The 41,041-nt window shown below is 70.5% G+C and carries 32 protein-coding genes (1 of these 32 cut by a window edge); 11 read left to right on the top strand and 21 right to left on the bottom strand.

Features of this window, described 5'->3' with window-relative positions:
• Positions 1-152 precede the first annotated feature (152 nt).
• Both ACEN9J_RS40030 and ACEN9J_RS40025 read left to right on the top strand, forming a co-directional pair.
• Positions 153-407, top strand: a complete 255-nt coding sequence (locus ACEN9J_RS40030) for a hypothetical protein (protein WP_296740463.1) — start codon at positions 153-155, stop codon at positions 405-407.
• A gap of 97 nt (positions 408-504) precedes the next feature.
• On the top strand, positions 505-4,866 hold the full coding sequence (locus ACEN9J_RS40025) for a DEAD/DEAH box helicase (protein WP_261217314.1): 4,362 nt from the start codon (positions 505-507) through the stop codon (positions 4,864-4,866).
• A gap of 15 nt (positions 4,867-4,881) precedes the next feature.
• Here ACEN9J_RS40025 and ACEN9J_RS40020 read toward each other — a convergent pair whose 3' ends face one another.
• The 6 genes from ACEN9J_RS40020 to ACEN9J_RS39995 all read right to left on the bottom strand — a co-directional run bounded on the left by ACEN9J_RS40020 (position 4,882) and on the right by ACEN9J_RS39995 (position 13,380).
• Positions 4,882-5,604: an MgtC/SapB family protein gene (locus ACEN9J_RS40020; RefSeq protein ID WP_409976599.1), complete on the bottom strand. Its 723-nt coding sequence runs from the start codon at positions 5,602-5,604 to the stop codon at positions 4,882-4,884.
• Between the two features lie 14 nt (positions 5,605-5,618).
• Positions 5,619-7,337 (bottom strand): thiamine pyrophosphate-dependent enzyme, encoded by a 1,719-nt coding sequence (locus ACEN9J_RS40015; RefSeq protein ID WP_261217318.1) that lies wholly within the window; start codon positions 7,335-7,337, stop codon positions 5,619-5,621.
• Between the two features lie 99 nt (positions 7,338-7,436).
• On the bottom strand, positions 7,437-8,177 hold the full coding sequence (locus ACEN9J_RS40010) for an NAD(P)H-dependent oxidoreductase (RefSeq protein ID WP_261217320.1): 741 nt from the start codon (positions 8,175-8,177) through the stop codon (positions 7,437-7,439).
• Positions 8,178-8,185: 8 nt separating this feature from the next.
• Complete coding sequence (locus ACEN9J_RS40005; protein WP_413765207.1) at positions 8,186-8,911, bottom strand: enoyl-CoA hydratase-related protein; 726 nt, start codon at positions 8,909-8,911, stop codon at positions 8,186-8,188.
• Positions 8,912-8,952: 41 nt separating this feature from the next.
• Entirely contained in the window at positions 8,953-12,495 is a 3,543-nt protein-coding gene (locus ACEN9J_RS40000; RefSeq protein WP_261217324.1) for an indolepyruvate ferredoxin oxidoreductase family protein, read from the bottom strand.
• A 159-nt stretch (positions 12,496-12,654) separates the two neighbouring features.
• Positions 12,655-13,380 (bottom strand): TetR/AcrR family transcriptional regulator, encoded by a 726-nt coding sequence (locus ACEN9J_RS39995; protein WP_261217325.1) that lies wholly within the window; start codon positions 13,378-13,380, stop codon positions 12,655-12,657.
• 168 nt (positions 13,381-13,548) lie between these two features.
• Here ACEN9J_RS39995 and ACEN9J_RS39990 point away from each other — a divergent pair, with 168 nt between their 5' ends.
• Positions 13,549-14,157 carry a DUF4337 domain-containing protein gene (locus ACEN9J_RS39990; protein ID WP_261217326.1) on the top strand — a complete coding sequence of 203 codons (609 nt, stop codon included), beginning with the start codon at positions 13,549-13,551 and terminating at the stop codon, positions 14,155-14,157.
• On the opposite strand, the gene ACEN9J_RS39985 is transcribed toward ACEN9J_RS39990, so the two are convergent.
• Positions 14,154-14,939 carry a helix-turn-helix transcriptional regulator gene (locus ACEN9J_RS39985; protein WP_261217328.1) on the bottom strand — a complete coding sequence of 262 codons (786 nt, stop codon included), beginning with the start codon at positions 14,937-14,939 and terminating at the stop codon, positions 14,154-14,156. The genes ACEN9J_RS39990 and ACEN9J_RS39985 overlap by 4 nt on opposite strands.
• 146 nt (positions 14,940-15,085) lie before the next feature.
• On the opposite strand from ACEN9J_RS39985, the gene ACEN9J_RS39980 reads away from it, so the two are divergent.
• Genes ACEN9J_RS39980 through ACEN9J_RS39965 form a run of 4 tightly spaced genes read left to right on the top strand, consistent with a single transcriptional unit; the run spans position 15,086 to position 20,508 of the window.
• Positions 15,086-16,066, top strand: a complete 981-nt coding sequence (locus tag ACEN9J_RS39980; RefSeq protein ID WP_261217331.1) for a Bug family tripartite tricarboxylate transporter substrate binding protein — start codon at positions 15,086-15,088, stop codon at positions 16,064-16,066.
• A 38-nt stretch (positions 16,067-16,104) separates the two neighbouring features.
• Positions 16,105-17,943 carry an AMP-binding protein gene (locus ACEN9J_RS39975; protein ID WP_261217333.1) on the top strand — a complete coding sequence of 613 codons (1,839 nt, stop codon included), beginning with the start codon at positions 16,105-16,107 and terminating at the stop codon, positions 17,941-17,943.
• Entirely contained in the window at positions 17,940-18,749 is an 810-nt protein-coding gene (locus ACEN9J_RS39970; protein WP_261217335.1) for an enoyl-CoA hydratase/isomerase family protein, read from the top strand. The genes ACEN9J_RS39975 and ACEN9J_RS39970 overlap by 4 nt, the downstream gene beginning before the upstream one ends.
• Before the next feature lie 40 nt (positions 18,750-18,789).
• Complete coding sequence (locus tag ACEN9J_RS39965; protein WP_261217336.1) at positions 18,790-20,508, top strand: tannase/feruloyl esterase family alpha/beta hydrolase; 1,719 nt, start codon at positions 18,790-18,792, stop codon at positions 20,506-20,508.
• A 15-nt stretch (positions 20,509-20,523) separates the two neighbouring features.
• Here the strand turns inward: ACEN9J_RS39965 and ACEN9J_RS39960 are convergent, their stop codons facing one another.
• On the bottom strand, positions 20,524-22,248 hold the full coding sequence (locus ACEN9J_RS39960) for an N-acyl-D-amino-acid deacylase family protein (protein ID WP_261217340.1): 1,725 nt from the start codon (positions 22,246-22,248) through the stop codon (positions 20,524-20,526).
• A gap of 17 nt (positions 22,249-22,265) precedes the next feature.
• Complete coding sequence (locus tag ACEN9J_RS39955; protein WP_057596975.1) at positions 22,266-23,270, bottom strand: Bug family tripartite tricarboxylate transporter substrate binding protein; 1,005 nt, start codon at positions 23,268-23,270, stop codon at positions 22,266-22,268.
• Between the two features lie 162 nt (positions 23,271-23,432).
• Here ACEN9J_RS39955 and ACEN9J_RS39950 point away from each other — a divergent pair, with 162 nt between their 5' ends.
• Positions 23,433-24,482: a LacI family DNA-binding transcriptional regulator gene (locus tag ACEN9J_RS39950; protein ID WP_261217341.1), complete on the top strand. Its 1,050-nt coding sequence runs from the start codon at positions 23,433-23,435 to the stop codon at positions 24,480-24,482.
• An 18-nt stretch (positions 24,483-24,500) separates the two neighbouring features.
• On the opposite strand, the gene ACEN9J_RS39945 is transcribed toward ACEN9J_RS39950, so the two are convergent.
• The 3 genes from ACEN9J_RS39945 to ACEN9J_RS39935 all read right to left on the bottom strand — a co-directional run bounded on the left by ACEN9J_RS39945 (position 24,501) and on the right by ACEN9J_RS39935 (position 26,427).
• Entirely contained in the window at positions 24,501-24,875 is a 375-nt protein-coding gene (locus tag ACEN9J_RS39945; protein ID WP_172705735.1) for a hypothetical protein, read from the bottom strand.
• Positions 24,876-25,082: 207 nt separating this feature from the next.
• Positions 25,083-25,427 (bottom strand): hypothetical protein, encoded by a 345-nt coding sequence (locus ACEN9J_RS39940; RefSeq protein ID WP_261217343.1) that lies wholly within the window; start codon positions 25,425-25,427, stop codon positions 25,083-25,085.
• A 106-nt stretch (positions 25,428-25,533) separates the two neighbouring features.
• A complete protein-coding gene (locus ACEN9J_RS39935) occupies positions 25,534-26,427 on the bottom strand; it encodes a LysR family transcriptional regulator (RefSeq protein ID WP_261217344.1) in 894 nt (297 codons plus the stop codon).
• A gap of 222 nt (positions 26,428-26,649) precedes the next feature.
• On the opposite strand from ACEN9J_RS39935, the gene ACEN9J_RS39930 reads away from it, so the two are divergent.
• From ACEN9J_RS39930 to ACEN9J_RS39920, 3 genes are all read left to right on the top strand, one after another.
• A complete protein-coding gene (locus ACEN9J_RS39930) occupies positions 26,650-26,904 on the top strand; it encodes an Atu4866 domain-containing protein (protein WP_261217349.1) in 255 nt (84 codons plus the stop codon).
• A gap of 37 nt (positions 26,905-26,941) precedes the next feature.
• On the top strand, positions 26,942-27,676 hold the full coding sequence (locus ACEN9J_RS39925) for an SDR family oxidoreductase (protein ID WP_413765206.1): 735 nt from the start codon (positions 26,942-26,944) through the stop codon (positions 27,674-27,676).
• A gap of 142 nt (positions 27,677-27,818) precedes the next feature.
• Positions 27,819-29,966: a LamG-like jellyroll fold domain-containing protein gene (locus tag ACEN9J_RS39920; RefSeq protein WP_261217362.1), complete on the top strand. Its 2,148-nt coding sequence runs from the start codon at positions 27,819-27,821 to the stop codon at positions 29,964-29,966.
• Between the two features lie 15 nt (positions 29,967-29,981).
• Here the strand turns inward: ACEN9J_RS39920 and ACEN9J_RS39915 are convergent, their stop codons facing one another.
• From ACEN9J_RS39915 to ACEN9J_RS39875, 9 genes are all read right to left on the bottom strand, one after another.
• A complete protein-coding gene (locus tag ACEN9J_RS39915; RefSeq protein WP_261217364.1) occupies positions 29,982-31,430 on the bottom strand; it encodes an amidase in 1,449 nt (482 codons plus the stop codon).
• A gap of 34 nt (positions 31,431-31,464) precedes the next feature.
• Positions 31,465-32,457, bottom strand: a complete 993-nt coding sequence (locus ACEN9J_RS39910; protein WP_208510001.1) for an ABC transporter ATP-binding protein — start codon at positions 32,455-32,457, stop codon at positions 31,465-31,467.
• The gene (locus ACEN9J_RS39905; protein ID WP_261217365.1) at positions 32,454-33,536 is read right to left on the bottom strand and encodes an ABC transporter ATP-binding protein; all 1,083 of its coding nucleotides are present in this window, start codon (positions 33,534-33,536) and stop codon (positions 32,454-32,456) included. The genes ACEN9J_RS39910 and ACEN9J_RS39905 overlap by 4 nt, the downstream gene beginning before the upstream one ends.
• A gap of 10 nt (positions 33,537-33,546) precedes the next feature.
• Entirely contained in the window at positions 33,547-34,422 is an 876-nt protein-coding gene (locus tag ACEN9J_RS39900) for an ABC transporter permease (protein WP_057597733.1), read from the bottom strand.
• 9 nt (positions 34,423-34,431) lie between these two features.
• Positions 34,432-35,367 (bottom strand): ABC transporter permease, encoded by a 936-nt coding sequence (locus ACEN9J_RS39895; protein WP_261217367.1) that lies wholly within the window; start codon positions 35,365-35,367, stop codon positions 34,432-34,434.
• A gap of 12 nt (positions 35,368-35,379) precedes the next feature.
• Entirely contained in the window at positions 35,380-36,978 is a 1,599-nt protein-coding gene (locus ACEN9J_RS39890; protein ID WP_261217369.1) for an ABC transporter substrate-binding protein, read from the bottom strand.
• A 198-nt stretch (positions 36,979-37,176) separates the two neighbouring features.
• The gene (locus tag ACEN9J_RS39885; protein ID WP_261217371.1) at positions 37,177-39,447 is read right to left on the bottom strand and encodes a penicillin acylase family protein; all 2,271 of its coding nucleotides are present in this window, start codon (positions 39,445-39,447) and stop codon (positions 37,177-37,179) included.
• 52 nt (positions 39,448-39,499) lie between these two features.
• Entirely contained in the window at positions 39,500-40,957 is a 1,458-nt protein-coding gene (locus ACEN9J_RS39880; RefSeq protein ID WP_413765205.1) for an amidase, read from the bottom strand.
• Positions 40,954-41,041 carry the end of a transketolase family protein gene (locus ACEN9J_RS39875; protein WP_261217376.1) on the bottom strand. Its footprint extends 959 nt past the window's final position, so 88 of the gene's 1,047 nt are visible here — the last part of the coding sequence; the start codon falls outside the window, past its right edge; it ends in the stop codon at positions 40,954-40,956. Before ACEN9J_RS39875 ends, ACEN9J_RS39880 begins: the two co-directional genes overlap by 4 nt.

Here is a 41,041-nt window from a genome sequence, read left to right as displayed (position 1 = left end):
CTTTGGGGGCTTCGGTCAACGAAGTGAGAAAAAATTTTTCTGACCCCGCCGATCGTCCGCCGGAGGCCCCTCGGAACCGGAGCCGCCCGCATCCAGCCCGCCGCCCGCACCGCGCAAAGTCGGCTACTCTCGCTCCTGAAGAAGGGGGCCGAGTGCGAATCGATACTTATGAGAGTGTTCAGCGGCCAGGGCTGTTTCTGAGCACCTGTTCGGGCGTGCATCCCGACACGCTGACACTTCCGACCAGTCCATCCCATGTCTTGCCATTGCGTGAATTCAAGATGAGCTGGGACCCGCTGGAGCCCCTGCCACGGGTCGCCATGCATGCATCCCACATCCTCGAGGAGATTCGCCGCCAGGGCTTCGCGATCCACCTGGCGGATGTTTCATCGCGCAGCGCCTTGTAGGCCCCTGGATATAGACAAAGCGCCCGGCGCCCCCAGCTGTGGGGTCAACGGCTCGCGCGTTGCACCGCCGCGATCGCTGCCGTAGCCTGCGCTTTCCGTGGACCTGCATTCCTTTCACCCTTCCGTCGCCCGCTGGTTCCAGCGAACCTTCCCCGGCCCCACCCCGGCCCAGGCCCAGGCTTGGCCGGCGATCGGTGCCGGGCGCGACACGCTGGTCGCCGCGCCCACGGGTTCGGGCAAGACGCTCACGGCCTTCCTGGCCGCGCTCGACGACCTGGTCCGCCGCGGCCTCGATCCCGCCGGGCTGCCCGACGAGACCGCCGTCGTCTATGTCTCGCCGCTCAAGGCTTTGTCCAACGACATCCGCCTGAACCTCGATGCGCCGCTCGCGGGCATCCGCGCCGAGCTGGCGGCGCTGGGGCTGCCCGATGTCGAGATCCGCACCGCCGTGCGCACCGGCGACACGCCGCAGCGCGAACGCCAGCAGAGCCTGCGCCGGCCGCCGCATGTGCTGGTGACCACGCCCGAATCGCTCTACGTGCTGCTGGGCTCCGCCTCGGGCCGCAGGATGCTTTCGACGGTGCGCAGCGTGATCGTCGATGAGATCCATGCCATCGCCGCGAGCAAGCGCGGCAGCCACCTGGCGCTGTCGCTCGAGCGCCTGCAGGCGCTGTGCGCGACGCGGCCGGTGCGCATCGGTCTCTCGGCCACGCAGAAGCCCATCGACGAGGTGGCGCGCTTCCTGGTCGGCGCGGGCGCCTTGCGCGCCGACGGCACGGCCGATTGCGAGATCGTCGACATCGGCTATGCCAGGCAGCGCGACCTCGCGCTCGAGCTGCCGCCCACGCCGCTCGAGGCCGTGATGTCGGGCGACCAGTGGACGCAGGTGTATGCGCGCGTGGCCGAGCTCGTCTGGCTGCACAAGACCACGCTGGTGTTCGTCAACACGCGCCGCATGGCCGAGCGCGCGGCGCGGCACCTGGGCGACATCCTCGGCAAGGAGGCGGTGGCCGCGCACCACGGCAGCCTGTCGAAGGAGACGCGGCTGGCCGCCGAGCAGCGCTTGAAGCGCGGCGAGCTCAAGGTGCTCGTCGCCACGGCCTCGCTCGAGCTGGGCCTGGACATCGGCGATGTCGACCTCGTGTGCCAGCTCGGCTCGCCGCGCGCCATCGCCACCTTCCTGCAGCGCGCCGGGCGCTCGGGCCATGCGGTGGGCGGCGTGCCGAAGGCGCGGCTCTTCGCGCAGTCGCGCGACGAGCTGGTCGAATGCGCCGCCCTGCTCGACTGCATCCGCCGCGGCGAGCTCGACGCGCTGCGCGTGCTGCCGGCGCCGCTGGACGTGCTGGCGCAGCAGATCGTGGCCGAGACCGCCTGCCGCGAATGGAACGAGGACCAGCTGTTCGCCCTGGTGCGCCGCGCCTGGCCCTATGCCCAGCTGCCGCATGCGCGCTTCATGGAGGTGGTGCGCATGGTGTCGGAAGGCTTCGTCACGCGGCAGGGCCAGCGCGCGGGCTACGTGCACCGCGACGCCGTGCACCACCTGCTGCGCGAACGCAAGGGCGCGCGCATGACCGCGCTGACCTCCGGCGGCACCATCCCCGAGACGGGCGACTACACGGTCGTGCTGGAGCCGCAGGCCGACAAGATCGGCACCGTCAACGAGGACTTCGCCATCGAGAGCCTCGCGGGCGACGTGTTCCAGCTCGGCAATACCAGCTACCGCATCCTCAAGATCGAGCCGGGCCGCGTGCGGGTGGAAGATGCCCAGGGCGCGGCGCCCAACATTCCGTTCTGGCTCGGCGAGGCGCCGGGTCGCAGCGACGAGCTGTCGTTCGGCGTGTCGCGGCTGCGCGAAGAAGTCGCGCAGGCGCTTGCAACGGGCGGCCTCGACGCGGCGATGGCGCTGCTGACGCAAACCATCGGCCTCGACGAGGAAGCCGCGCGCCAGATCGCCGCGCACCTCGCCCAGGCGCGTGCCGTGCTCGGCGACCTGCCGACCCAACACACGCTCGTGATGGAGCGCTTCTTCGATGCCTCGGGCGGCATGCAGCTGGTGATCCATTCGCCCTTCGGCAGCCGGCTCAACCGCGCCTGGGGCCTGGCGCTGCGCAAGCGCTTCTGCCGCACCTTCAACTTCGAGCTGCAGGCCGCGGCGACCGAGGACGCGATCGTGCTGTCGCTCTCCACCAGCCACAGCTTCCCGCTCGACGAGGTGGCGCGCTACCTGCATTCGGCCTCGGCGCTGCACGTGCTGGTGCAGGCGCTGCTCGACGCGCCCCTGTTCGGCGTGCGCTGGCGCTGGAACGCCACCACCGCGCTCGCGCTACCGCGCTTCACCGGCGGGCGCAAGGTGGCGCCGCAGCTGCAGCGCATGCGTTCCGAGGACCTGCTCGCGGCCGTCTTTCCCGACCAGGTCGCATGCGCGGAGAACATCGTCGGCGAGCGCGAGATCCCCGAGCATCCGCTGGTCGCGCAGACGCTCGACGACTGCCTGCACGACGCGATGGATGCCGACGGCTGGCTCGCGCTGCTGCGGCGCATGGAGGCCGGCGCGGTGCGCGTGCTGGCGCGCGATCTGAGCGCGCCCTCGCCGCTCGCGCTCGAGGCCCTGAACGCGCGGCCCTATGCCTTCCTCGACGATGCGCCCCTGGAGGAACGCCGCACGCAGGCCGTGCAGAACCGGCGCTACACCGATCCGCAGAGCGCCGACGACGTCGGCCAGCTCGACGCGCAGGCCATCGCCAGCGTGCGCGAGGAAGCCTGGCCGCAGCCGCGCAGCGTCGACGAGATGCACGAGGCGCTCGGCATGCTCGGCGCCCTGAACGACGACGAGGTGGCCCGGCAGGCGGACTGGAAGAAATGGCTGACGGCCCTCGCCAAGGCCGGCCGCGCGACGCGCCTGCTGCTCGAAGGCAAGGGCCGCACCGCGCGCGGCCTGTGGGTGACGGCCGAGCGGCTGGGCCTGCTGCGTACCGTGGCGCCCGATGCGCCGATGCAGCCCGCCATCGCCGCGCCGGACGACGCCGAGCAACCCGCCGATCGCGACACCGCGCTGCGCGAACTGCTGCGCTCGCGCCTGGGCGGGCTCGGCCCGGTGACCGTCGCGCAGCTCGCCACGCCACTCTTCCTGTCGACCGCCGACGTCGAAGGCGCCCTGCTCGCGCTGCAGACCGAAGGCAGCGTGCTGCAGGGCCGCTTCACGCCCGGCGGCACCGAGCCCGAATGGTGCGAGCGCCATCTGCTGGCACGCATCCACCGCTACACGCTCGGACGCCTGCGCCGCGAGATCGAACCGATCGAGCCGCGCGACTTCGTGCGCTTCCTCTTCGAATGGCAGCACATCGGCGCGGGCTCGCGCGTGAGCGGCCCGGAAGCGCTGTCGGGCATCCTCTCGCAGCTCGAAGGCTATGAAGCGCCCGCGCCGCTGTGGGAGGCCGAGCTGCTGCCCGCGCGCGTGAGCGACTACGCGGGCGCCTGGCTCGACGACCTGTGCACCGCCGGGCGCGTGCTGTGGACGCGGCTGCGGCCGACGGCCACCGAGGGGCGCAAGGGCGCGGGCAGCCTGTCGCTGCGCGCCACGCCGGTGGTGCTGCTGCCGCGCCGCAGTTCGGCGCTGTGGACCACGCTCGCGCCCACGCCTGCCGACGACGACAACCTGGGCTCGCGCGCTTCACGCGTCGCCGCGCACCTGGCCCAGCACGGCGCCTGCTTCTTCGACGAGATCGCGCACGGCACCCGGCTGCTGCCGGTCGAGATCGAGGAGGCGCTGACCGAACTGGTCGCCAAGGGCCGCGCGCGCTGCGACAGCTACGCGGGCCTGCGCGCCCTGCTGGTGCCGGCCGCCAAGCGCGCCTCGGCCGACCTGCGGCGCCGGCGGCGCGCGCCGCTCTTCAGCATCGAGGACGCCGGGCGCTGGACCCTGGTGCGGCCACCCGCCGCCGCCGAAGCGATGGCCGCCAGCTCCGCCGAGGCGATCGAACAGGTGGTGCACGTGCTGCTGCGCCGCTATGGCGTGGTCTGCTGGCGGCTGCTCGAGCGCGAAGCCGCGTGGCTGCCGCCCTGGCGCGAGCTGGTGCGCGTGTGCCGCCGGCTCGAGGCGCGCGGCGAGATCCGTGGCGGCCGCTTCATCGCCGGCGTGTCGGGCGAGCAGTTCGCCTTGCCCGAGGCGGTGGCATCGATGCGGCGCGTGCGCCGCGAGCCGGGCGACGGCGCGCTGATCGCGCTCGCGGCCAGCGACCCGGCCAACCTGCTGGGCACCGTCGTGAACGGTCCCAAGGTGCCGCGGGTCGCGGGCTCGCGCGTGCTGTATTGCGATGGCGTGCCGATCGCCACCAGCGTGGCGGGAGAAGTCAGCCTGCTGGTCGAACTCGATGCCGCGCGGGCGCAGTCGGCGCGGCGTGCGCTCTCGCTCGAGCCCTCGCTGCGCAGCCACGAACTCGCCGCGCAACCTCAGGCTTGAGTCCGCGCTACGACGTCAGCTGGCCTCGGCCCCGTGCCCGCCGCCGCGCGTCACCACCTCGACCGACTGCACGCCTTCCAGCGCCTCGAGCCGCTGCACGAAATTGCCGATGTCGGCCGACGACACGCGCACCAGCTGCACCGTGATGTCGTCGAGCTCGCCGCCCGGCCGCACCGCGACCAGGAAGCGCCGCAGCCGCGCGGGCTGCAGGTCGAGGCCCTGCTCGAGCGACTCCGGGCTCACCGCGCCGTGCTTTGCGACCACGCGCAGCCGGCAGCTCTGGCTGCGCGCGCGGTAGGCCTCTTCCAGCGGCTTGATGCCGGCGAGGATCACCAGGATGATCACGGTCGAAGCGGCCGCCGGAAAGTACAGCCCGCCGCCGACCGCGAGCCCGATCGCGGCCACGGTCCAGATGCTCGCGGCGGTCGTGAGACCGCGCACGATCTCCCCGCGCGCGAGGATCGCGCCGGCGCCGAGGAAGCCGATGCCCGACACCACCTGCGCGGCCGCGCGCGAAGGATCGAGCACCACGTGCTCGCCCCGCAGGCTGTCCGCGAAGCCGTAGGCCGACACCAGCATGAAGAGGCAGGCACCCACGCTCACCAGCATGTGCGTGCGGATGCCCGCGGCCCACAGCAATCGCTCGCGCTCCAGGCCGACCAGGCTGCCGAGCGCGGCAGCGACGAACAGGCGCAGCAGCGTCTCGCCATGGGAAAGAAGGACGTTGCCGTGCAGCATGGACAGGCTCGGCGTCATTCGGTGAAGTTGTCCTTGATCAGGTCCACCACATCCGACGAACGCCCGCCGAGCACCGCCTTGGCGGAATACAGCATCGTGCCCGCGACCTGGCTGAATTCCACCTTCGGCGGCATCACCAGCTCCGTGCGGTTGACCTTCACGTCGAGCAGCGCCGGCCCGGGATGCGCGAGGCAGGCGCGCACGGCATCGGGCAGCTGCTCGGCGCGCTCCACCTTCTGCCCGTAGAAGCCGATCACCTCCGCCAGCCGCGCGAAGTCGGGGTTCAGCAGGTCGGTGTAGTTGTCGAGCAGCCCCTCGACCTTCTGCTCGAGCTCCACGAAGTTCAGGCTCGCGTTGTTGTAGACCACGACCTTGATCGGCAGCTTCTCCTGCACGGCCGTCATCAGGTCGCCCAGCAGCATCGCGATGCCGCCGTCGCCCGACAGCGAGATCACCTGCCGGCCGGGAAAGGCCTTCTGCGCGCCCAGCGCCTGCGGCATGGCGTTGGCCATGGTCCCGTGCAGCAGGCTCACGAGCGTGCGGCGGCGGCCGTTCATCGTGAGGTGGCGCAGCGACCACACCATCGGGCTGCCGCCATCGGCGGTGAAGATGGCGTCGTCGGCCGCCAGCTCGTCGATCACCCGCGTGAGGTGCTGCGGATGGATCAGCCCCGCCTTGCCGGGCCGTTCGTCGCTGCGCAGCGTCTCCAGCGAAGCCTTGCGGTGGCGCAGGCACTCGTCGAGAAAACTCCGGTCGGCACGCTCCTCGAGCAGAGGGATCAGCGCCTCGATCGTGTGCGCGATGTCGCCCACCAGCCCCAGTGCCACCGGATGGCGGCGTCCAAGGTGGCTGCCGTCGACGTCGATCTGCAGGATGGTCGCCCTGGCCGGATAGAACTGGCTCCAGGCGAAGTCGGCGCCCAGCAGCAGCAGCGTGTCGCACTCCTGCAGCGCGCGGTAGCCCGACTCCACGCCGAAGATGCCGGTCATGCCCATGTTGAAGGGGTTGTCGTACTCCACGAAATCCTTGGCGCGCGAGGTGTGGGCGATCGGCGCCTTCAGGCACTGGCCGAGCGCCAGCAGCATCTCGTGCGCGCCCTCGCAACCATGGCCCGCATAGATCGCGATCTTCCTTCCCTTGCCCAGCAAGGCCGCCAGCTGCGCGAGCTCGGCATCGTTGGGCCGGATCACGGGCGCGGCGCGGTGCACCGAGAAGCCGAGTCCTTCCTTCACCTCCGCCTGCGCGATGTCGCTCGGCAGGATGACGACGGCCACGCCGCGGCGCGACAACGCCGCCTGGGCCGCGAGCGCCACCACGCGCTGCGCCTGCTCGGCCGATTGCACCTGCTCGCAGAAGACGCTGCAACCGGCATAGAGCGACTTGAAGTCGACCTCCTGCGGAAACTCCATGCCGAGTTCGGCCGTCACGATCTGGCTCGCGATCAGCACCACCGGCGCGCGGTTGCGGTTCGCCTCGAAGACGCCGTTGATGAAGTGCAGGCCGCCCGGCCCGCACGAGCCCGCGCACACCGTGAGCTCGCCCGTCAGGTACGACTCCGCGCCGGCGGCGAAGGCGGCCGCTTCCTCGTGGCGCACATGCACCCATTCGATCTCGCTGCGGCGGATCGCGTCCGTGACGTGGTTCAAGGTGTCGCCGACGATGCCATAGCAACGCCTGGCTCCCGCCTTCTGCAGGGTTTCGATGACGAGTTCGGCGACTTTCCTGTGGGCCATGCGGGCGCTTCCTTTGCGACAAAGAAGGCACGCTACGCGCGCGCCGCGCGCGGGCCGTGGGCGCGCATCGGTAGTCCCGGTAGGATTTTTCCCCGCGCCCTACCCCATCCCTGCCGCGCTTCTCTCGAGGGGGCGAAGCAGCTCGTCATAGCCGTCGAGCGAGGGAAAGGCCAAGATCTCGCGCCGCGACAGCGCATCGATCTCCCGGCCGAGTTGCTCGAGCATCGCGCCGCGCTCGGCCTGCGTCACATAGGGCACGTGGTAGGCCACGAAAGGCTTGAACACCTCGTAGCCCACATAGCCGAGCGAGCCCTGCAGCAAGGGCCGAAGCATCAGTTCAATCGATCCGTGGATGCCGGTGTCGCCGAACATGTGGCTGCGTCCGCCCAGCGAGGTGACGACCAGCGCGCGCCTGCCCGCCATGGGCGCGCGGTCGTAGATGCGCTTGCCGCCGTAGAAGAGCCCCGACAGGAACACGCGGTCGATCCAGCCCTTCAAGATGGCCGGCACCGAGAACCAGAACACGGGGAACACCAGCACCAGCAGCTCGGCCTGCCTGACGGCCTCGACCTCCGCGAGGATGTCGGGGGCCAGGGCCCGGCGCTGCCATCCATGGCGCTGCTCGAGCGAATAGACCAGGTAGTCGGGCTTCTCGCGCTCGACGAAGTCGGCCGCGCTCGCCACCGGGTTGAAGCCCATGGCGTGGAGATCCGAGAGCCCGACCTGCCAGCCGCCGGCGGTCAGCCGCTCGGACACCCGGTCGCGCATCGCCGCGACGAAGGACTTCGGTTCGGGATGGGCATACACGATGTGCGCCTTGCGCGGTGTCGGTGCTGTCATGGCTGGATTCATCCGGTCGGCTGCAAGGCGCGGCGCTCGGCCACGCTCGTGTTGATCAGTTCGATCTCCTCGTCGATGCGTGCATGCACCTCGTCGGCCGGGACCAGCAGCGACTTGATGCGGCGGCAGGTCTTCGGGTCCTTGGCCGCCAAGGCGCGGGCCCGGTGCTGCAGGCAGGTCGCGAGTTCATGCGCGGGTGCCAATTCGGAGACCAGCCCCCATTCGCAGGCCTGCTGCCCGGTGAAGGCTTCGCCGCCCAGCAGCAAGCGCCTCGCCCTGTGCGCGCCGATGGCGCGCGCCAACAGAAGGGAGCTCCCGGCCTCGGGCGCGATGCCCAGGTCGACGAACGGCAGCTTCATGACCGCGTCGGGTGTCGCGACCACCCAGTCCGCGTGCAGCAGCATCGTCACGCCAATGCCGGCGGCCGAGCCGTGCACGCCGATGAGCAGCGGCTTGCGCACGTCGGCCAATGCATGAAGGAAGCGCGGCACCGGGTCTCCCGCGCCCTGCGGCCAGCTGTCGAAGGCGCTCAGGTCGTGGCCCGCGCAGAAATTGGGCCCGAGGCCGGACAGGGTGATCGCCCGTACGGCGTCGTTGGACTGCGCCAGCCCCAGGCTCTCGGCCAGGGCGCTGAACATGGTCATCGTGAGCGCATTGCGCTTGGACGCGCGATGGATCTGGATGCGCCACGCGCCGTCGTCCAGCGTCGAGAGGATGCCTTCCGCCGCGCGCACGGCGCTGCGGCTGTGTCGGTCCGTCGTTTGCGAAGCGTTTGTCACCAGCCGTACTCCAGGTACTTGCCGTAGCCGTCCGCCATCGTCCCCGGCGGCAGCGGCTTGCCGGTGATGGACTCGAAGAGTTCGGCCTGGCGCGCCCGCGCCGCCGCGACCGCGCGCTTCTTCACATGGCCGTAGCCGCGAATCTGCTGCGGCAACCGCGCGAGTTCCAGGCACTCCGATGCATGGCTGCCCAGGTGCGCGACCACGGCGCCGATCGCGGCGCGGTACTCCTCGACGAGCGCGCGCTCGGTGCGGCGCTCGTGTGTGTAGCCGAAGATGTCGAAGGGCGTGCCGCGCAGCACCTTGCCGTGCCGCAGCACGCGAAAGGCCCGGCCCATCCAGGCGCCGTAGGCCGTCTTCTGAAGCTCGCCCTTGTCGTTCTTTTTGGCGAGCAGGGGCGGTGCGAGGTGGTATTGCAGCTGGATCTCTCCGTCGAACTGACGGCGGATCGAATCCATGAATTCCGGATCGGAATGAAGGCGCGCGACCTCGTACTCATCCTTGTAGGCCATGAGCTTGAAAAGGTTCTGCGCCACTGCAACCACAAAACTTTGACGGTGCGTCTCGTCGGCGCACTGGCTGTCGACGAGTTGGACGAAGGCGGCGAACCGGCGCGCATACGCCAGCCCCTGATAGGCCACCAGCCGCTCGGACAGGCGCGCGACGGTGTCCTCGGGCGTGCGGTTGACGCGCGGCAGCCACTGGACCGTGCTCGCGGGCTTCATCGCGGCGAGCACGCGCGGCGCGTCGTGCGCCCACCAGCGGCCGAGCCGGAACGCCTGCTTGTTCTTCTCGACCTGCTGCCCGTTGAGTTCGATCGCGCGTTCGAGCGCCTGCGACGACAGCGGAATCCATCCCTTCTGCCAGGCGAAGCCGAGCATGACGAGGTTGGCGTAGATGGCGTCGCCGAGCGCCCAGGTGGCCGCCTCCTGCGCCTTGAGCCACTGCACGTCCGCGCCGCAGGCTTTTTCCAGCGCCGCCTTCAGCGCCTGCGTCGGCAGCTTCCAGTCCGCGTTCTTCACGAACTCCGAGGTCGGCGCCACGTCGAGGTTCACCACCGCGCGGGTGCGGCCCTCGCGCAGGCGGGCGAGGCTGTCGGGATGCGCGCTCACGACGAGGTCGCAGCCGATCAGCACGTCCGCCTGCGCCGACGCGATCCGCGACGACAGGATCGCCGACTGCGTGGGCGCGAGCTGCACGTGGCTCCACACCGCCCCACCCTTCTGCGCGAGCCCCGCCATGTCGAGCACGCTGCAGCCGCGGTGGCTCAGGTGGGCCGCCATGCCGATTAGGCTGCCGATGGTCACCACGCCGGTTCCGCCGACGCCGTTGACGAGGATGCCGCAGGTGCCGTCGAGTTCGGGCACCACCGGCTCCGGCGGCGGCTCCCAGGCGAGCACGTCGCTCCTGGACGGGCTCGAGCGAAGCTTGCCGCCTTTCACCGCCACGAAGCTCGGGCAGAAGCCCTGGGCGCAGGAGAAGTCCTTGTTGCAGGACGACTGATTGATCCTGCGCTTGCGCCCCAGCTCCGTCTCCAGCGGCTCCACCGACAGGCAGTTGCTCTTGACCGAACAGTCGCCGCAGCCCTCGCACACCTCGGGATTGATGACGTAGCGGATGGCCGGGTCGGGATAGCTGCCGCGCTTGCGGCGCCTGCGCTTCTCGCTCGCGCAGGTCTGGTCGTAGATCAGCACCGACACGCCCTCGAAGGCGGCGAGTTGGCGCTGCACGCGGTCGAGTTCGCCGCGCTCGTGCACCGTCGTGCCGGCGGCGAAGCGCGTGCCCGCGTCGCGGTACTTCCCGATGTCGTCGCTGACGACCGCGATGCGGCGCACGCCCTCGGCGGCGACCTGCTCGGAAATGCGCGAGACGGTGAGCTGGCCTTCCACCGGCTGTCCGCCCGTCATGGCCACCGCGTCGTTGAACAGCACCTTGTAGGTCACGCAGGCATCGGCCGCCACCGCCTGCCGGATCGCCAGCGAGCCCGAGTGGAAGTACGTGCCGTCGCCGAGGTTCACGAAGATGTGCCTGCGCGTCGAGAACAGGCGCTGCGCGATCCACGGCACGCCCTCGGCGCCCATGTGGGTGTAGGCCTTGGTGTCGCGGTCCATCCAGTTCGCCATGTAGTGGCAGCCGATGCCGGCCATGGCGCGCGATCCTTCGGGCACCACGGTGGAGGTGTTGTGCGGGCAGCCCGAGCAGAAGTAGGGCTTGCGCACCGCGGCCGGCGCCGACGGTGCGCCATGCGCCGCGGCGCGCGGGTCGGCCTCGAAGGCATTGACCGGAAGGCCCAGGCGTTCGGCGATCGCGGCGGCGATCTCCGGCGGCGTGAGCTCGTAGTCGCTGCGCAGCAGGCGTTCGTCGGCGCCCACGCTCCATTCCCCGCCGATGCCACCGCGGCTCTTGCCCGAGATGCGGATGGCCTTGCGGCCCTCGACGGCGTCCGCATAGAGCTCGTCCTTGAGCTGCTGCTCGATCAGCGGGCGCTTCTCCTCGACCACGAGCAGCTCATCGAGACCGTTCGCGAACTCGCGCACGATCTCCGGCTCCAGCGGCCAGACCATGCCGAGCTTGAGCACCGCCACGCCGCGCTCGGCGGCCTGCGCGTCGGTCCACCCCAGCAGGCGCAGGGCTTCGCGCACGTCGTTGTAGCTCTTGCCCGCGCACACGATGCCGAGTCTCGACGAGGCCGTCTTGAGCGCGATCGTGTTGAGCCCGTTGGCGCGGCAGTAGGCGAGCGCGGCGGGCAGCTTGTGCCGCACGATGCGCGGCTCCTGCTCGGCCCAGACGTCGGGCCAGCGGATGTGCAGGTCCTGCGATGGCGCTTCGCCCGCGTCCGGCAGCTTCACCATCACCCGTTGCGGGTCCACGTCGGCGACGGCCGTGGTCTCCACCACGTCCGACACGCATTTCATGCCCACCCACAGGCCGCTGTGGCGGCTCATCGCCCAGCCATGCACGCCGAGGTCGAGGTACTCCTGCACGCTGCTGGGATACAGCACCGGGATGAACGCCGCCACCAGCGCCTGCTCGCTCTGGTGGCCGAAGGTCGAGGACTTGGCCGTGTGGTCGTCGGCCGCCAGCACCAGCACGCCGCCGAGCCGCGAGGTGCCGGCGCCGTTGCCGTGCTTGAGCGCGTCGCCGCTGCGGTCGACGCCGGGCCCCTTGCCGTACCACAGGGCGAAGACGCCATCGACCCTGGCCTCCTCGGGAAACAGCGCGAGCTGTTGCGAACCCCAGCAGGCCGTGGCGGCCAGGTCCTCGTTGATCGCCGGCTGGAACCGGATGTCGCGCGCCTCGAGCCGGGCCTGCGCGCCCCACAGCGCCTGGTCGAGCCCCGACAGCGGCGAGCCGCGGTAGCCGCTGACGAAGCCGCCCGTACGCAACCCCGCGCGGCGATCCCGCTCCCCCTGGTTCAGCAGCAGGCGGACCAGCGCCTGAGTGCCGCTCAGGTAGGCCACGCCGCTGCCGCCGTCGTACTTGTCGTCGAGGGAAACCGAGCGCAATGCGCGCTGGATCTCCGGGTCACCGTGTCCCATCGTGGTCTCCGCACCTTAAATTTGAGTGTCACTCAACTATACATGTGTAATTCCAAGGTTGGCAACAGGCACGCCAATGTCAGCCGCGCACGCACGGCTTGAGCCTGACTCATTTTTTGGAGGACGACGGATGTACGGCCGGCCGGCCCGGCCAACGCGCTAGGAGGCGTCTTCTGCCGGACCCGCGTCGCGCTCGAGCCGGCGCACCGCCGCGAGCACATCGGACTGGAAGCGGCGGGCGGCGCGCGCCGGCGCTGGCTCGAGCGAGAACGCCGCCATCAGCATCGCGCTCAGCTGCGAGGCGGTCGATGCGATGGAGGGCTTGGTGCCGGTGGTCACGTAGTCCCACAGCACGTGTTCCATCGAGCCGTACACCATGTCGCGCATCAGGCGCAGCGGCACGTCGCCGCGCACCTCGCCGAGTTCGCGCGCCTCGCTCAACGCCGCCATGAAGGGCGAGGTGTAGCGCCGCTTGAGTTCGGCGATGAGCCCGGAGAACTCGGCATCGACCATCCGCCCCTCGCCGAGGACCAGCGCGCACAGCCCGATGCCGTCGCCCATCAGATGGGTCAGGTGCCGCTGGATCACGAAGCGCAGCCTGGCCTCGAATCCGGCGATCGCCGGCACCTGCTCCTCGAGCTCGATGCTGATCTCGTCGTACCAGCGGCCCACCACGTCGATGCACAGGCGCCGCTTGCTTTCGAAGTAGGTGAAGAGCGTCGCCTCCGACACCCCCGCGCGCTGGGCGATCTCCGAGGTCGTCGAGCGCTCGAAACCGCGCTCGGCGAAGACCTCGCGCGCCGCCGCCAGCAGGCTCGCCTGGGTGCGCTCGGATTTTTCGCCCCGGGGGGCGCGACGCGGCGTGGCGGCTTTGGTGACGGACATGTCTGCGGGGGTTTCGAGAGAGCTGGACTGGCCGCCATTATGGAAGTGAACCCGCGGCCGCCCCTGGCAGGCAGCCTCAGCCGACAGGACTTTCCCCAAGGCCGCAACCGCGCCACGCCCATGCATACTCCCGCGCCGCTCCATATCTTTCTGAAAACAAAGGACCCCATGTCAGGACACGGATTCCACGTGCACGGCCCGCACGACCACGAACTCGAACACGCCGCGTCCGGCGGCCATGGCCACGGCGATGCGGCCGAGGGCGCCGGCATGAGCGTCACGGGAAAGATCGCCGTCTGCACCGCGGCCATCGCCACCATCGGCGCGATCTTCGCGTACATGGGCGGCGCCACGCAGGCCAATGCCGGGCTCTACAAGAACAACGCGGCCATCAAGAAGACCGAGGCCTCGAACCAGTGGAATTACTTCCAGTCGAAGAGCACCAAGCAGGCGCTGGCCGAGTTCGCGCGCGACACCGCCACCGATGACGCCCGGCGCCAGGGCTGGCAGGTGAAGGTGACGCGCTACGAGCAGGAGAAGGGCGAGATCCAGGCCGCGGCCAAGAAGCTCGAGGAAGAGTCCGTCCGCTGGGACACGGCCTCCGAGGAACAGATGCACCAGCACCACCGCTGGGCGCAGGCCACCACGGTGCTGCAGGTGTCGATCGCTCTCGCGGCCATCGCGCTGCTGACGCGCAGGAAGTGGCTGGAGCGCGCCATGTACGGCGTAGCGCTCGCCGGCATCTCGATCGGCGCGCTCGCGGCGCTGCACGTCTAGGGCGTGTTCACCAGCACCAATGCGAACAGCTCGTTGCGGTGGTGGATGCCCAGGCGATCGAAGGCACGGTCCCTGAAGGTCTTGACCGTGCCGGCGGAAATGCCGAGATCGCTGGCGATGCCTTCGTAGGTCCAGCCCTTGAGCATGCGCTCGCAGACCTCGCGCTCCCTGCGCGTGAGCCCCGACAGCCGGGCATCGAAGGATTGCTCGCGTGCACCGGCGAGGTCGAGGTGGCGCTGCACGCAGGAGGTCAGGATCGGCGCGCCCATGCCGACCCACTCGATCTCCTCGTCCGTGAAGAGCGGCAGGCTCTCGTGCCGGTAGAGGTTGATCGCCAGCAGGCCATCGTCCTGGTCCTTGCAGACCACCGAGAGCCGCTCGCGCAGGCCGTGCCGCGTGTAGATGCGCTCGCGATGCGGGGCCGGAATCTCCTTCGCGTGCCAGTGCACGAGCGTGCAGCGGGCCTGGCCGATCTGCTCGCGCGCCGCGAGAAAGGTCTGGTCCTGCCGATACAGCGAAGAGCGGTACACGGCCCACGATTCCGCGGTGCCGTCGGGCGCGCGGTAGCTGCCCGACGCGGGCATGCGCGGCGGCGCATGGTCCGACAGCCGGAACACCGACAGCCATGAGACCGGCAGCCAGCGGTTGAGCTGCGCCAGCGCGTCGTTGGCGAAGCCGTGGCCGCCGATGCAGGCGATCAGTCCCGCCATGGCATCCACGGCGCGTCCGTCCGCGCTGGTGGCGAGCGCGGGCGTGGCGGACGAAAGAGGGATAAGCTGCATGGACACAACCGATGGGATGCCCGGAGCCTATCGGCGCGGCGCCTTCGGGCCGCACCGGGTTTTCCCCCTCAGGGCGCGCCCTGTCTACATCGCGGGGGACAGACGAAAAGTCCCCCATCGCGACACTGGCGGCCAAAGGAATCCCCATGACGCTCTCACGCCGCGCCCTGCTCGCCGCCTCCCTGGTGCCCACCCTCGCGCAGTGGCCCCTCGCCGCCCGCGCACAGGCCTATCCCGACCGCCCGATCCGCCTGGCCGTGGGCTATGCGCCCGGCACGGCGCCCGACGTGCTGGCGCGGCTGTTCGCGATCCGGCTGTCGGAGCTGCTCAAGCAGCAGGTGGTGGTCGACAACAAGCCCGGCGCCGGCGGGCAGATCGCGGCACTGACGGTCGCCAAGGCCGTGCCCGACGGCTACACGCTGCTGCTCGGCGAGGTCGGCTCGATCTCGATCGCACCGGCCGCCTTCGGCAAGCTCGGCTACGCGCCGAGCCGCGAGCTCACCGGCATCAGCGAGGTCGCGCGCGTCGACTTCCTGCTGGCCGTGCCCGCGAACTCGCCGCACAGGACGGTGGCGGACTTGGTCAAGGCGGCGCGCGCGCAGACCGGCCGGCTCAACTTCGGCACCTTCGGCGCCGGCACCTCGGGCCACTTCGGCGCCGAGCTGTTCGGCGAGGCGGCCGGCTTCCAGGTCGAGCCGGTCCACTACCGGACCACCGGCGACGCGGTCACGGCCATCCTTTCGGGCGACGTCGCGGCCGCCTTCGTCTCCACGGCGCTCGGCAACGCGCAGATCAAGGGCGGCAAGATGCGCGCGCTCGCCACCACCGCGCCGCGGCGCTCGCCGCTGCTGCCCGAGGTGCCGACCATGGCGGAGTCGGGCTATCCGAAGATCGACATCTCCTCCTGGTTCGCGCTCATGGCGCCCCAGGGCACGCCGCCGGCCATCCTCGACCTGCTCGGTGCAGAGTCCGTGAAGGCCGTCCAGCCCGAGGACGCGCGCGCCAAGCTGGTGGAAGCCGGCTTCAGCATCGTCGGCGCGGGCCGCACCGACACCGACCGCATGCTGCGCGAGGAAGCGGCACGCTGGGCCGCGGTCGTGAAGGCCTCCGGATTCCGCGGCGACTGACAACCAGGAGGCGGGCGCCGACCGCGCCCCATCGACCCATGCAACACCACCGTATCCGCGACGCGGAGGACCTCGCGCGCATCGAAGCGCGGCCCTACGCCTCCTTCATGGCCCACGACCACGTCTACGACGCGCTGTGCGAGGTCGCCGCCCGGCACCCCACGCGCATCGCGCTGAGCTACCTGCCCGATGCCGATCCCGAAACGCCGCCGCGGCACTGGCGCTACGCCGACCTGCTCGCCGACATCCGCCGCGCCGCGAATCTCTTCGCCAGCCTCGTGCCCGGCGAGACGCCGCGCGTCGCGATGCTGCTGCCGGCCATTCCGCAGGCCTGGCTGACGCTGCTGGGCGCCGAGACCGCGGGCATCGTCTGCCCGATCAACTACCTGCTCGACGCCGCGCACCTGGCCGAACTCGTGCGGGCCTCGGGCGCGAACATCCTGGTGGCGCTGGGCCCGCATCCCGAGCTCGACATCTGGTCGCGTGCCGCGACGCTGGCCGACGCCTGCCCCGCGCTGCGCCAGGTGCTCGCCGTCGGCGGGGCGCCGGGCGCGATCGACTTCGACACGGCCCTGTCGCGGATGGCGCCGGATGCGGCGCTTCCAGCACGATCTACCGACGGACTGGCCGCCCTCTTCCACACCGGCGGCACGACCGGCGCGCCCAAGCTCGCGCAGCACACGCAGCGCAACCAGCTGCATGCCGCCTGGAGCGCGGCCCAGCTGTATGCGATGCGCGAGGACGACACGATCCTCAACGGCTTCCCGCTGTTCCATGTCGCCGGCTCCTTCGTCTACGGGCTCTCGGCGCTGCTGAGCGGTGCGCGCATCGTGCTGCCGACCCTGCTCGGGCTGCGCAACACGGCACTGGTGCGGCGCTACTGGAGCGTCGTGCGGCAGCACGACGTGAGCCTGCTGGCCGCGGTGCCGACAGTGATCGCGACGCTGCTCGGGCTCGAGGCCGAACCCGCGGACCATGCCCGCGTGCGCACCCTGCTCACCGGCGGCTCGCCGCTGCCCAACGAACTGGCCAATGCCTTCGAGCAGAAGTTCGGCATCCCGGTGCGCAACATCCTCGGCATGACCGAGTGCGCGGGCGTGGTCAGCATCGAACCCTTTCTCGCGCCGCGCGTGCACGGCTCCTGCGGCATTCCACTGCCCTTCACCGAGGTCAAGGCCGTCGCGCACGACGGCCGCGACTGCGCGCCGGGCGAGAGCGGCGTGCTGCGCCTGCGCGGCCCCAACGTGGGCCCCGGCTACACGGAAGCGCACCGCAACGCCGGCACCTTCGAGGATGGCTGGCTGATCACCGGCGACATCGGCCATGTCGATGCGCAGCGCCGCGTGTTCGTGACCGGGCGCGCCAAGGACCTGATCATCCGCAGCAGCCACAACATCGACCCGCAGGTGATCGAGGCGGCGCTGCTCCAGCATCCCGAGGTCGAGCTGGCCGCGGCCGTGGGCGAGCCCGACGAGTACGCGGGCGAACTGCCGGTGGCCTACGTGTCGCTGCGGCCGGGATCGCGGGTCGACGCCGAGGCGCTCTCGGCCTTCGCCAATGCGCGCATTCCGGAACGGCCCGCGTTCCCCAAGCGCATCGAGGTCCTCGCGGCGATCCCGCTGACCGCCGTCGGCAAGGTCTACAAGCCGCGGCTGCGGGCCCTGGCCTGCGAGCATGCCTTGACGCAGCGCCTGCGCGACGCCGGCCTGCTCGATGGCGTGGCGGTCGCGGTGGAAGACAGCGCGCGCGGGTTGAATGCGCGCTTTCGCCGACGCGCCGCGGCGGATGCCGCACCCGACGCCGAGCGTCTGCACGCGCTCATGCGCACCTTCGCGATCCCTTACGAGATCGACGATCGCGCCGGAGGCGGCGCATGAGCCCGCCGGTGCGCCTCGACATCGACGGCGCGATCGCCACCATCACGCTCGACGCGCCCGCCACGCACCATGCGCTGACGCCGCGCATGCTGTGCCTGCTCGCGGATGCCGTGATGCGCTTCGCGGCCGACGACGCCTTGCGCGTGGCCATCGTCACGGCGACCGGCGAGCGCGCCTTCTGCGCCGGCGGCGACCTGTCGCGCACCCTGCCGCTGATGAGCGGAGCCCGCGCGCCAGAGGACGAGTGGGACCGACGCCTGCTGTCCGACCCGCGAGTGCTCGCGGCCTCGGGCCTGCGCGACTTCGAACTCGACAAGCCCGTGATCGCCGCCATCAACGGCGTGTGCATGGCCGCGGGCTTCGAGCTGATGCTCGGCACGGACCTGCGCATCGCGGCGGAGCACGCCCGCTTCGCCCTGCCCGAGGCCACGCGCGCGCTGATTCCCTTCGCGGGCTCGATGGTGCGGCTGCCGCGGCAGTTGCCGTGGCCGCTGGCCATGGAACTGATGCTGATCGGCGAACCCATCGACGCAGCGCGGGCCCGCGAGATCGGCCTGGTCAACCGCGTGGTGCCGGGTCCGGCGCTGATGACCGAGGCACGCGCGCTGGCCGAACGCATCGCAGGCAACGGGCCGCTCGCGCTGCGGGCGATCAAGCGCACCGCGCGCGCCGCCAGCGGGCTGTCGCTCGCCGAAGGCTTCGCGCTCGAGAACCAGGCCAAGGCCACGGTGTTCGCCAGCGAGGACGCGCGCGAAGGGCCGCGTGCCTTCATGGAGAAGCGCCCGCCGGTCTATCGCGGGCGATGAGGCGACAGGAATTTCCAACACGGACGCAGGAGACGACGAGATGAAAAAGAGCTACACCCCCGCGACCCAGATTTCGAAGCGAAGGATCTCGCTCGCGGTCTCGGTCATCGCGCTCGCGGTGCAGGCCGGATGCGGTGGCGGCGGCGGAGGCGGCGGATTCGCCCCGGTGGCTTCGGGCCTCGCTCCCGCGCCCGCGCCGGCCTCCAATACGCCCGCGCCGCCTCCCGCACCCGCTCTGAGCGCGGCCGAGGCCTGCGCCGCCTTGAACGGGCTCGGCATCCCCGCCACCGACATCGCGTTGCCGACCTCGGGCGCCGTGGTCTCCAGCACCACGCTCGTGGCGCCCGCGGGCAGTGGATCGACCGCGGTCGGCGAGTACTGCCGCGTCACCGGATCGATCGCACCGGTCGACGCCAGCGCTCCTCCGATCCAGTTCGACCTGGCCCTGCCGACCGCCTGGAACCGCAAGGCCATGCAGCTCACGGGCGGCGGCTACGACGGCAGCGTGATCGCGGGCAACGGCAACGCACCCGGTGCCTCGGGCCTCGCCACGCCGCTGGCGCGCGGCTATGCCGCCTTCGGCAGCGATTCGGGACACAGCGGCAGTGCCGCCGAGGCCAGCTTCGCGCTCAACGACGAGGCGCTCGAGAACTACTTCGGCGACCAGCTGCGCAAGACGCGCGACGTCGCGGTGAAACTGATCGCGCGGCGCTACGGCGCGGCGCCCGTGCGCACCTATGCGGCCGGCGGCTCCGGCGGCGGCCGCGAGGCGCTCTACGTCGCGGACCGCTGGCCCGCGCTCTACGACGGTGTCATCGCCTACTTTCCCGCCTGGTCGCTGACGGGCATGCTGACCAACTACGCGATCACCTCGAAGGCGCTCGCCGCGCCCGGCGCCTGGTCGAACCCGGCCAAGCAGCAGCTGCTGACCCGCTCGGTGGTCGCGGCCTGCGATGCGCTCGATGGCGCGACGGACGGCGTGATCGCCAAGGTCTCGGCCTGCGCCTTCGATCCCGCGACTCTCGCCTGCCCGGGCGCCGCCGACAGCGGCGACGGCTGCCTGTCGACGGCCCAGATCGGGGGCTTCCGTGCCTATGCCACGCCGCTGAAGCTGCCCTACCTGCTGGCCAACGGCACCGACGGCTATGCCGCGCTCAACATCTTCGACGGCGGCGTCATTCCCGCGATGGGCAGCAGCGCACCGGCCACGCCCTCGCGCTTCGACATGGCGTTCGCGACCTACATCGGCGAGTCCTTCGTGAAGTACATGGTCTACCGCGATGCCAGCTACGACCCCTTCCTCTTCGCCGTCGACGCGAACGGCTATGTCCAGCAGCGGCTGCGCTACATCTCGTCGCGGCTGGACGTCAACCCCGATCTGAGCGCGTTCGCGAACAAGGGCGGCAAGGTGCTGATCGTGCACGGCATGGCCGATCCACTCATTCCCGCGGGCTCGTCCGAGGAGTTCCATCGGCGCGCCGTCGCGGCGATGGGCAGCGCGCGGGTCGACGCCTTCCTCAAGTACTACGAGGTGCCCGGCTACGGGCACGGCGGCGGCGCCTACGACGTGCGCTTCGACTCGGTCGATGCGCTCGAACGCTGGGTCGAGCAGGGCCTCGCGCCCTCCAATCCCACGGTGGCGGACGCCAACGCCGGCAACAACGGCCGCACCCGTCCGCTGTGCGAGTACCCGGCCTGGCCGCGCTACAACGGGACGGGCGACGTCGATCTCGCCAGCAGCTTCACTTGCGTGCGCTGACGTCCCACGGCGCCCTCACCCGCGGCGCTGCGGCCCCCGCATCAGCTTCCCGGGCAGCGCCCCCGTGCGCTCCCCGTTCTCCATGATGGTCTGCCCCGCCTTCAGCGTCGCGCGATAGCCCTCGGCGGTCTGCACCAATCGCCGTCCGCCGGCCGGCAGGTCGAAGGCGACATGGGGCGGCGGGATGCGCAGCCGGTCGAAATCGATGATGTTGATGTCGGCCAGGTAGCCCGGCCGCAGCAGGCCGCGGTCCTCCAGGCCGTAGATGCGCGCGGTGTCGCGCGTCTGCCGCTGCACCATCAGCTCGAGCGGCAGCGTGGGTCCGCGGCTGCGGTCGCGCGCCCAGTGGGTGAGCATGTAGGTCGGCATGCTGACGTCGCAGATGTAGCCGCAGTGCGCGCCGCCATCGGCCAGGCTCATCATCGTGCGCGGATGCTGCAGCTCGGCATGCAGCTGGCTCAGGTCGTTGTAGGCGTAGTTGAAGCTCGGGAAGTAGACGATGCCCTTGCCGTCGAGGTCCATCAGCATGTCGTAGACCACCTCCAGCGGTGTGCGTCCCTCGCGCTGCGCGATCGCGGCCACGCTGCGTTCCTGCGGCGGCTCGTAGTCGGGCTCGGCGCCCAGCGCATACATCTTGTGGAAGCTCTGCGTCAGGTAGGCCATGCGGCTGTCGTGCCGGGCCGCGCCGGCCAGCGCGTCCATGTCGGTCAGCTGCGCGCGCACCGCCGGGTCGCGCAGGCGCGCGAGCTTCTCGTCCCAGGGCAGCGGCGCGATCTGCTGCCACAGCGGATGCGCCATGAACGGATGGGTGGAACCGAGCCAGGCCATCAGGATGCCCGCGGGCCGGCCCGCCACGGCGCCATAGAGCGGCACGTTCTGCCGGTGGGTCTCGTCGAGCGCGGCCAGCAGGCGCTTCCAGGTGTCGGGCGTCTGGTCGGTCTGCACCAGCGCGAAGGCCACCGGCAGGTTGTTCTCGCGCGCGAGCTGCGTCATCCACGGCAGCTCGGTCTCCATCTGGTAGTGGTTCGACGTCATCTGGAAGACGCCGTGGCCGACCTCGCCGAGCACGCGCGCGATGCCGAGGATCTCGTCGGGCGAGGCGAAGGTGCCCGGCGGGTACTTGCGACCCTGGTACTTGTGGATGATGGTGCGGCTGGTCGAGAAGCCCAGCGCGCCGGCCCGCATGCCCTCGCGCACCAGTTGCACCATGGCCTGGATGTCGGCGGGCGTGGCCTCGTCGTGCGTGATGCCGCGCTCGCCCATCACGTAGGTGCGCAGCGCCGAGTGCGGAATCTGCGCGCCGACGTCGAGCGCGCGCGGCATGCGCTCGAGCGCGTCGAGGTACTCGGGGAAGCTCTCCCACTGCCAGTCGATGCCCTCGGCCAGCACGGTGCCCGGAATGTCCTCCACGCCCTCCATCACGCTGATGAGCCACTCGCGCCTGTCGCGGTGCACCGGCGCGAAGCCGACGCCGCAGTTGCCCATCACGACACTGGTCACGCCATGGTCGGTGGAAGGACTGAGATAGGGGTCCCAGGTCACCTGGCCGTCGTAGTGCGTGTGCACGTCGACCCAGCCGGGCGTGACGATGGCGCCGTGCGCATCGATCTCGCGATGCGCGGCACCGAGCCTGCCGCCGACCTCGGCGATGCGCCCGCCGACGATGCCGATGTCGCCCGTGAAGCGCGGGTCTCCGCTGCCGTCGACCAGCGTGCCGCCGCGGATGATGGTGTCGAACATTCCGATGTCTCCTGCGCTCAGTCGAGCTTGATGTTGGCGGCCTTGATGACCTCGCCCCAGCGCTCGCTGTCGTTCTTCACGATGGCGGCGAAGGCGGGGCCCGAGGCGCCCGATGGTTCGTTGCCCTGCGTCTCGATCAGCTTGAGCATCTCGGGCGAGCGCGCGATCTTCGCGAGCAGGTCGCCGATCCTCTTCGCGACGGCGGGGTCCATGTGGCCGGGCCCGAAGATGCCCTGCCAGCCCACGATGTCCAGGCCCTTCACGCCCTGCTCGGCGATGGTCGGCATGTCGGGCAGCACCGGCACGCGCGCCGGCGTGGCCGTGCCGAGGCCGATGGCCTTGCCGGCCTTGATCAGTTGCACCGCCGTGGCGGTGCCGTCGAAGTACAGCTGCACCTCGCCCGCGACCAGCGCGCGCGAGGCATCGGCCGTGCCCTTGTAGGGCACGTGCGTCATCTTCGTGCCGGTGCGCATCTGCAGCAGTTCGCCATTCAGGTGCGAGGTCGAGCCCTGCGAGAACGAGGCGTAGTTGAGCTTGCCCGGGTTCGCCCTGGCATAGGCCACGAGTTCGCCGATGTTCCTGAACGGCGCATCGGGCGGCGCGATCAGCACCGTGGCCGACTTCACCATCTGCGCCAGCGGCGTGAAGTCCCTGACCGGGTCGTAGGGCAGCTTCGAATACAGGTGCGGGTTCTGCGTGTGCGTGATGACGATGGTGTAGAGCAGCGTGTGGCCGTCGGCGGGAGCGCGCGCCACCTCCTGCGCGCCGATGAAGGTGCCGGCGCCGGGCTTGTTGTCGACGATCACGGGCGCGCCACCGAGCTCATCGGTCATCAGCTTGGCGATCACCCGGGCCGTGACGTCGGAGCCCGAGCCCGCGGGGAAGGGCACGACGATGCGGATCGGCTTGCCGGGAACGGGCCAGGCGGCGGGCTGCGCCAGCGCGACCGGTGCCGCCGTGCAGGCGGCGGCGAGCGCGGCGGCAGCGAGCAGCGCGCGGCGAAGCGTTGGGATCGGATGCATCGGACTGTCTCCATTCGTGGGCCCGCCAGCGCGTTCCAGGCGGTTGGTGCAAGCGCTTGCACGAAGCATAGGAGCAATCGAATCCAGGCGACCCCGGGGTTAGCACCTAGGCATGCATGCGCTTGCACGGGGCGGCTAACATGCGCTGTCCATCGCCCGCTCATGACCGCCACCCGCTCCCCTTCCACCCCACGGGCGCCCGCCGCCCGCGCCGCCTCGCTGGCCGATGTCGCGGCGCTCGCGGACGTGTCGACCGGCACCGTGTCGCGCGTGCTGAGCCGGCCGGACATGATCAGCGAGCCGACCCGGCTGCGCGTGATGGCGGCGGTCGAGCAGCTCGGCTATGTGGCCAACGGCACCGCGCGCGCGCTCGCGATGCGCCGCACGATGACGGTCGGCGCGATCGTGCCGCGCTTCGGCAGCTCGTCGTTCCCGGCGCTGATCCAGGCGCTCGAAACGACGCTGGCCGCCGGCGGCTACACGCTGCTGCTGTCCGCGCCCGAGCCGCGGGCCACCGGCGACACGGCCATCCTGCGCACGCTGCTCGAGCGCGGCGTCGACGCGGTGGCGCTGCTCGGTGCCGAGCAGCCGCCGCAGGTGCTCGCCATGCTCGGCGCGAGCCACACGCCCTTCGTGTGCATGTGGGCGCCGCCCGATGCCACCGGCAGCAGCATCGGCTTCGACGAGCAGGCCGCCGCCGTGCTGGTCGTCGAGCACCTGCGCGCGCTCGGCCATCGCAGCCTCGGCTACATCGGCGGGCGCACCGCGGACAGCGAGCGCGCCCGGCGCCGGCTGCGCGACCTCAAGCTCGCGATGGCCGAGCGCTCGCTCGCGCTGCACGGCGATGCCGTGGTCGAGACCGAGCACGGCTTTCGCGAAGGCTTCGAAGCCATGCAGGCCATCGCGCGCCGCGAGCCCCCGGTCAGCGCCATCGTCTGCGGCAGCGACTACCTCGCGGCCGGCGCGCTGGCCGCGCTCGACCAGGCCGGCATCGAGGTGCCGCGCCGGCTGTCGGTCGCGAGCTTCAACGACAACGACTTCGCGCCCTACCTGCATCCGCCGCTGACCACCGTGCACCTGCCGATCCGCGAGATCGGCGAGCAGGCGGGACGGCAGTTGCTGGCGCGGCTGGGCGCGGGTTCGGCCGCGGCGCCCGTCGCCTTGCCGGTGCGGCTGATGGAGCGCGCGAGCACGGGCCCGGTGCCGCGCTGACACGGCGCGAGGATCGTTTCAGCCCGGGTCCTGGAGCAGCGTCTGCCCGGGTCCGGGCGCCTGGCAATGCTGGAGGAAAACCGCGACGAGGAACGCCGCGGTCCGCTCGTCGCCGATCGCATCGTTGAGCATCGACGTGGCCGAGCGCTGCGTGGGCCTGTAGGGGTTCACCACGTCCAGCAGCACCTCGGTCAGGAGGTCCTTGTCCGAGCGGTAGCAGCCGTCCTGGTCGAGCATCCAGCGGGTGAGCGCTTCGCGGGGGATTTTCTTGAAGACGACTCGCGCCGGACTGGTCTGGCGTCGCCCATTGAGGAGCACGGGCAGCTCGATGTCGACCGAAAACGAGTTCGACCCGAACGAGTCAACCGCCATTGAAGCGGCACGATGATCCATGGCTCATTCACGCTTTCTCTACGGATCGTCCCCTGGGCCTCGAGGCCCTTCCTCCCCAAGCGCGCGACGCCACGTCGCCTGCCCGGCCCGTCGAATGGTCCAGGGCCGGCCCTGAACTTCCCCGCGGGTGACGGAAGCGCGCTGCGCCGAACCGCGATCCGCACGGGGAAGCGCTATTTGGCTACATTTTTTGTAAAACTTCCATATTCATTTCTTCATAGACCCTTCGGAGACCGATAGCCGAAGGTGCATTGCGGGTCGCGCGTGACATGTGGCCGGAGCGCCGGAGCCGACACGGGGGGAGTCGCTCCCGTGCGCGACGCAATGCGCCAGGGCGGCCTCGAGCATCGACCAGCTGGCGAAGACGTAGACCCGCTCCGTCCTGTCCCAGCGCCCGCCGAACGCCTTGAGCGTCATCGCGAGGCTCGAGACACCGCCCATCACGGCGGCCTTGGGGCGGCCATAGGGCTCGCAATGGACGGCCACGCTGCAACCCAGCCGCGCCGCCAGACCCTGCACACGATCCATACCGCTCGGAGGAGAAAGAAGCATCGGTCCATTGTCGCCAAAGCCCCGGCCGCGCCGGGCCTCGCGGCCTCCCCCGAACGTGGGGTTGCGCGACACCGGCGATGCCGTGCCGGGCACCCACGGCACGGGCTCAGCGTTGCGCGAAGGCCCTGACGTGATCGACCAGCGCGCGCAACTTGCGCGGCTGGTTCCGGCGGCTCGGAAAGTACAGGAAGAAGCCCGCGAAGCTCGGCAGGAAATCGTCGAGCACCGAGACCAGTTCGCCGCGATCGATGTAGGGCCGGAAGGTCTCCTCCATGCCGATCGTGATGCCGGTGTCCGCGAGCGCGGTGCGGATCATCAGCAGCATGTCGTTGGTGGTGATCCTCGGTTCCACCGTCAGCGCGAAGTCGCGTCCGTCCTCGCGGAACTCCCAGCGGTACGGCGCTTCCTTGAGCGAACGGCGCCATCCGATGCAGCAATGCGCGAGCAGCTCGCGCGGATGCGTCGGCACGCCGTGCGCGGCCAGGTAGGCCGGGCTCGCCACGACCATCTGGCGCTGCGGCCCGGTGAGCGGGACCGCCACCATGTCCTGCTCGATGACCTCGCCGAGCCGCACGCCGGCATCGAAGCCCGCGGCGACGATGTCCGACTCGTCGTCGGTCACGGTCACGTCGAGCGTGACGCCGGGATGGGCCGCCGCGAAGCTGCCGATCAGCGGGCCCGAGAGGAAGCGCTCGGCGATCGAGGTCACCGCCACCCGCAGCACGCCGCGCGAGGGGCCTTCGACCGCGGCCTCCTCCAGCGCCGCGCCCACCGTCGACAGCGGCTCGGCAATCTGCCGGTGCAGCGCTTCGCCCGCCTCGGTCAGGCGCACGTGGCGCGTCGAGCGCTGGACCAGCGCGATGCCCAGGCTGTCCTCGAGCCGCCGGATGCCCTGGCTGACGGCCGAACGCGTGACGCCCAGATGGTCCGCGGCGGCGCGGAAGTTCTGCGCCTTCGCGACCGCGAGGAAGAAGCGCAACAGGTTGAAGTCGGCGTCCATTGGTTAGCAATGCTAACCGGCGCAGTCAGCGATCGGGGAGTTCTCTTAACCGCCGCGCCTTCCTAAAGTGAGCCCATGACTTCACGAACCACCCCTTCTCCAGCAGCCTGCAAGCGCCGGAAACCCACGCGGCGCGGTCTGCTGAGCCTCGGGCTCCTGGCCCTCGGCACGGCCCTCGCCGCCCCCCACCGAGCCCAGGCTCGATCTTCCAAGGAATCGGACATGACAACGCATCCCTATCTCGGCATGTGGGTGACCGGCGACGGCCACGTGCGCCATCAGCTGCTTCCCAACGGCCGCTATGACGAGGCGCGCGGCAATCGCGAGAGCGCCTACCGCGGCCGCTACGTCATCGAAGGCAACCACATCGAGTACGTCGACGACACGGGCTTCACGGCCGATGGCGACTTCATCGATGGCGTGCTGCATCACGGCGGGATGGTGCTCAGGCGCGTCGCGCCCGGCGCCCCCCGATGACCCGAACCCTCTTCTCCAACCCCAGAAAGAACCCACCATGAACGCAAAGACTTCCAAGGTCATCCTCATCACCGGCGCCAGCAGCGGCATCGGCGAAGCCACCGCCCGCCTGCTCGCGCAGAACGGCGCCACCGTGCTGCTCGGCGCGCGGCGCACCGAGCGGCTGGATCGGATCGTCGCGGACATCGTCGCCGCCGGCGGCATCGCCGAGGCCCGCGCACTCGACGTGACGCGGCGCGAGGACGTGCAGGCCTTCGCGGCCCACGCCATCGCGCGCTTCGGCCGCATCGACGTCATCGTCAACAACGCCGGCGTCATGCCCCTGTCGCCGCTCGCCTCGCTCAAGCTCGAGGAATGGGACCGGATGATCGACGTCAACATCCGCGGCGTGCTGCACGGCATTGCCGCCGTGCTGCCCACCATGCAGAAGCAGGGCGCGGGCCACGTGGTGAACGTCGCGTCGGTCGGTGCGCACGCCGTCTCGCCCACGGCGGCCGTCTATTGCGCGACCAAGTACGCGGTCTGGGCCCTCTCCGAGGGCCTGCGCCAGGAGCACCAGGACATCCGCGTCACGACGATCAGCCCAGGCGTGACCGAATCGGAACTGGCCGACACCATCTCGGACCAGAAGGGCCGCGACGAGATGAAGGAGTTCAGGAAAGTGGCCATCAGCGCATCGGCGATCGCGCGCGCCATCGACTTCGCGATCTCGCAGCCCGAGGACGTGGACACGAGCGAGATCGTCATTCGGCCGACTGCCAGCGCGCATTGATCGGCGCTTCGATTCGCGCCGGGCGTCGCTTCAAGCGTCCGGCGCGCGATCTACATGACAGCCGCAAGCGTCACGCCGCTGACACGCCCACGTCACCCCGTCTTCCTACGCTGCGCGCCTTCATCCTTTCGTTCAGCTTGCAATGAATTTCCCCGACGATCCGCGCGGCACGACCGAGCCGCGCGACGCCTCGCCTTCCGCACCCGAATCCACCACGCCGCCGCGGCGCGACCTGCTCAAGCTCGGCGCCTCGCTGCTGACCCTCGGCGGCAGCGGCGCGCTGCTCGCCGCCTGTGGCGGTGGTGGCGGCGGCTCGCCGGTGCTGGGCGCCCTGCCCGCGCCCGCCCCGGCGGCCCCCGCGCCGGCACCGGCGCCAGCGGTCGCCGCGAAGATCTCGAGCTTCGCGCTGGCCGTGATGCCCGACACCCAGTTCTATGCACGCTACGCCACCGCGGCCGAGAGCGACCAGTACGACAAGCGCTTCGGCAGCGCGCCCTTCGCCGCGCAGACGAAGTGGATCGCCGACAACGCCAAGGCGCTCAACATCCCCTTCACCATCCACCTCGGCGACGTGGTCGACCAGGTCGGCAAGCCCGACCAGTGGAAGGTGGCCGATGCGGCGATGAAGCTGCTCGAGGACGCGAAGCTGCCCTACAGCGTGCTGGCCGGCAACCACGACGTGCTGCGCGACGTCGACTACGGCGTCGACCCGGTCGGCGGCACCGACGCCGACCGCGACCCGAGCAAGGAGCCCTACATCCAGTGGTTCGGCACCGAGCGCGCGAAGAAGCAGGCCACCTTCGGCGGGCGCGACCCGAGCGGTTTCCACGAGTACCACGTGTTCGAGGCGCAGGGCCAGAAGTTCATGGTGCTGTCGCTGTCGTGGCGCATCTCCGCCGCGGGCATCGCCTGGGCGCGCCAGGTGATCGCGAAGAACCCGACCTTGCCGGTGATCCTGTCGAACCACCAGCTGCTCAATATCGATGCCGACGGCACCAGTCCGCTCGAGACCGACTACGGCAAGATGCTGTGGGAGAAGCTGATCCGCGACAACGACCAGATCTTCATGACGCTCAACGGCCACCACCATGGCGCCGCGCACCTCACGAAGACCAACGACTTCGGCCACAAGGTCGAGGAGATGGTGGTGGACTACCAGATGGCCTACCAGGGCGGCAACGGCCTGATGCGCCTCTACGAGTTCGACCTGACGAACAAGAAGATCAAGGTGCTGTCGTTCTCGCCGTGGGTGCCGCAGAAGCCGGCCGCCACGCTCAACGCCTTCGACCAGGCGGTGCTGATCACGCCCAACGAGGCCTTCGAGATCGAAATGGATTTCGCGCAGCGCTTCGCCGGCTTCAACAAGGCCTTCGCCAGCGGCAGCGCGGTCATCGAGGGTTCGCTGGTCGACAAGGCGCGCGCGATGATCCTCGCCAACTACAAGGATCCCGAGACCGTCGCGCAGCGCCCCGCCGCCGACGCGGAGGACTATCCGAAGGTCGCGAACACGCTGGCGCACTGGCGCTTCTTCGGCGGCGCGCTCAACCAGCCGGTGCTGCCGGGCACGGTGGTGGCCGACGTCACGGGCAACAACCCGCTGCACCGCGATGCGCTCGACCAGGGCGGCGTGAAGGGCGCGGCCAATGGCGACGTGGTCTGGACCGACGACCGCCACCACCTGTCGGCGGCGCCGGGCTCGGTGCGTTTCCTCAACACCAACAAGAACACGCCGCGCCTGAGCTACTTCCTCACCGACGCCAGCGCGCCGATCAATGCGCAGACGCTGGAGAGCGGCTACACGGTCGAGGCCTTCGTCAAGATCGACAAGAGCTGGACCAGCGGCAACCAGGCGTGGATGAACATCATGACGCGCGACGGCCGCCGCGGCGACCTCGCGGGCTATGCGGGCGGCGACGGTGAATCGCCGCCGATGCTGTTCGCGATCTCGAGCCTGCGCGAGGTGCAGTGGGAGGTGGTGCCGAGCCCCGCGGGCCGGCGCGAGCCCAAGGCCAACTGGTCGGGCGAGGTGATCGCCGACCGCTGGGTGCACATCGCCATCGTGAACGACCCGGTCTCGCACGACACCACCATGTACGTCGAAGGCGCACCGGTGCTGCGCAACGCCGCCGCGATCCCCGGCCTCGCCACGCTGTCGGCGAGCTCGCCCTGGGTGGTGGGCGGCGGCTCGTGGGACGGCGACCGCGCCGACGGCTTCTTCGGCAACATCGGCGAGGTGCGCGTGGTCGCGGCGGCATTGACGCCGTCGCAGTGGCTCACCGCGCGGCGCTAGGGGCGCGGGACAACTTCAGGACGTGGCCGGAAACGCTTCCGGCCGGCGGTCCGCCCACGGCGCCGCGCGCTCGATCTGCCCCGCGAGCTGGTACAGCGTGTCCTCCGCGCCGAAGCGTCCCGTGAACTGCACGCCGATCGGCAGGCCTTCCTTCGACCAGTGCAGCGGCACCGACATCGCGGGGTTGCCGGCCACGTTCCAGATCGAGGTGTAGCCCGTGTGGCTGCGCGCGATGGCCTTGTAGCTCGCGAGGTCGGTGCTCTCCATGTCGACCACGCCGAGCTTGTGCGGCGGCGTGGCGCAGACGGGTCCGAGCAGCACGTCCCACTTCTCGAACTGCTGGCCCAGGGCGCGGCTCGCGCGCTGCAGGGTCTGGATGGCGTTGAGGTAGGTCTGCGCGCTGACCTCGCGGCCGGCCTCGGCGAACAGCGCGGTCACGCGCTGCAGGTCGCGGCCGCTGAAGTCGCGGCCCAGTTGCCGGTTGCGGCGCAGCAGCGAGGTGTACATGCTGGCGTGGATGATGTCGGCGCGGCACTGGATGTACTCGTCGTCGGAGATCACGTCGTCCAGCGCGGGATCGACCCACTCGACCTGGTGGCCCAGGGATTCGCACAGCTTCGCCGCGTTCTCGACGCCGGCGCGTACCTGCGGATCGAGCGCCACGGCCTCGAAGGACTTGAGCGAGACGGCGATGCGCAGGCGCTGCGGATCACGCTTCGTCAGCTCGAGGTACGAGGCCGCGGGCGGCGGCGCCCAGTACGGATCGCCGGGCGCGGCGCCCTGCGAGACGTCGAGCAGCACGGCGCTGTCGCGCACCGAGCGCGTCACCACGTGATGGATGGTCATGCCGGCCCAGCTCTCGCTGATGTGCGGGCCGAGCGGCACGCGCGCGCGCGTGGGCTTGAGGCCGAACAGGCCGCAGTGCGAAGCGGGGATGCGGATCGAGCCGCCGCCGTCGGCCGCGTGCGCGCTCGGGATGATGCCGCCGGCCACGGCCGCGGCGGCACCGCCGCTCGAGCCGCCCGTGGTGTGCTCCAGGCTCCACGGGTTGCGGCAGGGGCCGAACATCTCGGGCTCGTTGGTGGCGCTGATGCCGAATTCCGACAGGCTCGACTTGCCGAAGATCACGAGGCCGGCGCGCACGTAGCGCTCGGCCAGGGTGCTGTCGATCGGCGAGCTGAAGTCGGCGAACAGGCGCGAGGCGCTGGTGGTTTTGGTGCCGGCGTAGAACACGCCCAGGTCCTTGAGCAGGAAGGGCACGCCGCGCAGCGGGCCGTCGGGCAGGCCCTGCGCGATGCGGTCGCGCGCGAGGTCGAAGAAGCGCGTGGTGACGGCGTTGAGCACGGTGTCGCGCGCCTCGGTGCGGGCAATGGCCTCGTCGAGGAGTTCCTCTGCCTTGAGCTCGCGGCGGCGGACCAGGTCGGCCATGGCCACGGCATCGAGCTTGTCGTATTCGGCAATCATCGGTATCGCTTTCCTTGTGTGAGTGGATTTGCAGTCAGCGGAAATGGCAGGCCACCCATTGGCCCGCCGTCTTTTGTTCGAGCACCGGCTCCTCCTCGGCGCAGCGCGCCTGCGCCATCGGGCAGCGCGTGTGAAAGCGGCAGCCCGAGGGCGGCGCGGCCGGGTTGGGCGGATCGCCCTTGAGCAGCCGGCGCTGCGTGCGCACGCGCGGGTCGGGCACGGGCACCGCCGACAGCAGGATCTCGGTGTAGGGATGCAGCGGCGCGCGAAACAGCGTGTCGCGCCCGGCGATCTCGACGATCTTGCCGAGGTACATCACGGCCACGCGGTGGCTGATGTGGCGCACCACCGCGAGGTCGTGCGCGACGAACAGGTAGGCGATGCCGAACTCGGCCTGCAGGTCGGTCAGCAGGTTGATGACCTGCGCCTGCACCGACACGTCGAGCGCCGATACCGGCTCGTCGCAGACGATCAGCTTCGGGTTCAGCGCCAGCGCGCGCGCGATGCCCAGGCGCTGGCGCTGGCCGCCCGAGAACTCGTGCGGCAGCTTCTTCATGGCCTCGGGCCGCAGGCCGACCTTCGAGAACAGCCACGCCACGCGCTCGTTGCGCTGCGCGCCGTTCGACTCGCCGAAGTTGCGCAGCGGCTCCGCCACCAGCTCGCCGGCCGTCATGCGCGGATTGAGCGAGGCGTAGGGGTCCTGGAAGATGATCTGCATCTCGCGCCGCTGCTCGCGCATCGCGCCCGCGTCGAGCGACAGCAGGTCGCGGCCGTTGAGCCGCACCGTGCCCGAGGTCGGCTCGATCAGGCGCAGGATCGACTTGCCGGTGGTGGTCTTGCCGCAGCCCGATTCGCCGACCAGCGCCAGCGTCTCGCCCGCGGCCACCGAGAACGACACGCCGTCGACCGCATAGACCTTCGAGGCCTTGCGCCGCGAGATCCACGAGCCCGGCGACTGGTAGTGCTTGCGCAGGTCGCGCACCTCGAGCAGGGGCGTGCCCGCCTCGGTTGTCGCGTTCGTGCTCATGCGCCGGCCTCCTGCATCAGGACGGCCTGGGCCGTCGGTACTTCGGTCGTGCGCACCAGCTCCTCGACATGGAAACAGGCCGACAGGTGCGACGCACCCGCGCCGTGTTCCTCGAGCGGCGGCACCTCGTTGCGGCAGCGCTCGCTCGCGAAACCGCAGCGCGGCGCGAAGGCGCAGCCGCGCACCGCCTCGTGCGGCGAGGGCACGATGCCGGGGATCTCGGTCAACCGCGCGCTGTGCGTGTTCATCGATGGCATCGAGGCCATCAGCGCGCGCGTGTAGGGATGCAGCGGCCGCTCGAACAGGTCGAGCACGTCGGCCTCCTCCACCTTGCGCCCCGCATACATCACGACCACGCGGTCGCAGCATTCGGCCACCACGCCGAGGTCGTGCGTGATCATCACGATGCCCATGCCGAGCTCGCGCTGCAGGCCGCGCAGCAGCTCGAGGATCTGGGCCTGGATCGTCACGTCGAGCGCGGTGGTGGGCTCGTCGGCGATCAGCAGTTCGGGATGGCAGGCCAGGGCCAGCGCGATCATCACGCGCTGGCGCATGCCGCCCGAGAGCTGGTGCGGATACTCGTTCACGCGCCGCTGCGGCTCGGGGATCTGCACCAGCCGCAGCATCTCGGTGGCGCGCGCCAGTGCCTCGCGGCGGCCCACCTGCTGGTGCAGCATGACGGTCTCGGCGATCTGCCGGCCCACGGTCAGCACCGGGTTCAGCGAGGTCATCGGCTCCTGGAAGATCATCGAGATGCGGTTGCCGCGGATGCGGCGCATCTCGGCCTCGCCGAGTTTCAGGAGGTCGGTGCCGCGGTAGCGGATGGCGCCGCCGGCGAAGCGCCCGGGCGGGGTCTGGATCAGCCGCATCACGGACAGCGCCGTCACGCTCTTGCCGCAGCCCGACTCGCCGACCACGCCGACCGTCTGGCCGGCCTCGACGCGGTAGGAGACGCCGTGGACCGAGCGCACCTCGCCGGCCAGGGTGTCGAAGTAGGTGTGCAGGCCATCGATCTCGAGCAGCGGCGCATCGCCCGCGCGATGCGCCGCGCCCTTGGCGGCCAGGGGGGTGTCGTTCATGGACATGTCCTCAGAGCTGGCGCGCCACGTGCGGGTCGAGCGCATCGCGCAGGCCGTCGCCCAGCAGGTTGATCGCCAGCACCGTGAGCCCGAGCAGCAGGCCCGGGAACACGATGGGATAGAACACGATCGCGATCAGGTTGCGGCCTTCCGAGATCATGTTGCCCCAGCTCGGCACCTGCGGCGGCACGCCGACGCCGAGGAAGGACAGCGCGGCCTCGGCCAGCACGGCCGATGCGGCGATGAAGGTGGCCTGCACCAGCAGCGGCGCCAGGATGTTGGGCAGCACGTGCCGCCACAGGATGGTGCGCAGCCGCGTGCCCAGCGCATGCGCGGCCTCCACGTAGAGCCGCTCGCGCAGCGACAGCGAGAGCGCGCGCACCAGCCGCACCATGCGCGGCACCTCGGGCACGGTGATGGCGACGATCACCGTCGTCAGGCTGGCCTTGGTGAGCGCCATCAGCGCGATCGCCAGCAGGATGCCGGGGATCGCCATCAGGCCGTCCATCACGCGCATGATCGGTCCGTCGGTCCAGCGCACGAAGCCCGCCAGCAGGCCGAGCAGCACGCCCAGCAGCGTGGCCAGCAGCGCCACCGAGGCGCCGGTCACGAGCGAGACGCGCGCGCCCCAGACGGCGCGGCTGAAGGTGTCGCGCCCGAGTGCGTCGGTGCCGAAGTAGTGCTCGGCCGAGGGCGCCTTCATGCGTGCGATCGGGTTGATGGCCTGCGGATCGTGGGTCGCGATCCACGGCGCGCCCAGCGCGGCCGTGACCACCACCAGGAGGATCAGCACGCCGAGGATCAGCGTGTAGTGCTTGCGCAGCAGCCGCAGCGCCGGCGAGGGAGGACGCCGCGCGGCGCCGGGGTTCAGGATGGCTTCGGTCATTCGCGGGCCTCAATAGCGGATGCGCGGGTCGAACAGGCTGTAGCTCAGGTCGACCAGCAGGTTGATCAGCACATAGGCCGCCGCCGACAGCAGCAGCAGGCTCTGGATCACCGGGTAGTCGTGGTGCTGCACCGCGTCGACCACCAGGCTGCCGAGTCCGGGGATCGAGAACACGGTCTCGGTGACCACCACGCCACCCAGCAGCAGCGCGATGCCCACGCCGATGGTGGTGACGATCGGGATCGCCGCGTTGCGCAGCGCATGGCCCAGCACCGGCAGCACGCCCAGGCCCTTGGCGCGCGCGGTGCGGATGTAGTCCTCGTGCAGCACCTCGAGCATCGACGCACGCGTCATGCGCGTGAGCAGCGCGGTGTAGAGCAGCCCGAGGTTCAGGCACGGCAGCACCAGGTGCTTGAGCCAGGGCAGCACGCCCTCGGCGATGCCGCGGTAGCCCTGCACCGGCAGCCACTGCAGCTTGAGCGCGAAGGTGTAGACCAGCAGGTAGCCGGTGAGGAACACCGGCATCGAGAACGCGCACACCGCGAACACCATCACCAGCCGGTCGATCCAGCTGCCGGCGCGGTAGGCCGCGAGCACGCCCAGCGGGATCGACAGCAGCACCGCCACCAGGATGGTGAAGAAGGCGATCGACAGCGTGGCGCCGATGCGCTGGCCCAGCAGTTGCGACACCGGCATCTGGTTGAACAGCGAGACGCCGAAGTCGCCGCGCACCACGTTGCCGACCCAGACCACGAACTGGTGCCACAGCGGCTGGTCCAGCCCCAGGGCGGCACGCGTCTGCGCGATCTGCTCGGGTGTGGCGAAGTCGCCGACGATCAGCAAAACCGGATCGCCGGGGGCGAGGTGGATCAGCAGGAACACGATCACCGACACCACCAGCATCACCGGCACCGTGGCGAGCACGCGCCGGATCACATATTCCATGCCGCGGTCCCCTTACTTCTCGACGTTCCACATGATCGGGATGCCCATGCCGAACAGCTCGGTGCCCTTCACGTCCTTGCGCGCCGCGAAGGTGGCCGGGTACTGGCCGTAGGGGATGTAGGGCGGCGCCTCATAGAAGCGGCGCTGCAGGTTGTCCACCAGCTGCTTGCGCCTGGCGGCATCGCCCTCGCGGATCCAGGCGTCGCGCAGTTCGTCGATCTTCGCGTCGCAGGGCCAGCCCGGCACCACGCTGCCCTTGCACGACGAGAGCACCCAGCCGTTGGTCAGCGGCGTGTCGACGTCGGCGTTCTTCGAGGCCGTGAGGTAGAGGCTCCAGCCGCCCTGCGCCGGGCCTTCCTTCTTGTAGACGCGCGCCAGCACCGAGGACTGGTCCATCACCTGCACGTCGAGGTTCAGGCCGGCCTTCTTCAGGTACTGGATCCAGATCAGCGCGGCCATCGACTGCGTGCCGTCGGTGGGCTGCAGGAACACGATCTTCTCGCCCTTGTAGCCGGCCTCCTTGAGCAGCGCCTTGGCCTTCTCGAAGTCCTGCTTCCTGAAGGCTTCCGCGCCCGCGGCGGTCTCGTTGGGCGCGCCGCACATGAACACCGCCGGGCAGTAGAAGGACTTGCCGGGCTCGGGCGTGAAGCCCATGCCCGCGAGGATCTCCTCCTGGTTCACCAGGTGCAGCAGCGCCGCGCGCGCCTTCGGGTTGTTGAACGGCGGCGCCAGCGTGTTGGCCACCATGAACGGCTGCCAGATGCCGGTCTGCGCGAGACGCACGTTGGCGTCGGTGCGCAGCGCGGCCTGGTAGTCGGGCGGCACCACGTTGACGATGTCGACCTCGCCGTTCTTCAGCGCCGAGGTGGAGGTGTTGGCATCGGGCATGTAGCGCCACTCGACGCGGTCGAGCTTCACGCGCTTGCCGCCGGCCAGGCCATCGGCCGGCTCGCTGCGCGGCACGTAGTTGGGATTGCGCACGAACACCATGCGGTTGCCCGGGATCCATTCGTCGCGCTTGAAGATGAACGGGCCCGAACCGATGGGTTCGGGGATCGGCGCGTCGGGGAAGGCCTTGGCCTGCTTCTCGGGCACGATGAACAGCGTCTTGGCCGCGAGGATCAGCGGCACCTGACCCATGCCCTCCTTGAGCTGCAGCGAGAAGGTCTTGTCGTCGACCACCTTCCACTCCGCGCCCGAGTCGGCCAGCAGCAGGCCCATGGTCGCGCGCTTGGCCCAGCGCTGCAGCGTGGCCACCACGTCGGCCGATGTCACGGCGCTGCCATCGGAGAACTTCAGGCTAGGGCGCAGCGTGAAGGTCCAGGCCTTGTTGTCGGGCGATTGGGTGAAGCGCTCGAGCATCTGCGGCTTGGGCTCGCCTTTGCTGTCGCGCGAGAACAGCGTGTCGAAGGCCATGTAGCCGTAGTCGCGCGTCACGTAGGTGTTGCTGAACAGCGGGTCGACCACCTTGAGGTCGTTGTTGATCGCCATGCGCAGGGTCTTGGCCGGCGCGGGTGCGTTCTGCGCGCACACGGCGGTCGCGGCCGCGCCCATCGCGCATGCCACCGCCCAGCCGGCGAGCCGTGCGTACAGGGGAGGGGAATTCTTCATGAGCCGGGTTCCTTTCAGGGTTTCGAGGGTTCGTGGAAAAACGCTGGAAATCTCTCAATATGAAATTTGATACACGATATATCATGTGTCAAACGAAGACAATCCGGGCATCTCCCATGCAAGAGCTGTGCGCGCTTTCTCTTTTTTGCGCCGACCTTGCGGTAGGCGCGGTGCCAGCGGCGCTCGCGCGCCGCGGCCTCAGGCCGGCGTGAGCCGCGCGTGCGAAGCGGCTTCGGCCGCGACGGTGCGCCAGTCGTAGTGCATCGGCACCGTTTCCGCGCGCCGCCAGGTGTCGCTCTGGTCGGCGTAGTGCGCATCGCGCGGATCGCCGGCCGCGCCGTGGAACACGATCCAGCGGCAGGCCTCCCACTGCCCCACGTCGAACACGTAGCGCGCCAGCGAGGCGTAGTGCGCGTGCGGGCCCAGGTGCGGCAGGTAGCCGGTGGTGAAGACGGTCTCGTTGTCGCCGCCGATCGCGCCCATGTCGCGCTGCGCCACCAAGGGCTCGGCGGGGAACACCGGCGCCAGCGGATGGCGCAGTTCGAGCCGGTGCCGCTCGCCCCATGCCGCCACCGGCAGGCGTGCGACCTCGGCCAGGGCCTCGGTCAGCACCTCGTCCCAGTTCGCGCCGCCGAGCAGCGCGCGATCGTCGGCACGCAGCAACTGCGGCACGCACCAGCCGAGCTGGTAGTCGATCGCCAAGCCGGGCGGCACGGTGCGCTGCCGGCTCACGTCGAGCGCGGCGAGCCCGCTGCGCCGCGCCACCGCGCGCGCCAGCGCCATGCGCAGCGAAACATAGGCATCGGCTTCCTGCGAGTCGGCCTCGAGGCGCGCATCCCAGGCCACGAGGCGGTCGCGCAATGCACGCGATGGGGCATCGGCCAGCGTCAACGGTGCGAGCCGCGCACAGATTTCGCGCGCCGGCAGGCTCAGCGTGTCGCGGTGCACGGCCTCCATGCCCGCGACATCGGCCGATTCCATCGCCACCAGCAGCTGCCAGATGCGCTGCGCGCGGTGCGGCGGATGGCAGTCGGTGCAGAGATAGTCGTCATGGCGCTCGATCACGCGGTTGTTGGCGGTGACGATGAGGCCCGCTGCGGGATCGATCTGGCGCGGCATGCGCTCCCAGTCGATCCAGCCCTTCCAGGCATGGCGATCGAGCCAGCCCGGCACCGGCAGCCAGCCGTTGGCGGCCGCGCGCCGCGGCACCTTGGCGCGCACGTGGTGGCCGATGTGGCCCTGCGTGTCGCCGGCCACCAGGTTGTGGTCGACCAGGCCCCAGCCGCGCACCGACTCGAACAGTGCATCGACGCTGCGCGCCTCCATCATCGGGCGCATGCAGTCGAGCGAGCGGTCGGCCTCCACGTCGGCCGAATGGCGCAGCACCAGCGCGTTGCCGCTCTTCGCGTCGCCGGCCACCACCGGGCCGCGCGCGGTCACGAGGATCTCGCAGTCCACGTCGGCCTGGCCGCGCACGCGGATGCGTTCCACGCGGCGCTCGACCTCGGCCCATTGCGCATCGCCGCCGCCGGGCGCGTCGCTGCGCAGGTAGCGCCGGCCTTCGTCCTCGAAACGCTCGAGGTAGACGTCGGCCGTGTCGACGAAGGCCACCGTCACGCACCACGCCACGTCGGGGTTGTGCGCGAAGTGCGGAAAGCCCGGCACGCCCGGCGAGGTCAGGCCGATCACGTCGAAGGCATCGCAGGCCAGGTGGCACTGCAGGTACATGTTGGGCATGTCGAGCACACGGTGCGGATCGCCCGCCACCAGCGGCCGGCCGCTGCGCGTGCGGCTGCCATGCACCGCCCAGTTGTTGCTGCCGCCGCCGGCCGCCTCGGTGTCGGCCTCGCCGATGAAGGCCGAGATGGCATCGGCCAGCTCGGCCATGTCGGGCGACAGGCGCCCGGCCAGCGAACCCGGCGGCAGGCAGACCAGTTCCTCGCCGCCGTCGTCCATGCGCAGGCGATCGATGGCCTCGGCGCCGATCACCGGCAGCGCGATGGCGCGCCACAGCTTCGGATAGACCGAGTTCAGCAGCAGCCCGGTCTGGCGCAGCACCGCGATGCTGTGCCATTCCTCCCAGGGCTCGGGCGCCTCGCCGAGCAGCGCGTACTCGGGCGACAGCGCGCCCTTCGCAATGAAGGCGTTCACGCCCGCGGTGTAGGCCGCGAGCATGGCGCGCGCAGGGGCGCCGAGCGCGGCGAGGTCGCGGCGGCTGCACTCGGCCAGGCCGAGCCGGCGCACCAGCATGTCCATCGGCACGGCGGCCGGGCCGATCCATTCGGCATAGCGGCCGATCGCACGGCGGCGCAGCGCGTCCATCTGCCACAGGCGGTCGCTCGCATGCACATGGCCGAGCGCGAAGAAGGCGTCGTCGGCGTTGGCGGCGCGCAGATGCGGAATGCCCCAGGCATCGCGCCACAGGTCCACCGGGGCGTGCAGTCCCTTGAGCGGGTGGGTCGTGTTCATCGGGTGGTGCTCCTTGTCTCGTTCGTTCTGTGCGTGTGCGGGAGCCCGCCCCTCAATCCATGCGCAGCGCGGGCGGCGCCATCCGCAGGAAGGGACTGAGGCTCTCGTAGAGATGAGTGAGCTGCAGCACCGACAGGTCGTCGCGCGGACGGCCGATGATCTGCATGCCCATCGGCAGGCCGCGCCCATCGAAGCCCACCGGCAGGCTGATGACCGGACAGCCCGACAGCGTGCCGGGCGTGACCACCTCCATCCAGCGGTGGTAGCTGCTCATGGCACGGCCCGCGATCTCGCGCGGCCAGTGCTCCTCGATCGCGAAGGGGAAGACCTGCGCGGTCGGCAGCGCGAGGAAGTCGTGCCGCTCGAACAGGCCCAGCAGGCAGTCGTACCAGGCGGTGCGGTCGAGCGCGGCGCGGTAGAGGTCGTCGGCCGAGAGCTTGCGGTACTGCTCGATTTCCCATTGCAGCTCGGGCTTCTGCAGCGCGCGCGAGGCCGGCACGTCGTAGTGCGCGCCATGCTTGCCGCCGATGATGAACTGGCGCAGCACGGTGAAGGCGTGCCAGACGCGTTCCCAGTCGAAGTCGGTGCGCACCGGCTCGACCCGCAGGCCCGCTTCGCCGAAGCGCGCGAGCGCCGATTCGCACAGCGCGAGGATGCCGGACTCGAACGGCAGGTGGCCCCCGAGGTCGCCGAGCCAGCCGATGCGAGCGCCGGCGAAATCGCGCTCGAGGCGGTCGTGCCAGTCGGGAACCGCGCCGTCGAGCGACAGCGGCGCGCGCACGTCGTAGCCCGACTGCACCGACAGCAGCAGCGCGAGGTCGTCGGCGCTGCGGCCCATCGGGCCTTCGGTGGTCAGTTGCCCGGCGAAGGCATCGCCGCGCGGCCAGAACGGCACCCGCCCCTGCGAGGGCCGCAGGCCCAGCACGTTGTTGAAGGCCGCGGGGTTGCGCAGCGAGCCGCCCATGTCGGCGCCATCGGCCACCGGCAGCATGCGCAGCGCGAGCGCCACTGCCGTGCCGCCGCTGGAGCCGCCGGCGCTGAAGCGCGGGTCCCAGGCATTGCCGGTGGCGCCGAACACCGGGTTGTAGGTGTGCGAGCCCAGGCCGAACTCGGGCACGTTGGTCTTGCCGATGAAGATCGCGCCGGCCGCGCGCATGCGCTCGACCATGATCGCGTCGGCCGCCGGCAGGTGGTCGGCGAACAGCGGCGAACCGAAGGTGGAGCGCATGCCGCGCACCGGCGCCGTATCCTTGATGGCCTGCGGCAGGCCATGCAGAGCGCCCAGCGCGTCGCCGCGCGCCACCGCCGCATCGGCCGCGTCGGCCTCGGCGAGCACCTGTTCGCGCTCGACGCGCGAGACGATCGCGTTGAAGCGCGGGTTGAGCGCATCGACCTGCTGCAGGAAGGCGCTCACCACCTCGCGCGACGACAGCGCGCGGCGCCGGATCAGCGCCGCCAGCTCGCGCGCGGGTAGCCGGCAGAGCTCGGGCACCAGCACGGTGTCGGTCATCGCGTCTTCTCGCCCGACGCCAAGGCCGCGCGCACCGCGTCGGCGATGCCCTGCGCCGTGAGGCCGTGGCGTTCGAACAGCCAG

The sequence above is a fragment of the Variovorax sp. Varisp41 genome (assembly GCF_047325085.1).
Classification (GTDB): Bacteria; Pseudomonadota; Gammaproteobacteria; order Burkholderiales; family Burkholderiaceae_C; genus Variovorax.
Note: the sequence above shows the minus strand (reverse complement) of the source record. Positions and strands in the feature narration are given on the sequence as shown.

Excerpts from the sequence above, each read along its gene's own strand:
- ACEN9J_RS39885 (WP_261217371.1), bottom strand. The coding sequence starts at position 39,447 with ATGAACACGACCCACCCGCTCAAGGGACTGCACGCCCCGGTGGACCTG.
- ACEN9J_RS39880 (WP_413765205.1), bottom strand. The coding sequence starts at position 40,957 with ATGACCGACACCGTGCTGGTGCCCGAGCTCTGCCGGCTACCCGCGCGC.
- ACEN9J_RS39920 (WP_261217362.1), top strand. The coding sequence starts at position 27,819 with ATGAATTTCCCCGACGATCCGCGCGGCACGACCGAGCCGCGCGACGCC.
- ACEN9J_RS39930 (WP_261217349.1), top strand. The coding sequence starts at position 26,650 with ATGACAACGCATCCCTATCTCGGCATGTGGGTGACCGGCGACGGCCAC.
- ACEN9J_RS39935 (WP_261217344.1), bottom strand. The coding sequence starts at position 26,427 with ATGGACGCCGACTTCAACCTGTTGCGCTTCTTCCTCGCGGTCGCGAAG.
- ACEN9J_RS39890 (WP_261217369.1), bottom strand. The coding sequence starts at position 36,978 with ATGAAGAATTCCCCTCCCCTGTACGCACGGCTCGCCGGCTGGGCGGTG.
- ACEN9J_RS40020 (WP_409976599.1), bottom strand. The coding sequence starts at position 5,604 with ATGCTGCACGGCAACGTCCTTCTTTCCCATGGCGAGACGCTGCTGCGC.
- ACEN9J_RS39900 (WP_057597733.1), bottom strand. The coding sequence starts at position 34,422 with ATGACCGAAGCCATCCTGAACCCCGGCGCCGCGCGGCGTCCTCCCTCG.
- ACEN9J_RS39925 (WP_413765206.1), top strand. The coding sequence starts at position 26,942 with ATGAACGCAAAGACTTCCAAGGTCATCCTCATCACCGGCGCCAGCAGC.
- ACEN9J_RS39995 (WP_261217325.1), bottom strand. The coding sequence starts at position 13,380 with ATGTCCGTCACCAAAGCCGCCACGCCGCGTCGCGCCCCCCGGGGCGAA.
- ACEN9J_RS40015 (WP_261217318.1), bottom strand. The coding sequence starts at position 7,337 with ATGGCCCACAGGAAAGTCGCCGAACTCGTCATCGAAACCCTGCAGAAG.
- ACEN9J_RS39960 (WP_261217340.1), bottom strand. The coding sequence starts at position 22,248 with ATGTTCGACACCATCATCCGCGGCGGCACGCTGGTCGACGGCAGCGGA.
- ACEN9J_RS39945 (WP_172705735.1), bottom strand. The coding sequence starts at position 24,875 with ATGGATCATCGTGCCGCTTCAATGGCGGTTGACTCGTTCGGGTCGAAC.
- ACEN9J_RS39980 (WP_261217331.1), top strand. The coding sequence starts at position 15,086 with ATGACGCTCTCACGCCGCGCCCTGCTCGCCGCCTCCCTGGTGCCCACC.
- ACEN9J_RS39990 (WP_261217326.1), top strand. The coding sequence starts at position 13,549 with ATGTCAGGACACGGATTCCACGTGCACGGCCCGCACGACCACGAACTC.
- ACEN9J_RS39940 (WP_261217343.1), bottom strand. The coding sequence starts at position 25,427 with ATGCTTCTTTCTCCTCCGAGCGGTATGGATCGTGTGCAGGGTCTGGCG.
- ACEN9J_RS39970 (WP_261217335.1), top strand. The coding sequence starts at position 17,940 with ATGAGCCCGCCGGTGCGCCTCGACATCGACGGCGCGATCGCCACCATC.
- ACEN9J_RS39985 (WP_261217328.1), bottom strand. The coding sequence starts at position 14,939 with ATGCAGCTTATCCCTCTTTCGTCCGCCACGCCCGCGCTCGCCACCAGC.
- ACEN9J_RS39975 (WP_261217333.1), top strand. The coding sequence starts at position 16,105 with ATGCAACACCACCGTATCCGCGACGCGGAGGACCTCGCGCGCATCGAA.
- ACEN9J_RS39910 (WP_208510001.1), bottom strand. The coding sequence starts at position 32,457 with ATGAGCACGAACGCGACAACCGAGGCGGGCACGCCCCTGCTCGAGGTG.
- ACEN9J_RS39965 (WP_261217336.1), top strand. The coding sequence starts at position 18,790 with ATGAAAAAGAGCTACACCCCCGCGACCCAGATTTCGAAGCGAAGGATC.
- ACEN9J_RS39950 (WP_261217341.1), top strand. The coding sequence starts at position 23,433 with ATGACCGCCACCCGCTCCCCTTCCACCCCACGGGCGCCCGCCGCCCGC.
- ACEN9J_RS39955 (WP_057596975.1), bottom strand. The coding sequence starts at position 23,270 with ATGCATCCGATCCCAACGCTTCGCCGCGCGCTGCTCGCTGCCGCCGCG.
- ACEN9J_RS40010 (WP_261217320.1), bottom strand. The coding sequence starts at position 8,177 with ATGACAGCACCGACACCGCGCAAGGCGCACATCGTGTATGCCCATCCC.
- ACEN9J_RS40000 (WP_261217324.1), bottom strand. The coding sequence starts at position 12,495 with ATGGGACACGGTGACCCGGAGATCCAGCGCGCATTGCGCTCGGTTTCC.
- ACEN9J_RS39905 (WP_261217365.1), bottom strand. The coding sequence starts at position 33,536 with ATGAACGACACCCCCCTGGCCGCCAAGGGCGCGGCGCATCGCGCGGGC.
- ACEN9J_RS39915 (WP_261217364.1), bottom strand. The coding sequence starts at position 31,430 with ATGATTGCCGAATACGACAAGCTCGATGCCGTGGCCATGGCCGACCTG.
- ACEN9J_RS39895 (WP_261217367.1), bottom strand. The coding sequence starts at position 35,367 with ATGGAATATGTGATCCGGCGCGTGCTCGCCACGGTGCCGGTGATGCTG.